The organism is Alistipes sp. CAG:268, from assembly GCA_000434235.1.
In the GTDB taxonomy this organism is placed as follows: domain Bacteria; phylum Bacteroidota; class Bacteroidia; order Bacteroidales; family Rikenellaceae; genus Alistipes; species Alistipes avistercoris.
In genome coordinates this window covers 47876-105546 of the sequence record FR892005.1, presented here as the reverse complement: position 1 = coordinate 105546, position 57671 = coordinate 47876, and the positions used below count along the sequence as shown (strand labels likewise).

General features: G+C 59.9%; 45 protein-coding genes, 1 tRNA gene and 1 pseudogene (1 of these 47 cut by a window edge). 30 read left to right on the top strand and 17 right to left on the bottom strand.

Annotated elements, in window-relative coordinates:
* The 4 genes and pseudogenes from QZL63_RS07185 to QZL63_RS07170 form a co-directional block, all read left to right on the top strand.
* Positions 1-626 (top strand): annotated as a pseudogene (locus QZL63_RS07185) (MobV family relaxase) (its annotated part extends 31 nt beyond the left edge of the window); the annotation flags it as partial.
* Between the two features lie 116 nt (positions 627-742).
* On the top strand, positions 743-5662 hold the full coding sequence (locus tag QZL63_RS07180; protein ID WP_022308645.1) for a DEAD/DEAH box helicase: 4920 nt from the start codon (positions 743-745) through the stop codon (positions 5660-5662).
* A 9-nt stretch (positions 5663-5671) separates the two neighbouring features.
* Positions 5672-6817 (top strand): three-Cys-motif partner protein TcmP, encoded by a 1146-nt coding sequence (gene tcmP / locus QZL63_RS07175; protein ID WP_289091786.1) that lies wholly within the window; start codon positions 5672-5674, stop codon positions 6815-6817.
* Entirely contained in the window at positions 6817-7563 is a 747-nt protein-coding gene (locus QZL63_RS07170; protein ID WP_022308643.1) for a phage Gp37/Gp68 family protein, read from the top strand. Before tcmP ends, QZL63_RS07170 begins: the two co-directional genes overlap by 1 nt.
* Positions 7564-7751: 188 nt before the next feature.
* On the opposite strand, the gene QZL63_RS07165 is transcribed toward QZL63_RS07170, so the two are convergent.
* Positions 7752-7822 (bottom strand) — tRNA-Cys (locus tag QZL63_RS07165).
* A gap of 254 nt (positions 7823-8076) precedes the next feature.
* On the opposite strand from QZL63_RS07165, the gene dprA reads away from it, so the two are divergent.
* The 8 genes from dprA (at position 8077) to QZL63_RS07125 (ending at position 14103) form a co-directional block, all read left to right on the top strand.
* Entirely contained in the window at positions 8077-9177 is a 1101-nt protein-coding gene (gene dprA / locus QZL63_RS07160) for a DNA-processing protein DprA (protein ID WP_290586368.1), read from the top strand.
* Positions 9174-10055: a TatD family hydrolase gene (locus QZL63_RS07155; RefSeq protein WP_022308641.1), complete on the top strand. Its 882-nt coding sequence runs from the start codon at positions 9174-9176 to the stop codon at positions 10053-10055. The genes dprA and QZL63_RS07155 overlap by 4 nt, the downstream gene beginning before the upstream one ends.
* Positions 10052-10357, top strand: coding sequence for a TIGR04076 family protein (locus tag QZL63_RS07150; protein ID WP_022308640.1), 306 nt, complete (start codon positions 10052-10054; stop codon positions 10355-10357). Before QZL63_RS07155 ends, QZL63_RS07150 begins: the two co-directional genes overlap by 4 nt.
* Positions 10358-10385: 28 nt before the next feature.
* Positions 10386-11414, top strand: a complete 1029-nt coding sequence (locus QZL63_RS07145) for an asparaginase (protein ID WP_022308639.1) — start codon at positions 10386-10388, stop codon at positions 11412-11414.
* A gap of 402 nt (positions 11415-11816) precedes the next feature.
* Positions 11817-12557, top strand: coding sequence for a MotA/TolQ/ExbB proton channel family protein (locus QZL63_RS07140; protein WP_022308638.1), 741 nt, complete (start codon positions 11817-11819; stop codon positions 12555-12557).
* A 30-nt stretch (positions 12558-12587) separates the two neighbouring features.
* Complete coding sequence (locus tag QZL63_RS07135; RefSeq protein ID WP_022308637.1) at positions 12588-13007, top strand: hypothetical protein; 420 nt, start codon at positions 12588-12590, stop codon at positions 13005-13007.
* A gap of 15 nt (positions 13008-13022) precedes the next feature.
* Positions 13023-13628, top strand: a complete 606-nt coding sequence (locus QZL63_RS07130) for an ExbD/TolR family protein (protein WP_022308636.1) — start codon at positions 13023-13025, stop codon at positions 13626-13628.
* A gap of 4 nt (positions 13629-13632) precedes the next feature.
* Positions 13633-14103 (top strand): ExbD/TolR family protein, encoded by a 471-nt coding sequence (locus tag QZL63_RS07125; protein ID WP_441293896.1) that lies wholly within the window; start codon positions 13633-13635, stop codon positions 14101-14103.
* Between the two features lie 314 nt (positions 14104-14417).
* Here QZL63_RS07125 and QZL63_RS07120 read toward each other — a convergent pair whose 3' ends face one another.
* The gene (locus QZL63_RS07120) at positions 14418-15017 is read right to left on the bottom strand and encodes a ribonuclease HII (protein ID WP_022308634.1); all 600 of its coding nucleotides are present in this window, start codon (positions 15015-15017) and stop codon (positions 14418-14420) included.
* 66 nt (positions 15018-15083) lie between these two features.
* On the opposite strand from QZL63_RS07120, the gene QZL63_RS07115 reads away from it, so the two are divergent.
* From QZL63_RS07115 to recJ, 5 genes are all read left to right on the top strand, one after another.
* On the top strand, positions 15084-16511 hold the full coding sequence (locus QZL63_RS07115) for a hypothetical protein (RefSeq protein ID WP_290586364.1): 1428 nt from the start codon (positions 15084-15086) through the stop codon (positions 16509-16511).
* 157 nt (positions 16512-16668) lie between these two features.
* Positions 16669-17607, top strand: coding sequence for an AraC family transcriptional regulator (locus QZL63_RS07110; RefSeq protein ID WP_022308632.1), 939 nt, complete (start codon positions 16669-16671; stop codon positions 17605-17607).
* A 358-nt stretch (positions 17608-17965) separates the two neighbouring features.
* Positions 17966-18847 carry a lipoyl synthase gene (lipA, locus tag QZL63_RS07105; protein WP_022308631.1) on the top strand — a complete coding sequence of 294 codons (882 nt, stop codon included), beginning with the start codon at positions 17966-17968 and terminating at the stop codon, positions 18845-18847.
* Positions 18848-18850: 3 nt separating this feature from the next.
* A complete protein-coding gene (gene lipB, locus QZL63_RS07100; RefSeq protein ID WP_022308630.1) occupies positions 18851-19609 on the top strand; it encodes a lipoyl(octanoyl) transferase LipB in 759 nt (252 codons plus the stop codon).
* Between the two features lie 5 nt (positions 19610-19614).
* Positions 19615-21387 carry a single-stranded-DNA-specific exonuclease RecJ gene (gene recJ / locus QZL63_RS07095; protein ID WP_022308629.1) on the top strand — a complete coding sequence of 591 codons (1773 nt, stop codon included), beginning with the start codon at positions 19615-19617 and terminating at the stop codon, positions 21385-21387.
* Positions 21388-21469: 82 nt separating this feature from the next.
* Here the strand turns inward: recJ and QZL63_RS07090 are convergent, their stop codons facing one another.
* Positions 21470-22360 carry an SMP-30/gluconolactonase/LRE family protein gene (locus QZL63_RS07090; protein ID WP_022308628.1) on the bottom strand — a complete coding sequence of 297 codons (891 nt, stop codon included), beginning with the start codon at positions 22358-22360 and terminating at the stop codon, positions 21470-21472.
* Between the two features lie 93 nt (positions 22361-22453).
* On the bottom strand, positions 22454-22981 hold the full coding sequence (locus QZL63_RS07085) for a nitroreductase family protein (protein ID WP_022308627.1): 528 nt from the start codon (positions 22979-22981) through the stop codon (positions 22454-22456).
* Between the two features lie 80 nt (positions 22982-23061).
* On the opposite strand from QZL63_RS07085, the gene QZL63_RS07080 reads away from it, so the two are divergent.
* The 7 genes from QZL63_RS07080 (at position 23062) to QZL63_RS07050 (ending at position 28228) form a co-directional block, all read left to right on the top strand.
* Positions 23062-23901 (top strand): HAD family hydrolase, encoded by an 840-nt coding sequence (locus QZL63_RS07080; RefSeq protein ID WP_022308626.1) that lies wholly within the window; start codon positions 23062-23064, stop codon positions 23899-23901.
* Positions 23902-23904: 3 nt separating this feature from the next.
* The gene (locus tag QZL63_RS07075) at positions 23905-24837 is read left to right on the top strand and encodes a hypothetical protein (protein WP_022308625.1); all 933 of its coding nucleotides are present in this window, start codon (positions 23905-23907) and stop codon (positions 24835-24837) included.
* Positions 24824-25513, top strand: a complete 690-nt coding sequence (locus tag QZL63_RS07070; RefSeq protein WP_022308624.1) for an ABC transporter ATP-binding protein — start codon at positions 24824-24826, stop codon at positions 25511-25513. Before QZL63_RS07075 ends, QZL63_RS07070 begins: the two co-directional genes overlap by 14 nt.
* Positions 25514-25521: 8 nt before the next feature.
* Positions 25522-26103, top strand: a complete 582-nt coding sequence (gene rdgB, locus QZL63_RS07065; protein ID WP_022308623.1) for an RdgB/HAM1 family non-canonical purine NTP pyrophosphatase — start codon at positions 25522-25524, stop codon at positions 26101-26103.
* Positions 26104-26120: 17 nt separating this feature from the next.
* Positions 26121-26729: a GTP cyclohydrolase I FolE gene (folE, locus tag QZL63_RS07060; RefSeq protein WP_022308622.1), complete on the top strand. Its 609-nt coding sequence runs from the start codon at positions 26121-26123 to the stop codon at positions 26727-26729.
* A gap of 206 nt (positions 26730-26935) precedes the next feature.
* Complete coding sequence (locus QZL63_RS07055) at positions 26936-27577, top strand: DUF4136 domain-containing protein (RefSeq protein ID WP_022308621.1); 642 nt, start codon at positions 26936-26938, stop codon at positions 27575-27577.
* Between the two features lie 24 nt (positions 27578-27601).
* Positions 27602-28228, top strand: a complete 627-nt coding sequence (locus tag QZL63_RS07050) for an outer membrane beta-barrel protein (protein WP_022308620.1) — start codon at positions 27602-27604, stop codon at positions 28226-28228.
* 82 nt (positions 28229-28310) lie between these two features.
* Here QZL63_RS07050 and QZL63_RS07045 read toward each other — a convergent pair whose 3' ends face one another.
* The 4 genes from QZL63_RS07045 to sppA form a co-directional block, all read right to left on the bottom strand.
* Positions 28311-29315, bottom strand: a complete 1005-nt coding sequence (locus QZL63_RS07045) for an aldo/keto reductase (RefSeq protein WP_022308619.1) — start codon at positions 29313-29315, stop codon at positions 28311-28313.
* Positions 29316-29352: 37 nt separating this feature from the next.
* Entirely contained in the window at positions 29353-32223 is a 2871-nt protein-coding gene (gene polA, locus QZL63_RS07040; protein ID WP_022308618.1) for a DNA polymerase I, read from the bottom strand.
* A gap of 45 nt (positions 32224-32268) precedes the next feature.
* On the bottom strand, positions 32269-32724 hold the full coding sequence (locus QZL63_RS07035; RefSeq protein ID WP_022308617.1) for a 6-pyruvoyl trahydropterin synthase family protein: 456 nt from the start codon (positions 32722-32724) through the stop codon (positions 32269-32271).
* Between the two features lie 148 nt (positions 32725-32872).
* Positions 32873-34651, bottom strand: coding sequence for a signal peptide peptidase SppA (sppA, locus tag QZL63_RS07030; RefSeq protein ID WP_022308616.1), 1779 nt, complete (start codon positions 34649-34651; stop codon positions 32873-32875).
* A gap of 225 nt (positions 34652-34876) precedes the next feature.
* Between sppA and QZL63_RS07025 the strand changes: the two genes are divergently transcribed.
* The 3 genes from QZL63_RS07025 (at position 34877) to QZL63_RS07015 (ending at position 39417) form a co-directional block, all read left to right on the top strand.
* Positions 34877-35932 carry an Mrp/NBP35 family ATP-binding protein gene (locus QZL63_RS07025; RefSeq protein WP_022308615.1) on the top strand — a complete coding sequence of 352 codons (1056 nt, stop codon included), beginning with the start codon at positions 34877-34879 and terminating at the stop codon, positions 35930-35932.
* Positions 35933-36319: 387 nt separating this feature from the next.
* On the top strand, positions 36320-37261 hold the full coding sequence (gene nadA / locus QZL63_RS07020) for a quinolinate synthase NadA (protein WP_022308614.1): 942 nt from the start codon (positions 36320-36322) through the stop codon (positions 37259-37261).
* Between the two features lie 23 nt (positions 37262-37284).
* Positions 37285-39417 (top strand): S46 family peptidase, encoded by a 2133-nt coding sequence (locus QZL63_RS07015; RefSeq protein WP_022308613.1) that lies wholly within the window; start codon positions 37285-37287, stop codon positions 39415-39417.
* Between the two features lie 89 nt (positions 39418-39506).
* On the opposite strand, the gene QZL63_RS07010 is transcribed toward QZL63_RS07015, so the two are convergent.
* The gene (locus QZL63_RS07010; RefSeq protein ID WP_022308612.1) at positions 39507-40658 is read right to left on the bottom strand and encodes an acyltransferase family protein; all 1152 of its coding nucleotides are present in this window, start codon (positions 40656-40658) and stop codon (positions 39507-39509) included.
* Positions 40659-41050: 392 nt separating this feature from the next.
* Between QZL63_RS07010 and metG the strand changes: the two genes are divergently transcribed.
* Both metG and QZL63_RS07000 read left to right on the top strand, forming a co-directional pair.
* Entirely contained in the window at positions 41051-43093 is a 2043-nt protein-coding gene (gene metG, locus QZL63_RS07005) for a methionine--tRNA ligase (RefSeq protein ID WP_022308611.1), read from the top strand.
* A 63-nt stretch (positions 43094-43156) separates the two neighbouring features.
* Entirely contained in the window at positions 43157-44170 is a 1014-nt protein-coding gene (locus QZL63_RS07000) for a branched-chain amino acid aminotransferase (protein WP_022308610.1), read from the top strand.
* Positions 44171-44333: 163 nt separating this feature from the next.
* On the opposite strand, the gene mnmG is transcribed toward QZL63_RS07000, so the two are convergent.
* The 5 genes from mnmG to pheS form a co-directional block, all read right to left on the bottom strand.
* The gene (gene mnmG / locus QZL63_RS06995; protein ID WP_022308609.1) at positions 44334-46223 is read right to left on the bottom strand and encodes a tRNA uridine-5-carboxymethylaminomethyl(34) synthesis enzyme MnmG; all 1890 of its coding nucleotides are present in this window, start codon (positions 46221-46223) and stop codon (positions 44334-44336) included.
* A 74-nt stretch (positions 46224-46297) separates the two neighbouring features.
* Positions 46298-46732 (bottom strand): rRNA maturation RNase YbeY, encoded by a 435-nt coding sequence (ybeY, locus tag QZL63_RS06990; protein WP_022308608.1) that lies wholly within the window; start codon positions 46730-46732, stop codon positions 46298-46300.
* A 141-nt stretch (positions 46733-46873) separates the two neighbouring features.
* Positions 46874-48001, bottom strand: a complete 1128-nt coding sequence (locus QZL63_RS06985) for a murein hydrolase activator EnvC family protein (protein ID WP_022308607.1) — start codon at positions 47999-48001, stop codon at positions 46874-46876.
* Entirely contained in the window at positions 47998-49800 is a 1803-nt protein-coding gene (locus QZL63_RS06980) for a tetratricopeptide repeat protein (RefSeq protein WP_022308606.1), read from the bottom strand. Before QZL63_RS06980 ends, QZL63_RS06985 begins: the two co-directional genes overlap by 4 nt.
* Positions 49801-49813: 13 nt before the next feature.
* Positions 49814-50839 carry a phenylalanine--tRNA ligase subunit alpha gene (gene pheS / locus QZL63_RS06975; protein WP_022308605.1) on the bottom strand — a complete coding sequence of 342 codons (1026 nt, stop codon included), beginning with the start codon at positions 50837-50839 and terminating at the stop codon, positions 49814-49816.
* An 82-nt stretch (positions 50840-50921) separates the two neighbouring features.
* On the opposite strand from pheS, the gene QZL63_RS06970 reads away from it, so the two are divergent.
* Complete coding sequence (locus QZL63_RS06970; RefSeq protein WP_022308604.1) at positions 50922-53231, top strand: patatin-like phospholipase family protein; 2310 nt, start codon at positions 50922-50924, stop codon at positions 53229-53231.
* Between the two features lie 176 nt (positions 53232-53407).
* Here QZL63_RS06970 and QZL63_RS06965 read toward each other — a convergent pair whose 3' ends face one another.
* The 3 genes from QZL63_RS06965 to QZL63_RS06955 form a co-directional block, all read right to left on the bottom strand.
* Complete coding sequence (locus tag QZL63_RS06965; RefSeq protein ID WP_290586361.1) at positions 53408-55399, bottom strand: M13 family metallopeptidase; 1992 nt, start codon at positions 55397-55399, stop codon at positions 53408-53410.
* A gap of 122 nt (positions 55400-55521) precedes the next feature.
* Positions 55522-56784 carry a phosphoglycerate kinase gene (locus tag QZL63_RS06960; RefSeq protein WP_022308602.1) on the bottom strand — a complete coding sequence of 421 codons (1263 nt, stop codon included), beginning with the start codon at positions 56782-56784 and terminating at the stop codon, positions 55522-55524.
* Positions 56785-56925: 141 nt separating this feature from the next.
* Positions 56926-57671, bottom strand: a 746-nt coding sequence (locus QZL63_RS06955; RefSeq protein WP_290586358.1) for an ABC transporter permease, incomplete at its 5' end; no start/stop codon positions are given.

Sequence of the window (57671 nt, the reverse complement as noted above, 5' to 3'; positions counted from 1 at the left end):
AGGGCGAGCTGAAGAGTGTGAAGGGCGAGCTGAAGGGTGTGAAGGGCGAGCTGAAGGGTGCCCGATTGAAAAACGCCGCGGCAGAGGTCGGATCGAACATCGTCGAGGGGATCGGGGCGATGATCGGCACCTCCCGCGTCAAGCGACAGCAGCAGGAGATCGACCGCCTCAACGCGGAGAACGCCGCCCTGCACGAACAGATCGGGACACTGAACCGTGCCAACCGCGAAGAGAAGGCCCGGCATGAGCAGGCCGAACAGCAGCTGCAGGCGAAGCTCGACCGCATCGAACACTGGCTGCCTGACACGCAGACGCTCCTCAGCTGGGGCGAATACTGCCGCGACATGGGGATCTCGGAATCGGGCGCCCGCGAGATTATCGCCATGAAGCCCATCTACGTCTCCGGTGAACTCCATGCCCGGGAGTATTCGCGCCGCTTCGACGTCTCGAATACCGAGATCCGCCTGCAACGAGACCCGAACGGTCCCGGAGGCTTCCAGCTGCTCATCGACCGCCAACCCGCACACGCCTGGTTCCGCCAACGGTACGTGGAGCTCATGACACGCCTGGGCTACCCCGTCCGCCCCGAACGTCCGGTAGTCCGGCGACATACCATCAAGCGGTAACTTCACAGCCATCAAACAATCCGATTCACAGAATCGAGGGGCGAATAAATCCCCTCGATTCTGTTTTTATTGAGGTGAAATGATTACTTTTGTTAGAGTATATATAATCTTGCACGATGAGCACATTCGCCCAAATTCTGAATAAATTCCGCCAGGACGCCTTTTCCGAACGCGACAAAGGATACCGTTTCGAACGCCTCATGCAGGCTTACCTGAAAACCACGACCTTGTATGCCAACCTCTTCGAGGAGGTGTGGCTCTGGACGGAGTTTCCCTTCCACGACCAGTTCGGCGGCAAGGACACCGGCATCGACCTTGTGGCCCGCACCGTCGAGGGCGAGTATTGGGCCATCCAGTGCAAATGCTACGCGGCAAATGCCTTCATCAACAAGCCCGACGTGGATACATTCCTCTCTACCTCGGGCAAACGCTTCGAGACCGAATCCGGCATGACGGGATTCGTGCAGCGGCTGTGGATCTCGACAACGAACAAATGGAACCCCACAGCCGAGCAGACCATCCGCAATCAGAATCCTCCGGTAACGCGACTGAACCTTATCGACCTCGAAAACGACGATGTCGACTGGAATAGCCTCGAACAGGGCATCTTCGGCATGGCCTCCCGGTCCAAACCCTTCACCATACGGGAGCACCAGCAGCAGGCCATCGACCAGACCCACGCCTATTTCAAGATTGACGAAGCCACCGGCCAGCCCGCCCATACGCGCGGCAAGCTCATCATGGCCTGCGGCACGGGCAAAACCTTCACCTCGCTGCGAATTGCCGAGAACGAAACCGGGGGCCGCGGTCTGGTGCTGTTCCTCGTACCCTCGATTGCCCTGCTGGGACAAACCCTGCGGTCGTGGCTGCAACAGGCCATGGAGCCGATGATGGCCGTCTGCATCTGCTCCGACCCGCAGGTCTCGAAACAGACCGAAAAGAACGACAACGACACGACAAGCGTCGTCGACCTGGCACTTCCGGCCTCGACCGACGTCCCCTCCATCATCAAACAACTGCAACACGCCCGCCGACACAATGCCGAGGGGCTGACCGTCGTCTTCTCGACCTATCAGTCCATCGACGTCATTTCGCGGGCCCAGCAGCAGCTGCTCAAGGAGACCGGCGACGCCTTCGGCACGTTCGACCTCATCATCTGCGACGAGGCGCACCGCACCACGGGCGTTACGCTCAAGGACGAGACCGAGAGCGCCTTTGTCCGGGTCCACAACAACGACTTCCTGCGCGCCGTGCGCCGTATCTACATGACCGCCACGCCGCGCCTCTATACCGACGAGACGAAGAAACGCGCCGAGGAGAACTCCGCCGTCCTCTGCTCGATGGACGACCGCTCGATGTACGGCGACGAAATCTACCGCATCGGCTTCGGCGAGGCCGTCAAACAGGAACTGCTCTCCGACTATAAGGTCCTCATCCTCGCCGTGGGCGAAAAGGACATTACCCCCACGCTGCAAAACGCCCTGACCCGCGAGGACGGAACCATCGACGCGGATGACCCCTCGAAACTCATCGGCTGCATCAATGCCCTCTCGAAAAAGGTGCTCGGTGCCGACGAGGAGTTCGTCAAGGGCTCCGACCCGCTGCCGATGCGCCGCGCCGTGGCCTTCTGTTCGAGCATCAAGGCATCCAAGGCAATCGCCAATGCCTTCACCGACTACAAGGACCTCTACATGGAGGATATCCGCGAGGAGGACCGCGCCACGATGGTCGATGTCGTTGCCCACCACGTCGACGGCTCGATGTCGGCTACCAAACGCGACGAGGAGCTGATGTGGCTCAAGGAGCAGCCCGAAAACGAACGCGAATGCCGTATGCTGACCAACGCCCGCTGCCTTTCGGAGGGTGTCGATGTCCCGTCGCTCGACGCCGTGGTCTTCATTTCGCCGAAGAACTCGCAGGTCGATGTCGTGCAGTCGGTCGGTCGCGTCATGCGCCGCAGCGAGGGCAAGAAATACGGATATATCATCATTCCGGTCGTGGTTCCGGCCAATGCCGAGGGCGACAAGGTGCTCGAAAACCATCCCAACTTCAAGGTGGTCTGGACCGTGCTGAACGCCTTGCGGGCCCACGACGACCGCTTCAATGCCGAGGTCAACAAAATTGAGCTGTCGAAAAAGAAGCCCAAAAACATCCTCTTCGGCGGAGTCGGGGCCTCGCGCAAGGACGAAGACCAGCACAGCGACGGCGACAGCAAGCCCCGCGCCGAGAGTGCCGCCGAGCAGCTCGCCACCCAGCTCTCGATGAGCTTCAACGACCTGCAGAACGTCTTCTACGCCAAGCTAGTGACCAAGGTCGGCACTAAACGCTACTGGGAACTCTGGGCCAGGGACATCGCCCAGATTGCCGAACAGCACATCGAGCGCATCAAGGCCCTCATCGCCGACAACGGCAAGCACCGCCGGGCCTTCGACCAGCTCATACGGGGTCTGCACCGCAACATCAACCCCGGACTCTCCGAGCAGGACGCCATCGAGATGCTCTCGCAGCACATCATCTCGCGCCCGGTGTTCGAGGCCCTCTTCGAGAACTACCAGTTTGCCGCCAGCAACCCCATCTCGCGCTCGATGCAGAAGATGCTCGACCTGCTCGACGACGAGACCAAGACCGAGGAGGAGCACCAGAAACTCCAGAAGTTCTACGACTATGTCCGCGACACGGTCGGCAATATCCACGAGGCCGAAGGCCGCCAACGCATCATCGTCGAGCTCTACGACAAGTTCTTCAAGGTGGCCTCGCCCCGCACGGTCGAGAAACTGGGCATCGTCTACACGCCGGTCGAGGTGGTCGACTTCATCATCCGCTCGGTGGGTTACATCCTCCAGCGGGAGTTCGGACGGTCGCTCTCCGACGAGAACGTCCACATCCTCGACCCCTTCACCGGAACGGGGACCTTCATCACGCGCCTGCTCCAGAGCGGGCTCATCTCGCGCGAGGCGCTGGAGCGCAAATACGGTCGGGAGATCCACGCCAACGAAATCGTGCTGATGGCCTACTACATCGCCTCGGTCAATATCGAAAATGTCTTCCACGACCTGATGGGCCCCGATACGGAGTACCGGCCCTTCGGCGGCATCTGCCTGACCGACACCTTCCAGCTGGGCGAGGAGGCTGCGGACGAGAACCTCTATTCCGAGCAGTTCCCGACCAACTCGCGGCGCGTCATCGAGCAGAAGAAACGGCGGATCACCGTCATCGTCGGCAACCCGCCCTATTCCGTGGGCCAAAAGTCAGCCAACGACAATGCGCAGAACCAGAAATACCCGGCGCTCGACAGCCAGATTGAACGCACCTATGCGGCCGAAACCGACGCCAACAACAAGAACTCGCTTTACGACAGCTATATCAGAGCTTTTCGATGGGCATCGGACCGACTTGACAAAAAGGATGGTGGTGTTATTGGATTTATCACCAACGGCAACTGGCTTGATAGTAATGCCCAAAATGGTATGCGTAAATGTCTCGAACGCGAGTTTTCAACTATTTATGTGTTTAATTTAAGAGGCGCAATTCGAGCACGATCAAAAGACCTTGCTAAAAAAGAGGGACAAAATATCTTTGATATTATGACCGGTGTTGCCATAACCATTCTGGTCAAGAAACCGAAGGCATCCGACGAGGCTGCCCGCATCTACTACCACGACATCGGCGACTACCTTTCGCGCGAGGAAAAACTGCGTATCATCCGCAATATGGGCGACATCAGCAACCCGTTGATGCAATGGGTCACCATTACCCCCAACGAACACGGAGATTGGCTCAACAAGCGCAGTGAGCAGTTCAAACTCTATACTACACTGGGTGATAAAATTGACAAGAAAAACAAAAAGACATTCTTTGTGCCCTACTATTCCAATGGCCTCAAAACCCAACGCGACCCGTGGTGTTATAACAGTTCGTTACCCGTTGTCGAGAAATCCGCAAAGGAACAGATTGATTTTTACAACGAACAACGGGAGAAACTGGCAAAGAAGGAAATCTCCGACGTTGATTACTCGACGCATAAAATCAGTTGGACAAGAGCCGTGTTATCCGACATTCAAAGGAACAAGCCCTACAACACGCAAGATTGCCAGTTTCGGGAAGGTCTCTATCGACCGTTTTTCAAACAGCACCTGCTATTTTATAGGCCTTTGAATGAGATGATGTACCAAATTCCCACACTTTTCCCAACTTCTAATCAACGGAATCTGGTAATTTGCGTCGAGTGTATCGGAGCAAGACGTGATTTTACAGCACTCATTACCGATTGCATCCCGGATCTACATGTTTTGGAAGCAGCGCAATGTTTCCCGCTCTATTGGTATGATGACAGCACGGCGGATATTGCCGACCTCTTCTCGGCCCCGCAGAGCGAGATGGACCGCTACGTCCGCCGCGACGGCGTGACCGACTGGATCCTCTCCACGGCCCGCAAGCAGTACGGAAGCCGCGTAACCAAAGAGGACATCTTCTATTATGTCTACGGCATCCTCCACGCCCCGGACTACCGCACGACCTTCGCCGCCGACCTCAAGAAGTCGCTGCCCCGACTGCCGCTGGTCAAGTCGCCCGACGACTTCTGGGCCTTCAGCCGTGCCGGCCGCAGCCTGGCCGAACTCCACCTCGGATACGAGCACGTGGAGCCCTACGCCGGATGCCGCACCATATACTCGCCGCTGACGAACCGCGGCGACGAGATCAGCTACCTCATAGATGATAAGATGCGCTTCGGCAAGCTGGACAGCAAGACGGCCGACAAGCGCATAATCCATTACAATGCGGGCATCACGATTGAGAACATTCCGCTGGAGGCCTACGACTACGTGGTGAACGGCAAGTCGGCGATCGAGTGGGTGATGGAGCGCTATGCGGTGAAGACGGACCCGGCGAGCCGGATTGAGAACAATCCGAACGACTGGTGCCGGGAGCACGACGACCCGAAATACATCTACAACCTGCTGCTGCGCATCATCACCGTCTCGCTCGAAACGATGAAGATCGTCCGCTCGCTCCCGAAACTCAAACTGGAAGAATAAAAAAGAGATATGAAAGAAAACCAATTTTTTGAAAAGCAAACCATGTCATCATGGGTTAAAGCAAGTATTGTATCTGAATATTTCCCGAAATATTGTGTAATAATCGTCAGTAAACATAAACCAAAATGTTTGCGGTATATCGATCTATTTGCAGGTCCGGGGAAATATGAAGATGGTAAGCCTTCAACCCCTCTCATGATCGCACAAAAATGTTATCAAAACGAAAATCTGCGCGATTCCGTCCGATTTATTTTTAATGACATGAAATATAGAGATCAACTTGAAGCGAATTTTCTAAAGGAATTCCCCAAAGGATCATTCAGACATATTCCCTTCTTTGCCGATCGTGTAGTAGGAGAAAATGACAAAGTTGATAAGTTCTTAGAAAAGAATACACATGAAGGAAAATACAACGAATACCCTTCATTGCTATTTATTGACCCATTCGGTTATAAAGGAATTAGGACAAAGGTATTGGCAGAATTTCTCAAAAACTGGGGGAATGAAATTTTTATTTTCCTAAACACAAAGCGCATTCATGCAGCATTGGAAAATAATAAGTTCGAATCGTTAATGATGGAATTGTTTCCAACCTCCTATAATGTAATAAAACAAGACAGAAAGTATAAATCAACGGTAGCAGAACGGCTACAACTTATAATTGACAATCTTGGAAGAGAATTTCAAAAAATTCTACCCGGAACTGTCTATTATACAGCATTTAAATTTCAGGAGGAGGATATTGATACGACCAGCCATTTTATTGTCCATTTAACAAAGTCGTCTCGTGGTTTTGATCTGATAAAAACGATATATAACGATTTTGCCAATGTCGGTACCGTATTCGACGGAGTTAATACATATACTTTCGATGTCAAGCAATTCAATAATCCCGGTATTGAATTATTCGACATGAAAGAACAGAACATCGACAATCTGAAAAATAAGCTTTATCAAGCGTATACTGGAAAAACATTATCTGCATATGATCTTTTCGAAGAGCATCAGATAACAGGCAAATATTGCAGATCGCATTATGCACAAGCCCTTCGCAAGTTATGTTCAGAAAACAAGCTACAAGCCACCTTTACTGACAATAAAAACCATAGCGTAAGCGTATTAATTTCAAAAGATTGTATTCTTAAGTTTGCATAATGGCATCTTCTTCAATAGAATGGACAGACAAAACGTGGAATCCAATTACTGGTTGCACGAAAATATCCGACGGCTGTAAACATTGCTATGCTGAAGTTATGGCTAAACGTTTACAGGGAATGGGAAAGCCAAAATACATAAATGGTTTTTCAGTAACGTTACATAACGATGCGCTCAATGAACCATTACAATGGTCTAACCCTTGTATGATATTCGTCTGCTCAATGAGCGATCTGTTTCACAGTGATGTGCCGTTTGATTTTATTGACAAAGTTTTCGGAGTTATCAGAAATACGCCGCAGCATAATTATCAGATTCTGACAAAACGGGCAGAACGTATGGCTGAATATTTTGCCTCTCGTATTATACCCGGTAACGTATGGATTGGCGTAACGGTCGAAAATCCAAAAGCAAAAAATAGAATAGACTACATCCGCAATCTCAAAGCATCCGTTCGATTCATCTCTTGTGAACCTTTGCTCGAAGATCTGGGAGAATTGGATCTCTCAGGTATAAATTGGATCATCGTAGGTGGTGAAAGCGGAGTGCAGGCGCGGCCCATGAAAGAAGAATGGGTCCTAAATATTAAACGACAAGCTGACAAGAATAATATTCCTTTTTTCTTCAAACAATGGGGAACATGGAGTGTTGATGGAATCAAAGGGAATAAAAAAATCAATGGCAAACTGCTACAAGGGAAAATCGTCCAAAATATGCCCGCTCGATTTTATATGCAGAAACGCTAATGATTGAACGAAAAGATAATTCCCACAAAATTTATCGAACACGACATAACTATGGTAGCAGTTTTTTCAATGAGCAAACAGCTTGTCTATTTTACCGAATCAAGTTTCAAATTTGCCCGTTGCCGTACAAATGCCGTACAAATTCAAACGAAAACCGCGTTGTAGATATCTACAACGCGGTTTCTGCGAGGTCTGAAGCGGACTCGAACCGCTGTACAAGGTTTTGCAGACCTTTGCCTAGCCACTCGGCCATCAGACCAACATGAAAATCCGTCCGTACCGGTACAACACAAACCCAACCTAAAATCAGCCCCGCCCTCTTCCGTATCACCGGTGTCGTCGCTGCGACCCGGGACCGAATCCGGGGCTGCTCCGGTACTTCGGGAGTGCAAATATACAAACATTTCTCATTTCTGCAAAACTTCCGGGCAACTTTGCGTTATTTCGAAAATATTTTCCCGTTATTGCGCAAAAATACCTACCTTTACTCTGTTGAATTTGTTTTGTCCGGCCATGACCCTCGAAGATATCGCCCTTCAGATGACCCCCGGCATCGGGGTGAAAGGCGCCGTCCATCTGCTGGAACACTTCGGCAGTGCCGCACGGATCTTCGCCGCTTCGGCCGACGAACTTACCGAAGGCGCCGGCCTCCGGCCCGACATTGCCCGGCAGCTCCTGCAGCACAAGGCCTTCGCGGCCGCCGAGCGGGAGATCGCCTACTGCCGGCGCCACGGCATCGCCGTCGTCGCCTCGACCGATAGCGGGTATCCCCCGTTGCTGCGCGAAACGCCCGACTATCCCGCCGTTCTATACATAAAAGGTAACGCCGAGGCCCTCACGGCACGATGTCTCACGCTGGTCGGCACACGCCGCGCAACTCCCTACGGGCAGGCGATGTGCGACCGTCTGGTCGGCGAACTCGCCGAACGGGTCCCGGGGCTCTGCATCGTCAGCGGCCTGGCCTTCGGCATCGACATAGCGGCCCACCGCGCGGCCCTCACCGCCGGAATCCCGACCGTCGCCGTACTCGCCAACGCCCTCCCGGAGGTCACTCCCGCCCAGCACACGGCCATTGCCCGCGACATCGTGGAACACAGCGGAGCACTGGTCACCGAACTCCACTCGCAGACCCGGCAGAACGGCTCCTTCTATGTAGCCCGCAACCGCATCATCGCCGCGTTGAGCGCCGGGTGTATCGTTGTGGAGTCGCCCGACAGCGGGGGTTCGCTCCTGACGGCCCACTGCGCTGACTCCTACGACCGCACGCTGATGGCCGTGCCGGGTCGCGCCACCGACCCCATGTCCTCGGGCACGAACCACCTGATCCGCAACCGCAAGGCCCAGCTGGTCATGACGGCCGACGACGTGATCCGCGAACTGATGTGGGACCTCGGCACCGACCCCGCCACACTCCGGCCGAAACCCGCCACCCCCGAACTGACACGTGACGAGGCGGGATTGCTCGCCTGCTTCCGCACCGACGACCCGCTCTCGTCCGAGACACTCGGCGAGCTGACCGGACTCGACCCCGGGGAGCTCGCATCGCTGCTCATCGGGCTCGAGCTGGCCGGAGCCATCCGCCAACTCCCCGGAAACCGATACATGAAACAATGAATCTGATCGATACACACTCTCATCTCTATGGCCCCGAGTTCGACGAGGACCGCGAAGAGGCGCTCGCCCGGGCTGCCGGGGCCAGCGTCGGGCGACTGCTGCTCCCGGCTATCGACTCCGAGAGTCACGACCGGCTCTTCGACCTCTGCCGCCTGCATCCGCAACGGTGCGTGCCGATGATCGGCCTGCACCCCACGTCGGTCAATGACAACCCCCGCTGGCAGGAGGAGCTGGAGCTCGTCGAACAGCTCCTTGCCGCACCGCCCGAGGGCATCCCGCCCTTCTGCGCCATCGGCGAGATCGGGCTGGACTTCTACTGGAGCCGCGACTTCCGCGAACAGCAGACCAAAGCCTTCCGCCGGCAGATCGAACTCGCCCTGCGATACGACCTGCCGATCGCCGTCCACACGCGCAACGCCTGGCCGGAGACCGTCGCCCTCATGCGCGAATACGCCGGGCGGGGGCTCCGCGGCGTCTTCCATGCCTACTCCGACACGCTGGAGACCTATCGCGAGCTGCGTTCGCTGGGCGACTTCCGCTTCGGCATCGGCGGAGTCGTGACATTCAAGAAGAGCCTTCTGGCGGCGATCGTTCCCGAGATGGAGCTCGACGACCTGGTGTTGGAGACCGACTGCCCCTACCTGACACCCGCACCCCACCGGGGCGAACGCAACGAGTCCGCCTACGTGCGCTTCGTGTGCAACGAGGTGGCCCGCCTCAAGGGACTTACGCCCGACGAGGTGGCCGACGCCACGACAGCCTCGGCCGAACGACTCTTCCGTCTGAACGGGAGCTCCTCCGGACAGGACGGCACAAAGCCCCGCCCCGCTCCGGCTCAAGGCTCCGAGACCGACAACCAGCCACACATACAGCCATGAAACGAGTACGCATCACCGTCGTCCGCAAGGTCTGCCACCGCGACCTGATCGCACGCTACGAAAACCCGATCGAACACGCCTGCGACCTGCAGGAGGGTCAGGTCTTCATCGCCGAGGGGTGGCAGCGGCCCGAGGGACTGTGCGAAAGCGCCTGGCAGACCCTCTCGCCGTTCGTCATGACGCTGGCCCACGGAGGTACGGACCTCTACGACGGGTGGATGAAAAACCCCGCCTCGGCGATGCTCTCCTGCAACGACGGCTTCCGTCCGGTGAGCTTTCTGGTCGAGGCACTCGACGAGTGACGAATACGACAAAACAAAGAGATACGACATGCGATCCTCCATTCTGATCATCTACACGGGCGGCACCATCGGCATGAAGACCGACGCCGCCACCGGAGCACTGGTGCCCTTCGACTTCAGCGGCATCTACGACGAATTCCCCTCGCTCAAGCGGCTCAACGTGGACATCGAGGTGCTGACGATGTCGCCGGTCATCGACTCGTCGAACGTCGCCCCGTCGAACTGGGTCACGCTCGCCGAGCTGATCCGCGACAACTACGACCGCTACGACGGATTCGTCGTCCTGCACGGCACCGACACGATGTCCTACACCGCCTCGGCGCTGAGTTTCATGCTCGAGAACCTCTCGAAGCCCGTGGTCTTCACCGGCAGCCAGATCCCCATCGGCGTGCTGCGCACCGACGGCCGCGAGAACCTCATCACGGCCATCGAGATCGCCGGCGCCCGGCGCGACGGCCGTCCGGTTGTCCCCGAGGTGTCGCTCTACTTCCAGAACCGGCTCTTCCGCGCCAACCGCACCACCAAGCGCAGCGCCGAAGCGCTGAGCGCCTTCCGCTCATACAACTACCCGCCGCTGGCCGAGGTCGGCGTCAATATCGCCTACAACTACCCGGCGATCCTCCGCCCCGAGACCTTCGGAGAGCCGCTGCGCGTGGCCACCCGGCTGGCCGACGGCATCGAGGTCATCAAGCTCTTCCCGGGCCTCGGCGAACGGGTCCTGCGAGCCATGCTCTCGGCGCCCGGGCTGCGTGCCGTCGTGCTCGAAACATTCGGCGCCGGAAACGCCCCGACCAGCGAATGGTTCATCCGCACGCTGCAGGAGGCGATCGACCGCGGCGTGATCGTGCTCAACATCACGCAGTGCGGCGGCGGACGGGTCTCGATGGAGCTCTACGAGACGGGGTTGCGGCTGCAAAAGTCCGGCGTGCTGTGCGGTTACGACATGACCACCGAGGCGGCCGTCACCAAACTGATGTACACGCTCGGGCTCGGACTCCCGCGACAGCAGACCGAAGAGCTCCTGCGCAGGCCGTTGCGCGGAGAATTTACGGCATAGGACGTTGCACGAAACGAATTTTTTTCCTATATTTCGCACTGCTAACGTACCCCTACCGGTCGAAGTACCGGGGAAAGATGCGACAGAAGCAAAGCAACACAGTTGATTGACAGGGAGTTGTGCGAGTCCGGGAAGAAAATCCGGGATTCGGACATCCGTGTGGGGAGACCTCACGCAACCGCTGCAGAACAGGTAAAAAACGGCCGCGCGGACGGGAGGGAGGAAGAAAAAAATGATTTTTTAACAAAAAATTGAGCGATCCGGAACAAAAAACGGAGCGGAACGGAAAAACGGCCCGCCGGATACCCGGCCTCCGGTCTCCGGCCGCAACCCCGGGAAAGACAAAAACCAAAAACACAACTAATAAAATTCAATCAATCAAATCAATCATCTAACACAACTATGAAAAAACTGTTTTTGATTCCGTCGGTTGCCCTGACCGTTCTGGGTACCGTTAATGCGTTCGCGCAGGAGGCAGCCGCTGCCGCAGCCGAAACTCAGGTCGCAGGCGAGAGCATGCACCACATTCTGATGCAGAAGTTCCTCGAGGGCGGTTGGGGCTGGATGCTCCCGATCCTGCTCTGCTTGGTGATCGGTCTGGCCGTAGCCATCGAGCGCATTCTCTTCCTGTCGCTCTCGACGATCAACTCGAAGAAGCTCATCGCCAACGTTGAGGAGGCTCTCAAGAAGGGCGGTATCGAAGCTGCCAAGGAGGTTTGCCGCAACACCCGCGGCCCGATCGCCTCGATCTACTATCAGGGTCTGGATCGCTACGATCAGGGTCTCGACTCGGTTGAGAAGGCCGTTGTTTCCTACGGTTCGGTTCAGACCGGCCAGATGGAGTCGGGTCTTTCGTGGATCGGCCTGTTCATCGCCCTCAGCCCGATGCTCGGATTTATGGGTACCGTTGTCGGTATGATCGACGCATTCGACGCCATCCAGGCTGCCGGTGACATCAGCCCGACGCTCGTTGCTGGTGGTATCAAGGTCGCCCTTCTGACCACCCTCATGGGTCTTATCGCTGCCGTTATTCTTCAGCTGTTCTACAACTACATCATCGCCAAGATCGACTCGCTCGTAAACGCAATGGAGGATTCGTCCATCACGCTCATGGATATCCTGACGGCCTACAGCAAGAAATAATTGAACCGAACGCAAAAGTCAAAAGCAAATATGAAAAAGATATTTAACATATTGCTGGGCGTTCTGTTGGTCATCACGATTGCGCTTATGGTCTACGCGATCGCGACCGGAGGATCCGAGGCCGCAATCAGTGCAAACCTGATGTGGGGCTACTTCCTCTTCGCGTTCGCCGTCGCTTCGGCCATCTTCTGCGCGATCTTCGGAATGATCAAGAACCCGGCAGGCATCAAGGGAGCCATCCTGTCACTGGCTCTGGTCATCATCATCATCGGCGTGTCCTACTTCTACTCGGCCGGACACACGATCAACATCGTGGACCTTCAGAACAACGGATTCTTCGGCCACACCGAAACGGTCATCACCGAAACGAGCATTCTGGTGACCTATGTCGCTTTTGCGGCAGCCTTCGTTACGGCCGTAGTTACTGAAATTTGGAGTGCATTCAAGTAGAAAAAGGAATAGGCAATGGCAATAGATAAAAGAAAAACACCAGATATCAATGCTGGATCTCAAGCCGACATCGCCTTCCTGCTGCTGATTTTCTTCCTGGTAGCCACTACCATGAACACCGATACGGGTCTGGTCCGCATGCTTCCGCCCCTGCCTCCTGAGAACCAACAACAGGAGCAGATCAAGGTCAAGCAGCGCAACCTGTATCTGGTACTTATCTCGGGTAGCGGAAACATCATGGCAGGAATCGAGGGCAAGCAGAATGTGATCGATCTTCGCGAGCTCAAGGATCAGGTCAAGGAGTTCATCCTCAACCCGCTCGACAGCGAGGATCTGCCCGAGAAGAAGGACGAGGACATCGAGCTTCCGGACGGCAGTACCTGGACCTATCCCGTCAGCCAGGGCGTGGTTTCCCTGCAAACCACCCGCGACACGGGCTACCAGTCCTACATCATGGTACAGAATGAGCTCGCGCGCGCCTTCAACGAAGTGCGCGACGAGGTTGCACAGCGCAAGTTCGGTTCGAAGTTCGCAGAACTCAACGAAGAGCAGCGCAACGCAGTATCCAAAGCAGTACCTCTGAAGATTTCGGAGGCCGAACCGGTAAATATAAAGAAGTAAAGCCATGGCAGTAATGAAAAAGAAGGGCAACAAGGGTTTGCCAGGCATCTCGACCGCTTCGCTTCCGGACGTGATCTTCATGATCCTCTTCTTCTTTATGGTATCGACGACCATGCGTGATCAGGAACTGCTCGTCAGATACAAACTTCCGGAGGCAACCGAGGTACAGAAGCTCGAGAAGAAATCGCTCGTCAGCTTCATCCACATCGGACAGCCCACGCTGGCCATGCAGGCGCAGTTCGGTACTGCCCCGCGTATCCAGCTGAACGACTCCTACAGAACGACCCGGGACATCCTGGACTTCGTAGCCGCCGAGCGCGACAAGCTCAATGAGGCCGATCGCGCGGCAATGACCATCTGCCTCAAGGCAGACCAGGCCACGAAGATGGGTATCGTCACCGACGTGAAGCAGGAGCTCCGTCGGGCCAACGCCCTGAAGATCTCCTATGCGGCTTCCAAGTCGTTGGGATATTGATTCAGGGACAAACCAAACGAGAGAGCAGACCTTCGGGTCTGCTCTTTTTTTGTTTGCATGAAACGTTGGGAGACACAACCCGAAGAAGAGGAGAACAGGTGTAGAAACTGATAGGGACATGGGGGAGGCCGGAGGAGAACAGGACGAGATGCATCGGAGCCGCGAGCAGGCGTTCTCAGACCAGAAAACAAGGGGAAGAGAGGGGCCGTTGCGAGCCAGCCAAAGCCCGAAAAGCGCAAAGGTGAGGTCTCGGAGGGAAAAGGGCAACCACACGCCACAACAGGCAGAAAAAGGCAGAAAAAAGGCCGTTCCGGTCAGAAAGGAAGCTCAAGCTGGTCGATCTCGTGGTTGAACGAGAGTCGATGGTGGGGAGTCAGACCGTATTCGCGAATGGCCAGCCGATGCTGCCGCGTAGGGTAGCCTTTGTTCTGAAGCCAGCCGTACTGCGGATACTCCTCAGCCAAACGGCGCATATACTCGTCACGGTGGGTCTTGGCAAGTACCGAGGCAGCCGCAATGTCGGCATATTTGCCGTCGCCCTTAACAATACAGCGGTAGGGGATGGTCAGCTGCGTACGGAACCTGTTTCCATCAATGAGCAGGAAGCCCGGAGCGGGATCGAGCCGGCCGACCGCCAGCGACATTCCTTCGAACGAAGCGTTCAGGATGTTGATCTCGTCGATGCGCGCCGCCGAAACCGCCTCGACTGCCCAGGCGACAGCCTCGCGCTCGATGACCTCCCGCAGCCGATCGCGGTTGCGCTCGGTCATCTGCTTCGAATCGTTGAGCCGCTCGTCGTGAAAATCGGGCGGAAGAATCACTGCCGCAGCAAAGACCGGCCCGGCCAGACAGCCGCGCCCGGCCTCATCGCACCCGGCCTCGAGCAGTTCGTATTGAAACTGGTTTTCCAACATCACACGACAAAATTACACAATATTCCCGCATTTTCGCTACTTTTGCCCCACAACCGCGCCACGATCATGAAATTCGACATCGCCCGACAGCAGCTCATCCCGGCCTTCCTCACGCTCCTCATACTCGCCGCCGTGGCGATGTGGGGCGCCGCGAAACGCCCGGCTGCGATGCCGCAATCCTTCTCGGAACGTGTAGCCGCATACAGACTGGACGCAGAAGCTGCGGAAAACGCAGAGTCCGCAGAGACTGCGCATGCTGCAGAGCACATGGAAGCTGCAGCGCAACCCGACCACGCGGCATCCGACCCGACAGTCCCGTCACCCGCTGCCCAGCAGCCAACTGCAGGTATGCCGGCCGGTTTCGCCCGCGACAGCCTCGCCCTGACCATCGGACCCGGGACAACCCAGACAATCCCGGCAATTTCAGCCCATACGGCTAGCCCGGGGCACGGCACGGAGAGCCTGCAGGCGACGCATCCCAACCAACCGATCGCCACAGCCGACTCGACGCATTCCGGGAGAAACGGAGCGCCCGTTGCCGACACGGAGATAACGACAGCCGAAGAGACAACAGCATCCGGAGCGGATCCGGAAACTGCGGAAGCCCTCACCGAAGAGCCTCACGACCGCATGATGATCCGCTTCCCGGGCGAATGGCTCGCCGACTTCGAGGCACACCACCCGGGCGGCTCCCGCTGGATCGGCGGACTGCTGATCCTCTTTACCGGACTCTGCATCGGACGGCTTACGGCACGGAACAACCTCTACTCGGTCGGCACGTGCCTCGCCATCCCGCTCTACGGCATCCTGCTCTGCGGCATCGGTGACGGCGCTTTCCTCTCTTCGTGCGCGGCTCCGGCTCTGCTGGCCCTCGCCACCAAGAACTACGCCCGCTCGTTCCGCAACGGATTCGGCTTCGACGCCATCTTCCGCGCCTCGCTCTACCTCGGGCTGCTGCCGCTCGTCGCACCCGCCGCACTGCCGCTGCTGTTGCTGCTGCCGTTGGCCGTACAGCTCTTCCGCAGGACGCTCCGCGAGCTCACGGTGGCCCTTGCCGGCGTACTGCTTCCGCTCTTCGTCCTCTGTTACATCAATTGGGGCGTCGGAGGCGATTTCGCCGCACCGCTGCTGTTGTTCGGCCGGCTACTCACCTGCGGCCCGCTCCCGACACCCGAAGCGCTTCTCCCGCTCCCAAAACTACTCTTTGCCGGTGCGGCCGTTGTACTGGGGCTCCTCTCCACCCTCTTCGTCTTCGCGGACCGCTACGCCGTAGGGACCAAACCGCGCTTCATCCTGCTCTTCGCGTGCATCACGCTGATCCTTGCATGCGGATCGCTCTGCAGCCCGGCCGCAACCGCCGAAACAGTCACGTTGCTCGCCGTACCGGTTACTTTGCTGCTCCCGTTCCTCTTCGTGCGTGTCCGCCGCCCGATTGCCGCACCGCTCTACGCCGCGTTGCTCGCCGTAGCCGTAGCCAACGTTATTTTGCAATAATATATTTAGTCATCTTCATGCTGTAAAGAGGTCTATTTACACAATTTCGCTTTTTTGTGTTATGGATTTTGACAAATTAAAAATTTAAAATTGTATATTTGAGACTGAACAAATGTGACGCAACTCTTTGTTCAGAAAAACTTAAAATACAATTCGCATGAAGAATTCAATGAATTCATCGGCCCAACAGCCGATGATCGTGAAGTATTTGGAATCGCTTCACAACGGAATCCAGTCCCAGATCCTGTCCCGCTATGCCATCGGCTACATCCTGCGCGGGACGAAATACATCTACGACGGAGATAAGCGCCAGACGCTTGCACGCGGCGACGTCTTCTACCTGGGGCTCGGACACCATTACATCGAAAACGTTCCCGACGGTAGCCAACCCTACGAGGAAGTGCTCTTTTACTACACGCCCGAGGACCTGCAGCGCATCCTCATGCACCTGAACATCACCTACGGACTGAACATATCGAACGAACACTCGTGCGAAAACTGCCGCAACCGCACCCACGTGGCCATGTCCGCATGGAACTCGCTGCGCAACTTTTTCGTCAATACGAACAACTATCTGCGCGACGAGGAGTTCCGCCACGACGAGACGGCCGAGAACATCAAGATGACCGAACTGATCTACCTGATCGCCTCGCACGAGGACTGCTGCATCAAGAGCAAGTTGCTGAGCAACGTCGATGCCGCCAAGGAGAACTTCGAACAGATCGTCTACGACCACATCTTCAAGGACATCTCGATCGAGGAACTGGCCCGGCTGACGCACCGTTCGCTCACCTCGTTCAAGAAGGAGTTCCGGCGCCACTTCCAGATGCCGCCCCACAAATGGTTCATCCGCCAGCGGCTCATGCACTCGCGTCTGCTGCTGATCTCGACGTCGAAGTCGATCTCCGAGATCGGCAACGAATGCACCTTCCCCAACACCTCGCACTTCATCAAACTCTTCAAGAAGGAATACCAGATGACTCCGGCCACCTATCGCCACCGCCACCAGAACTCCCAGACCGACGAGGTTCCGGCTGCTGCCGGCGAAGAGGTCTCCGTGCCGGAAAAGGCTGCGGAAAGCGGCGCGGAACGTTAATCAAAAACTTACGAACCGAAAGGAAATTAAAAAATCTTAATTACAATATGGTTTAAAAATCGCCTCAAAATTTCAAGAAATATCACAAAATATTTGCATTTTCGTAAAATTCGATCTATCTTTGTTTCATCGAACGTGGGGTTCCCCACTCTCATTAACCTAACTAACCTAACCAGAGAGGTCCGTACCGGCAGGTGCAGGGCCTCTTTTCTTTATCCGACCGACCGACTCCGATTCCCGCAACCGATCCATTCCGCACGGCTTTCCGACCGGCATTCTCGCAAGAAACATGAAAAGGGTATAGGAATATTCAATCTTTTTCGTTATTTTTGCATCAATTGGAAAATAATGAACTTAAATGCCGAAGTTTTATGACAAGGTAGATGTCCTGAAAAAACCCGGATGGCTGAAGATCCGCCTGCACCGCACCCCCGAGTGGGCCGAAGTGCGGCACATCGTCGAAAAACACCGGCTGCATACAATCTGCAGCAGCGGGATGTGCCCCAACCAGGCCGAGTGCTGGAGCCGTCGCACGGCGACCTTCATGATTCTGGGAGACATCTGTACCCGCGGATGCCGCTTCTGTGCCACCCGCACGGGACATCCGCTTGCCCCCGACGCCGAGGAACCCGCCCGGGTCGCCGAAAGCGTCGCCCTGATGAAACTGAGGTATGTCGTCGTAACCTCCGTGACGCGCGACGACCTTCCGGACGGCGGCGCCCGCCATTGGGCCGCAACCGTCGAGGCCATCCGCGCACAGAATCCCGACGCCGTAATTGAGCTCCTTATTCCCGATTTCGATGCGCGTCCCGAACTCGAAGACATCGTGATCGCATCGAAGCCCGACATCATCGGGCACAACATCGAGACCGTCGAGCGACTGACTCCCCTTGTGCGTTCCAGGGCGAAGTACCGCACCAGCCTGGAGACGCTGCGCTACCTCTCCCGACAGGGCGTGGTGACCAAGAGCGGACTGATGGTCGGACTCGGCGAGACCGATGACGAAGTATTGCAGACCCTCCGTGACCTGCGCGAGGCAGGTGTGAGGATTGTGACGCTCGGTCAGTACCTTCGGCCGACTCTGGAGCATTACCCCGTTGCGGCGTACATCACTCCCGAAAAATTCGAATGGTACAGGCTCCGAGCACTGGAGATGGGCTTCGACTACTGTGCGAGCGCACCCTTGGTACGCTCCTCGTACATGGCCGAAGAGGCGCTCCGAAGTGTGAAAAGTTTGTAACGGATGAAGGCATACTGCCGGGACCTCGGCCTGATGGATTACAAAGCCTGCTGGGATTTGCAGCAGGAGTTGTTCGACACCCACGTTGCCCGCAAGCGGGCGGAGCGGGACGCCGGAGGCAGCACCGTATTCCCCGCCGGAGACTCCGCAGAGGAGCACTCCGCAACGGATGACGATCCCGTCGGCACGGTCCTGCTCGTGGAGCACCCCCCGGTCTACACGCTCGGCAAGAGCGGACATGCGGAGAACCTGCTCATCCCGCGCGAGATGCTCGAGCGGATGGGTGCCCGCTTCTACCACATCGACCGCGGCGGCGACATCACCTTCCACGGCCCGGGGCAGCTGGTCTGCTACCCGATCCTCGACCTCGAGCGGCTCGGCATCGGGCTGCGCGCCTACATTGCCGCTCTCGAAGAGGCCGTCATCCGCACCGTCGCCCGCCAGGGTATCGAGGCGGGCCGCATCGACGGCGCCTCGGGCGTCTGGCTCGGCAAGGGAGTCACTCCCGGCGGAAAGGGGCCGGTGCGGAAGATCTGCGCAATAGGAGTGCGATCGTCACGTTATGTTACCATGCACGGCTTCGCGCTCAACGTATCGACCGACCTGGCGTGGTTCTCGCGCATCAACCCCTGCGGCTTCACCGATCGCGGGGTGACGTCGATCCTCTCGGAGACGGGCCGAAACGTCCCGATGGAGGAGGTGAAACGTTCGGTTGTGGAACTTTTAAGTGAGATATTAAATGTTAAAATATATAAACAATAACACGTATGCCTATAGAAAAACGCTGGGTAGTGAAGCCAGAGGGCGACCCCGCGACGGTAGCCATGCTCGCTGCCGCGCTGCGGATTTCGCCCATCCTGGCCAATCTGCTCGTACAAAGAGGCATAGACACCGTAGACAAGGCGGAGAAGTTCTTTAAACCGAGCCTTGCCGACCTGCACGATCCGTTCCTGATGAAGGACATGGAGAAGGCGGTCGAGCGGGTGGGACAGGCCGTCCGTAACAATGAGAAGATCATGGTGTACGGCGACTACGACGTCGATGGCTGCACGGCCGTCGCGCTGGTTTACAAGTTCCTGCGCCAGATCGGGCACAAAAACCTGATGTTCTACATCCCCGACCGGTATACCGAGGGATACGGTATCTCGATCAAGGGAATCGACCTCGCCGCCCGCAAGGGCGTGGGGCTGATCATCGCCCTCGACTGTGGGATCAAGGCCACGGAAAAGGTCGTCTATGCAAAGTCGAAAGGCGTGGATTTCATCATCTGCGACCATCACCTCCCGGCCGAGGAGATTCCCCGCGCCGTAGCCGTTCTGGACCCCAAGCGGGTCGATTGCTCCTACCCGTTCGACGAACTGTCGGGTTGCGGTGTGGGCTTCAAGCTGGTGCAGGCCTATGCCCAGCGCAACGGGATCCCGTTCGAACAGATCCTGCCGCTGCTGGACCTTCTGGTCGTCTCGATCGCCTCGGACATCGTGCCGCTGGTGGGCGAGAACCGCATCCTGGCCTATTTCGGTCTGAAAAACCTCAACCGCGAGCCGTCGAAGGGGCTGCTGTCGATCATCAAGATCTGCGGTCTGGACAAACACAACATCACCATCGACGACATCGTCTTCAAGATCGGTCCGCGCATCAACGCCGCCGGGCGCATGCGCATGGACGAGAACGACGAGAACGCCTCGCCCTCGGGCGGGCATGCGGCCGTCGAGCTGCTCATCGAGGGCAACGAAAGCGTGGCCGAGGAGTTCGGCAACGTCATCGACTCGTACAACAGCGACCGCAAGTCGATCGACCGCTCCGTCACTCAGGAAGCGCACGACTACATCGAGCGCAACCCCGAGATGAAGACGCTCAAGAGCACGGTGATCTACAATCCGAAATGGATGAAGGGCATCGTGGGGATCGTAGCCTCGCGTCTGATCGAGACCTACTACCGCCCGACGGTGGTACTCACGATGAGCAACGGGTTTGTCACGGGCTCGGCCCGCTCGGTGCCGGGCTTCGACCTCTACCAGGCCGTCGAGTCGTGCTCCGACCTGCTCGAGAATTTCGGCGGCCACATGTATGCTGCCGGGCTCACGATGCGTCCGGAACACGTCGGGGAGTTCACGCGCCGCTTCAACGCCTACGTCGAGGAGAACATCGACCCGCAGATGCTTGTCCCGCAGGTCGATATCGACAGCGAGCTGCTCTTCTCGGACATCACGCCGGCCTTCCGCCGCGACCTGAACCGCTTCCAGCCCTTCGGTCCCGGCAACACGGCCCCGGTCTTCGTGACCTACGGCGTGAGCAACCACGGCGACGCCAAGCTGGTCGGCATGGAGAGCGAGCACCTGCGCATGGATCTCATCCAGCGCCAGAAGCCCAACACGCGAATCCAGGCGATCGCCTTCCAGCAGCCCACCCACTTCGAGTGGGTACGCTCGGGACGCCCGATCGACGTCTGCTACCAGATCGTCGAGAACCACTACCGCGGCACGGTGACCACCCAGCTGCGCATCAAGGACATCAAACCGGTGCACCACCACAACAGGTAGCACCGCCGCACAAACAGACGGAAGCGGTCCGGGAGTGATCCCGGACCGCTTCGTCATATCACCTGCAGGACATCCGCGCCCTCTACTCGGCGAAGACCACCACCCGGCTGTTGGGCAGGTCGGGCACATAGACCACGCCGTCGGCCACGGTCATGTCGGCCGGGCCCGCGAGCGGCTGCTCCAGCTCAATGGCAACGGGCTCCACGGCGCGCGTCGCCAGATCGATGCGCGAGAGGCCGGCCGGCGACCAGTTGGTCACGTAGAGCGATTTCCCGTCGCCCGAGAAGGCGATGCCGTCGTACTGTCCGGGAAGCGCGACGAAAGGCTCCGCCACGGGGTTGGACAGGTCGGCAATGCGGTAGATGACGTGCGCGTCGGTCGTCTGCCCGTCGGCAGGGTAGGAGGCGACGTACATCGCCCCGTCACGGATCACCAGCCCGTTGGGCCCGGGAATCTCCAGCCACGGCTCGGGAGCGCCGACAGCCGCCGGATCGGAGATGTCGAGGCGGAAGATACGCCCGGTGTTGGTCACCGAAGCGTAGAGCACGTTGCCGTCGGCCGCCAGGTCATTGACGAAGAGCTCGCCCTCGGGGAAGGAAACCACCTGGGGAGCGGCACCGGGTTGGTTCAAGTCGTAGACCACCACCTTGTTCACGTCGCAGACGAACAGACGGCCGTCGCGGAGGAACATGCCCTTGGGCGCCGAGAGGTTCCCGTCGGCCGGGATCACCACCTGCGGGGCCTCACCGGCCTTGTAACGGACGATATAGCCCTTGCCCTCGCCGTTGAGCGGGTTGAGCTCTTCGGTCCCGAAGTTGGCGATCAGGACGCCACCCTCATAGGGATAAGTACTCTCGCAGAAACGCAGTCCTTCACCGACCGTAGTCCCCGGAGACTTCGTCGCCTGTCCGCCGCATGCGGCCAGCATCAGGATCGCCGCCGAGGCGGTTGCAAACATCAGTTTTCCTTTCATTCTTTTCACATTTTTGGGGGTTTGACAAGATAAGACACCCGGGCCCCGGGGTCCGATGCTCCGGAGCCTCCACGGCCGCAACCGGGTCGGGAATCAGAGGCGGATGATCCGCTTCGCATCGTCCGTGTCGGGCAGCGGCGCGGGATGGAAGTCGGAGTAGCCGAGCGCAATGACACACAGGGGCTCGCAGCCTTCGGGGATCGGCAGAAAGGTGCGCAGGTAGTCGGCCGCCTGCTCGCCCTCGGGATCGTCCTTGCGGCGGGGCCGCCCGCAGACATGCACCCAGCACGAACCCAGCCCTTCGTCCACGGCCGCAAGCTGCAGCACGGTGGCCGAAATGGCGGCGTTTTCACGCCACAGATCGCTCGTCGTCGTGTCGCCGAGCACGACCACGGCCGCCGGCACGCCCTTCAGAAATGCCGACCCGTAATCGCGCATGTCGGCCATACGGGCCACCAGCGCGGGGTCGTCCACTACAAGAAAACGTGTCGTGCGCGTATTGCGCGCCGAGGGGGCCGTGAGGGCTTCGGCCAACATGCGGTCCATCACGTCGCGGGGAACCGGACGGTCCGAATACTTGCGGATCGAACGGCGTTGTGCTATCAGGCTCTTGAACTCCATAATTCCGAGGTTTTTCGGGGTTTCTGCTTGCAAAAATAGCAAAATTTGGATATTTTTGAAGTTCACAAACTGCGGGAACCATGGATTTCAGATTCACCATCGCTTTGATCTACGACTTCGACGGCACGCTCTCCCCGGGCAACATGCAGGAGTATGACTTCATTCCGGCCGTCGGCAAGAGCAACAAGGAGTTCTGGACCGAGGCCAACACGCTGGCCGAGGAGCAGGATGCCGACATGGTCCTCACCTACATGGCCCGGATGATCCAGGAGGCCAAGTCGAAGGGACTGTCGCTGCGCCGCGAGGCCTTCCAGGAGTCGGGGCGCCGCGTGACGCTCTACCGCGGCGTGAAGGAGTGGTTCGGGCGCATCAACCGCTACGGCGCCGAGCGGGGCATCCGCATCCTGCACTACATCAACTCCTCGGGCCTGAAGGAGATCATCGAGGGGACGGAGATCGCCCACGAATTCCGGAAGATATACGCCTGCTCGTTCCTCTACGACGTGGACGGCATCGCCTACTGGCCCGCCGTGGCGGTGAACTATACCAACAAGACGCAGTTCATCTTCAAGATCAACAAGGGGGTCGAATCGGTCTTCGACTCGAAGCTCGTGAACCGCTACATCCCCGAAAAGGAGCGTCCCGTTCCGTTCCACCACATGATCTATGTCGGCGACGGCACGACCGACATCCCCTGCATGCGGCTGGTGAAGAACTTCGGCGGCCACTCGATCGCCGTCTACAACCCCGATCAGAAGGGGGCCCGCAAGGAGATGGCCTCGCTCATCCACGACAACCGCGTGAACCACGTCTGCCCGGCCGACTACACCGAAGGCTCGGACATGGACCTGCTCGTCCGCACGATCATCGACAAACTCGACCTCGACGACCGGCTCGACCGGCTCGAGGTGGTGAAATAGCCCATGAACCTCTTCCGACTGAGATGGCTCCTGCTCGTGCGGTGGCTCCGCATGGTGGGGTGGTCACTGCCCGTCGTGGCGCTCTTCGCCGCCTTTGCCGCCGCGCTCTTCCTCTTCGTGGCAGGACACTGCCCGGCCCTCGCCGCAGCCCTCGCCGTACTGGCGGTCGTCCGCCTGCACCTCGGGCGCCGCGACCTGCGCCTGCTCGCCGGGCTACTCCGCCGCCCGAAGCTCCACCTGGCCGCCGAATACGCCCTCGCGGCGCTCCTGCCCGCCGGAGTGCTTGCAGCCCGGGGACACCTCCTCCACGCCCTGATCACAGAGGCTGCGGCCACAGCCTGCTGCCTCATCCCCCGGCGCAGCAGCAGAACGGGCAACGGATCGTGGCTCCGCATCGCATGGCTCGGCTACTCTCCCGAATGGACGGGTACCATCCGCAGCCACCGCACGGCTGCGCTCCTTATCGAGCTCCTGCTGCTCGGCAGCGCCTTCGTCCCCTATGCGGGCTTCCCGGCCCTCGCCCTCGCGGCCCTCGTCTGCACCGAGTGCTACACACGCAACGAGCCCCTCGTGCTGCTGCTCCTGCCCGGACGCGGCGGCAGCTCGCTGCTCTGGCTCAAGACCCGCACGGCCTGGCGCAACTACTTCCTGCTCACGCTCCCCGCAGCCGCACTCTCCGCGGCGCTCCATCCCGAAGCAGCATGGCTCGCCGCCGCATGGGCCCCCTTCGCGGCGCTCGTGCTGCTTTATGCCGTACTGGCCAAATATGCCGCCTACAGTCCCAAGGAGGGTGCCGCACCCCTACCGGGAGCGATGCGCATCGGCTACCTCGGGTTCCTCCTGCCGCCTCTGCTGCCTGTCACCCTGGCGCTGATTGTCGTCTACGCCCGCCGGGCCGAGAAAAACCTCAACCGCTACCTCCATGATTACGATTGATTCGCTCACCGTGCGTTACGGCCCGCAAACTGTGCTCGACAACCTGACGATGCACCTCTCCGAACGCTCCGTCCACGGACTGGTCGGGGTGAACGGCGCCGGGAAGACGACGCTCTTCGACACCTTCTTCGGGCTCGTCACCCCCGACAGCGGGTCAATCACCCGCTCGGGGCACCCCTTGAGGCGGAGCGAGATCGCCTACCTCGAGAGCGAGACCTTCTTCTACGACGGCATGACCGGGCGCGACCTGCTCGACCTGACCGCCCACTACAACCCCTCGTCGGACCCGGCGGTCTACGTCCGCGTCTTCGGCCTGCCCGTAGACCGCCCCGTGGCCGGGTGGTCGGCCGGCATGAAGCGCAAACTCGCACTCACCGTCACGCTCATGCAGCAAAAGCCGCTGCTGCTGCTCGACGAACCCTTCAACGGGCTCGACATGGAGAGCCTCCACGCCGCCCGGCAGCTCATCCTGCGCCGCAGGGAGGCCGGGGCCACCGTGATCGTCTCGTCGCACCTGCTCGAGACGCTCTCTCCGCTCTGCGACGACATCCACCTGCTCGACAACGGCCGCATCGCCACGGTCTACCGCCGCGAGGAGTACCCCCGCGCCGCAAACGAGCTCGAGGAGCTGTTCCACCGCCACTACCTGACCCGACTCTCGGACAAACCAAGCTGAAAAAAGATATGGAAATCGTATTCGCCACCAACAACGCACACAAGCTCCGCGAGGTGCAGGCCGTCCTGGGCGACGGCTTCACCCTCTCGACGCCGCGCGACTGCGGCATCACGGAGGAGATCCCCGAGGAGCAGGAGACCCTCGAAGGCAACGCCTCGCAGAAGGCCCATTATATCCACGACCGCACGGGCCGCAACTGCTTCGCCGACGACACGGGACTCGAGGTCGCGGCACTGGGCGGCGCCCCGGGCGTACACTCGGCCCGCTACGCCACCGACGGCCACGACTTTGCGGCCAACAACCGCCTGCTGCTGAAGAACCTCGAGGGGGTCACCGACCGCCGGGCCCGCTTCCGCACGGTCATCTCGCTGATCCTCGACGGCGAGGAGCACCTCTTCGAGGGGATCGTCGAGGGGCGCATCCTCGATCACGAAACCGGCCACGAGGGCTTCGGCTTCGACCCGCTCTTCGTCCCCGACGGCTACGACCGCACCTTCGCCGAGATGACCACCGAAGAGAAAAACGCCGTCTCGCACCGGGCCCGCGCCGTGCGGAAACTCGCCGACTATTTGCATTCCATCGGGAAATAGGGTATCTTTGCCGCGCTATGGAAGAGAGAAACTACCAAAAGGAGGAGCGTTTCGACCCGCATACGGTCGAGGCGCTGAAGCACCACTACGCCGAGATCCTGCGCCTGCTGGGCGAGGACCCCATGCGCGAGGGGCTCTTGAAAACGCCCGAACGGGTGGCCAAGGCCATGTCGTTCCTCACGAAGGGCTACGACGAGGACCCGCTGCAGATCATCCGCTCGGCCACCTTCCGCGAGGAATACAAGCAGATGGTGCTCGTCAAGGACATCGAGCTCTACTCGCTCTGCGAGCACCACATGCTGCCCTTCTACGGCAAGGCCCACGTGGCCTACATCCCCAACGGCTACATCACCGGGCTCTCGAAGATCGCCCGCGTGGTGGAGTGCTATGCCCGCCGCCTGCAGGTCCAGGAGCGGCTGACGGTCCAGATCCGCGACTGCATCCAGGAGGCGCTCAACCCGATGGGCGTGGCCGTGGTGATCGAGGCCAGCCACATGTGCATGCAGATGCGCGGCATCGAGAAGCAGCAGTCGGCCACGACGACCTCGGCCTTCACGGGGGTGTTCCTCTCGAGCCAGCGCACCCGCGAGGAGTTCATGACGCTCATCTCGCACCGATACAGATAGGCCCTTTGGCGAAGGCCCTCTTCACGAACCGGAACCCGCAGAGACCCTGCGGGTTCTTTTCGTTTCGGAGAGTCCCGAAGCGGGGCTCCATGCCCCGAAATCACCTCTTTATGCACCAAACGGCCCCGATGCGCCCGGGGTCCGGCATCGGGGAACGGAATTTGAGACGGAACGGGCGACAGCAAACCTAAAAAATTTCAACAACCATGATTGTCAAAAATTTGCGTTACACAGCACTCGCACTCGCAGCAGTTGCGTTCTGCTCGTGCCAGAAGGAGCCTTCGACATCGGACCTGCACGGGGATTACCTGGTCTACACGGCTCACGACACCGGCACCGACTTCTCCGCCATCGACACCTACTTTCTCCCGGACAGCATCCTGCTGATCGGCGGCAGCGACCGGACCGAATACTGGAAGGACGAGAGCGCTCAGGAGATCATCGCGACGGTAGCCGCGGCAATGGACAACGCCGGCTATACGCGCACCTACGACAAGGCGGCAGCCAACGTGGGCATCCAAATGAGCTATGTCGAGCAGGTGACCTACTTCGTGGGGTACAACAACCCCTACTGGTGGTGGTACTATCCCTACTACTGGACCCCGGGCTACTGGGGTGACTGGCTGGGCTGGCACTATCCCTACGGCGTCTACTACGGCTACACGGCCGGCTCGCTGCTGACCGAGATGCTCGACCTGGAGGCCGACCAGCAGAGCGGCAAGAAACTGCCGGTCATCTGGGACAGCTTCGCCGGCGGGCTGCTGACCGGCGACTCGTCGCTCAACCTGCAGCGCACGCTCGACGCCGTGGAGCAGGCCTTCGTGCAGTCGCCCTATCTGTCCAAATAATTGAACCCGAAAATACGACCGAATATGAAAACGTATAGACACTTGAAAACCGTTATCCTGTGTGCCGCGCTGCTCGTTGCTGCCCTGCCGGGCAAGGCGCAGCTCTTCCCGAACTCCTACGTGAACATCGACTGGCAGATGGGGGTTCCCCTGGGCGACAAGTTCGCGGACAAGGCTTCGGGGTGGGGCATGAACTTCGAGGGCGGCTACTTCGTGACGCCGGCCCTGACCGTCGGTCCCTTCATCTCGTACCAGACCAACCTCGAGGACATCTCGCGCCAAACGCTCCAGCTGGGTGACGGCGCTGCCATGACGACCAACCAGAAACACGCGCTGTTCCAGCTTCCGTTCGGCGTCGTGGCTCGATACAACTGGCTCAAGAAGAGTGTCTTCCAGCCCTATGTAGGCATGCGTATGGGAGCCTGCTATGCCCAGATGTCCTCCTATTACTACGTCATCAAGCAGTACACCGACACGTGGGGTTTCTACATGTCGCCCGAAGTGGGTGTCAGCATCTTCCCGCGCCCGGACTACCGCATGGGCTTCCACGTGGCGCTCTACTACGGCTATGCCACCAACACCGGCGACCTGCTGGTCTACTCGATCGACAACATCAACAACTTCGGCATCCGCGTCGGCATCTCGTTCTGACACGCCTCCGAGGCGATGGAAAAAGGGAGCACTCCCCGTGTGGAGGGTGCTCCCTTTCCGTTTTCCATGCCGAAAGGCACCGTCACCCGAGGGCGATGCCGTCGATGCGCTCCAGCTCCCCGTCCGAGAAGGCGGGACTCTGTAGCGCGCGCAGGTTCTGCGCGATCTGCTCCACCGAACTGGCCCCGATGATCACCGACGAAACCCTCGCATCGCGCAACAGCCACGCCAGAGCCATCTCGGCCAGCGACTGTCCCCGTTCGCGGGCCAGTGCGTCGAGCTCCCGGATCCGGGAGAGCATCTCCCCGGTCAGCACCTCACGACGCAGCGACTGCCCGGCGGCCATGCGCGAATCCTGCGGGATACCGTCGAGGTAACGCCCCGTCAGGAGACCCTGGGCCAGAGGCGAAAAGGCGATGAATCCCGACCCCGCCTCTGCTGCGAGGGACAGCACGCCCGAAGTTTCGGGACGACGGTCGAAGAGGTTGTATCGGTCCTGAAAAAGCAGGCAGTGAACGTCGCGCCGGGCCAGATAGGAGAAGGCGAAGCGGGCCGCCTCGAGCGGATAGCGCGAGATGCCGACATAGAGGGCCTTGCCCCGGCGCACGATGTCCACAAGGGCCTGCAGGGTCTCCTCGAGCGGCGTTTCGGGATCGTAGCGGTGCGTGTAGAAGAGGTCCACGTAATCGAGCTTCATGCGGCGCAGGCTCTGGTCGAGACTGGCCATGAGGTACTTGCGTGAACCCCAGTTGCCGTAGGGACCGGGCCACATGTCGTAGCCGGCCTTTGTCGAAACGAAGAGCTCGTCGCGGTAGGGTGCGAACGACTGCTGCATGAGCCGTCCGAAGTTCTCCTCGGCCGTCCCATAGGGCGGACCGTAGTTGTTGGCCAGGTCGAAGTGGACGATCCCCCGGTCGAAGGCGTAGTGCGCCATGCGGCGCACCTCCGTGAAAGGGCGTTCGGTGCCGAAATTGCGCCACAGACCCAGCGAAAGCGCCGGCAGCAGCACACCGCTGCGCCCGGCCCGCCGGTAGACCATGCCCGAGGCATAGCGATCGGGCGAGGGGACATAGGGAGCTTCCGTCATCGTATTCTGTATTTTGCGGTGTATCCGCAGTAAGGGATCAATGCGCCTCGAGCCAGTTGCGGCCCACGCCGGCATCGGCGACCAGCCGCACCTTGAGCCGGGCAGCCGACTCCATCGACTCGGTGACGATGCGCACGACCTGCTCCTGCTCCTCGCGGAGCATGTCCACGACCAGTTCGTCGTGCACCTGGAGGATCACCTGCGAGCGGATGCCCTCGGCGGCGAAACGGCGGTGGACATCGATCATGGCGATCTTCATGATGTCGGCAGCCGAACCCTGAATCGGGGCATTCACGGCGTTGCGCTCGGCCAGGCCGCGCGCCACAGCGTTGTGCGAGGCGATGTCGTTCAGGTAACGACGGCGGCCGAAGATCGTCGCCACGAAGCCCTCCTCGCGGGCCTTCTCCACCACGCGGTCCATGTACTCCTTGACCTTGGGATAGGAGCGGAAATAGCCGTCGATGATCTCCTTGGCCTCCTTGCGGGGAATCTCCAGCCGCTGGCTCAGCCCGAAGGGAGAAATGCCGTAGATGATGCCGAAATTGGCAGTCTTGGCCCGCCGGCGCTCCTCCGGAGTCACCTCGGCGAGCGGCTTGCCGAAGAGGCGAGCGGCCGTCGCGGCGTGGATGTCCTCGCCGTGTTCGAAGGCTGCGATGAGCGACTCGTCGCCCGAAAGGTGGGCCATCAGGCGCAACTCCACCTGGCTGTAGTCGGCCGAGAGCAGCAGGTGATCATCGTCCGAAGGGATGAAGGCCTTGCGGATGCGGCGCCCCATCTCGTCGCGCACGGGGATGTTCTGCAGGTTGGGGTTAGTCGAGGAGAGACGCCCAGTAGCCGTCACGGCCTGGTTGAACGACGTGTGGATGCGCCCTGTCGTGCGGTTCACCAACTGCGGCAGCGCCTCGACATAGGTCGAGAGCAGCTTCTTCACCCCGCGGTACTCGAGGATGAGGTCCACGATGCGGTGCTTGTGGGCGAATGTCTGGAGATACTCCTCGTCGGTGCAGAACTGCTTGGTCTTGGTCATCTTGGGCTTCTCCGCGATACGCATCTTCGCAAAGAGCACCTCGCCCAACTGCCGCGTCGAGTTGATGTTGAGCGACGGCTCCCCGGCCTCGGTGCGGATCGCAGCCTCGAGTTCGGCCATCGTGCGGTTCAGTTCGACGGCATATTCGGCCAGCGCCGCGCTATCGATCCGCACGCCCGCCATCTCGATGTTGGCCAGCACCTCGATCATCGGCTCCTCGATCTCGAAGTAGAGATCGTGCAGCCCGATGCGCTCGACCATCGGCAGGAGCACCTGCTTGAGCTGCAGCGTGACGTCGGCGTCCTCGGCGGCGTACTCCTTCACGCGTTCGACATTCACCAGATCCATCGTCAGCTGCTTCTGGCCCTTGCCAATGAGCGTCTCGATCTCGATGGGCCGGTAGTTGAGGTAGCGTTCGGCCAGCGTGTTCATGTTGTGCCGCGACTCGGGGTCAAGCAGGTAGTGGAGGATCATCGTATCGTACTTGCGCCCGCGGACGGCCACGCCGAGCCGCCGGAGCACCATCAGGTCGAACTTGACATTCTGACCGATCTTGGCGATCCGCGGATTCTCGAATACCGGACGGATGATCTCTGCATATTCGGCCGTGCACTCCTCGCTGAAGGGCACGTACCACGCCTTGTGGGGTTCGACGGCGAACGACATGCCGACGATGCGGTCGTTGAAGATGTCGAGCCCCGTCGTCTCGGTGTCGAAGCAGAACTCGTCCCGCACGGAGAGCTCGCCGACAAGCTGCCGGAGCGATTCGGCATCGCCCACCAGCAGGTATTCGTGGGGCGTATCCTGCGCCGTGCGGAACTGCATCGCGTCGGCAGCCTCCTGCAGCTCGGCAACGGGAACCGGACCCCGAAGCGGTTCGACGGGCTCGCCGAAGAGGTTGCCCAGACCGGCCAGCGCGGCCTTTTTCGCCGCCGCGGACTTCGCCCGGGCCATCTCGGCCAGCTGGCGCTGCTCCTCCTGACGCGGTCCGTCGGGCAGCGGCTCGGGGGGCGCGAGGTTGGCCAGATCGTTGAGGAAGGCCTTGAAGTCAAGTTCGGCGAAGAGCGCCTTCAGATCGTCGAGGTGGGGCGCACAGACCGTGAGCTCCTCCTCGCGGAAATCGATCGGCACGTCCAGACAAATCGTCGTCAGCCGCTTGGCCAGACGGAGGTTGTCGCCCCATGCGGCGATCTTCTCGCCCTGCCGCCCCTTGATCGAAGCGACGTTGTCGAGGATACGCTCGACCGTTCCCCACTCCTGCACCAGTTTGCAGGCCGTCTTCTCGCCGATGCCCGGGACCCCCGGAATATTGTCCGAGGCGTCACCCCACAGGGCGAGAATGTCGCGCACGAGCACCGGATCGTCGATGCCGTACTTCTGGCGGATGGCCTCGCGGTCCACGATCTCGATCGCCCCGTCGGAACCCTTCTGCTTGTAGATACGGCAGTGTTCGCGTACCAACTGCCCGTAGTCCTTGTCGGGCGTCACCATGTAGACGTCGTAGCCGGCCGCAGCCCCCTTCTGCGAGAGGGTGCCGATCACGTCGTCGGCCTCATAGCCCTCGACTTCGAGAATCGGGATGCACATGGCTTCGAGCACCCGCTTGACATAGGGCACCGAAATGAGTATGTCCTCCGGAGTCTCGGAGCGGTTGGCCTTGTATTCGGGGAAGATCTCGCGGCGGAAACTGCCACCCTTGGGATCGAACGCCACGCCCAGCAGGTCGGGGCGCTCACGCTTCTGGATGTCGCGGAGGAACTTCACGAAGCCGAAGACCACCGAGGTGTTCATTCCGTTGCGGTTGCGCATCGGGCGGCCCAGGAAGGCGTAATAGTACTTGAAGAGCAGCGCGTAGGCGTCTACCAGGAAGAGTTTTTTCATAGCGGGGCTGTGTGTGTTGCCTCCTTCACAGGAGCGTGGAATGTATCATGCGGGGTTGTCCTCGGCGAACCACTCGGCAAACGACGTGGCCGTCTCGTGGAGCCGCAGCGAATGGAGCCGGACCCCTTCCGGCAGGCGGGAGGCGATGCGGCGGGCGAAGTCGGCGAGCATGTTCTCGCACGTGGGCTGATAGTCCACGACGACGATATTCGAAAAGCGTTCCCCGAGGGCCTCCCGGACGGCACGTCCCCGTTCGGAGTCGCGCAGGACGAAGGCGTGGTCGAAGCGCGAGACGATCTGCTCGTTCACGATGCGCTTGAGCACGCCGAAATCCATCACCATGCCGTATTTCGGGTTTCCGGGATCGGCCACGGGCCGCCCGGCCACCGTGACGAAGAGCCGATAGGAGTGCCCGTGAATCTCGCGGCACGGGCCGTCGTACCCGTCGAGTGCGTGGGCCGCCTCGAACGAAAATTCTTTGATCAATCTGATTACTGCCATACGACAAAGATACGCAAAAATTCGGTACGCACGACATAAAAGAGGCAGGGAAAAAATCCGGAACGCACAACAAAAAAGGGGCGGGCGGCCGCCTGAAAGCGGACCGCCTGCACGGAAAACGGAACCGGGGAGCACATCCCCCGGGCGGTTACCTCAACTCGACCTCGTAGGGCGAATACATCAGCACGCCCTGCATGCGGAGCAGCCGCTGCACGCGGTCGTACCCGCCGAAGAGCTCCTGCAGCTCCGAGCGCACGAAGGCCTTGCGTACGCTGACATTGAGCGCCGAAAGCATGGCGGCCAGACCGCTGGGCTGCTGCGTGACCTCGACCACGCGGAAGTTCTCACCCAGGCCGGCCTTGTCCACAGCCAGCGCAATGGCGGTCTTCAGTCCGCCGTAAGCATCGATCAGCCCGATCCCGAGAGCATCGCTGCCCGACCACACACGACCGCCGGCAATGTCGAGCACCTTCTCGATCGGAAGGTTGCGCCCGGCGGCGACATCCTGCGTGAAGGTCTCGTAGACCTTGTCCACGCCGCGCATGATCGAGGCGCGCTGGGCAGGCGTAAGCGGCTCGACGGAGCCCATGCCGGCCGAAGCGTTGCTCTTCACCCCGTCGAGCGTGATGCCCAGTTTGTTCTTGAGCGCGTCGATCGGATTGAGGAACATGCCGAAGACACCGATCGAGCCGGTGAGCGTCAGGCGGTCGGCGACAATGACGTCGGCCGGGCAGGAGATGTAGTATCCGCCGCTGGCGGCATAGGAGCCCATCGACACGACAACGGGTTTCTCGGCCCGGAGCAGCTCCATCTCGCGCCAGATGACATCCGAGGCCAGGGCGCTGCCGCCCGGGGAATTGACACGCACAACCACGGCCTTGACCTTCTCGTCGCGGCGCACGTCGGCCAGTTCGGCAGCGAGCGAATTGCCGTAGACGGCATCGCCGTAGCCCTCGCCATCGACAATCTGCCCGTCGGCATAGACGACGGCCACCCGGTCGGCCCCGAGGTTGTCGAGATCCACGCCCACCATCGAGGCGTAGTCACCGAGCGACACGAAATCGTAGTTGCCCTCGCCGTCGTCCTCGACTCCCAGCTCGGCGAAGACCTCCTTCATCTGGTCCTCATAGAGGAGTCCGTCCACGAAACCGTATTTCAGCGCATCCTCAGGGAGCGTCACCTGCAGCTTGTCGGCGATCTCGTTGAGCCGCTCCACGTCGATGCCGCGCGATGCGGCAACAGCCTCGGCGATCGTTCCCCACATCGAATCGACGAGCGCCTGCATCTGCTCGCGGTTGGCCTCCGACATGCGGTCGAGGATATAGGGTTCCACGGCGCTCTTGTACTTGCAGACCGTCGGGCGGAAGACCTCGGCCTTCAGGTCGAGCTTGTCGAAGAGACCCTTGTAGAACATCAGGCTGGTCGAAAGTCCCGACCAGTCCATCCCGCCCTCGGGCTGGAGATAGATGCGGTCGGCCGCCGAAGCCAGATAGTACTGCCCCTGCGAATAGGTTTCGTTGTAGGCGACGACAAACTTGCCGCTCTGCTTGAAGAGTTCGATCGCCTCGCGCAGCTCCTCGATGAGGGCCGTGCCCGTAACGCCGCCCGTACCGTTCATGCGCAGGTAGATGCCCTCGATCCGGTCATCGACCGCCGCGGCCTCGAGCGTGCGGAGCACCTTGAGCAGCGAGAGCTGGCGCGTGGACTGCAGCGTACGGAAGTCGAATCCGGCCAGCGGGTCCGACGAGGGAGCGTCGTTGATGACCTCCGAGAAGTCGATCCTGAGGATCGAACCCTCCTTGACAGTAACGGTCCGCTCCATCGAACCGGCAATTGCGAACAGGATGAACATCCCGAACAGCAGGATGGCCAGCGATCCGAGCACAAAGGCCAGGAGTGCGGCCAGAAAAGTCTTGATGAAATTCATATAGGAACGTATTAAATTTGAATCATGCCGTATGCGGGCAAGTACAAAGATAGCGTTTTTTTCACGGGCGCCACCATAATTTATCGTTTTTCGATAAAATTCGATCCGCCCGACCGGGCATCCGACCGGGGCTGGAGTGCGGAAAAGCGACCAAATATTTACCGACACGCTACCTATTGTCTGAAATATGCGTTATCTTTGTCGGGTAAGTGATACCGTGAAATTATGGAAGAAAAGATCAAACAGCTGCTCACGGCGATCGTCCATCCCGAAACCGGACAGGATATCGTAACGAGCGGATTCATCGAACATACGGCCGCAGCGGCCGGCAAGGTGACGGTGGTCCTGCGCTTCGCCAAGACGCGCGACCCGTTCGCCCTGAAGATCAAGAAACAGGCCGAAGAGCTCCTGCAGGAGGCATTCCCGGGCAGCGAGGTGCTCGTGGTCATCAAGGAGGGCGGCGCCGCCCCCCGTCCCGAACCGAAGCTGAAGACGACCACGGGCGGCATCGCCCACGTCATCGCCGTAGCCTCGGGCAAGGGCGGGGTAGGCAAATCGACCGTCACGGCCAACCTGGCTGTCGCCCTGCGCAACATGGGCTACCGCGTCGGGATCCTCGACGCTGACATCTACGGGCCCTCGCAACCCAAGATGTTCGGTGTGGAGGGTTACCTGCCCGAAGCCGTGCAGGAGGATGGCGAGGACCGGATCATCCCGGCCCGCTCGATGGAGATCGAACTGATGTCGATCGGCTTCTTCATCAAACCCACCGATGCCCTGCTCTGGCGCGGGGCCATGGCCGTCAGCGCCCTCAAGCAGATGATTCACCAGACCCGGTGGGGCACGCTCGATTTCCTGCTCGCGGACCTTCCTCCCGGCACGGGCGACGTACACCTGTCGATCATCGGCGAGCTCAAGATTGACGCCGCAGTCATCGTCTCCACCCCGCAACAGGTGGCCGTAGCCGACGTGGTGCGGGGCGTAGAAATGTTCCGCAACGAACACGTCGGAATTCCCGTAGCGGGCGTCATCGAAAACATGGCGTGGTTCACCCCGGCCGAGCTGCCCGACAACCGCTACTACCTCTTCGGCCGCGGCGGCGCACGGGACATGGCCGAGAAGAGCGGAGTCCCGTTCCTCGGCGAAATACCCATCGTACAGTCGATCATGGAGGGCAGCGACGCGGGATGCCCGGCGGCCTCCACCCATCCGATGGTCGAGAAGAGCTACCGCGAAATCGCCGAAAAGGTGGTGGAGCAGGTGATGAAAAACGGTCGATAACCTGTCGGCAAGCCTGTTGATAACCGATGAAAAAAGATGAAAACTTCCCCCTCCCCGCATTTGGAAAATCCAACCGGAGCCGGGTATATACGGCTTTCGCGGGAAACCAAAAAAAGTTTTCGGAAATTTTCGTCGCCCGACCGGAGCCCGAAACGGAACAGATTGTTGAAAATCGGAGGCTGTCGATATGTGGATAACGGTTTTCAACATTTGTGGACAACGCAAACAGTGAAGTGATTTGCAGCAGGTCGCAGAAGAGAGTTGTCCCGTGCAGCACGGTCCGTCTGTCGATAATCCGAAAGGAGGCCGAGTTATCGACATTATCAACAGCTATTTATATTCTTCTTCTTTTTTATTTAAATTTTAAAAAGGAATAAAAAATAAAAAATGATTGTGGAAAACACCTCCGAACTCAAGGAGCGCATCGAGCGTCTCAAGCGTGAAAAGAACGCCGTGATCCTCGCGCACTACTACACGAGACCCGAAGTGCAGGCCGTGGCCGACTTCCTGGGTGACTCGCTGGCCCTGTCGGTACGCGCACAGTCGGTCGATGCCGACGTCATCCTCTTTGCCGGCGTGCACTTCATGGCCGAGACGGCCAAAGTGCTCTGCCCCGAAAAAAAGGTGCTCATCCCCTGCCCCGAGGCTGGCTGCTCGCTCGCCGACTCGTGCCCTGCCGCAGAGTTCGCCGCTTTCAAGGCGAAGTATCCCGGCTACCGCGTGGTCTCCTATGTCAATACGACGGTCGAGGTCAAGGCCCTTACGGATATCTGCTGCACCTCGTCGAACGCCCTGAAGGTAGTTGAGTCGATCCCGGCCGATGTCCCCGTCCTCTTCGGCCCCGACCGCAACCTGGGTTCCTATATCCGCAAACTCACCGGACGCACGAACATGGTGCTGTGGGACGGCGCCTGCCACGTGCACGAGGAGTTCTCGCTCGAGAAGCTGCTGCAGCTCAAGCGCGAGCATCCCGAGGCCCGGGTGGTCGTGCATCCCGAATGCCGTCCCTACATCCTCGAAGTGGCCGATTACGTCGGTTCGACGGCCGGCATCCTCGACTATTGCGGGCGCAGTGAAGCCCGTGAGTTCATTGTGGTGACCGAGGCCGGCATCCTGGCCGAAATGAACCGCCTCTACCCCGACAAACGGTTCATCCCGGCACCCCCCGACGACGAGACGTGCGGCTGCAACAACTGCCGCTACATGAAGATGGTGACGTTGGAGAACATCGCCTCGTCGCTCGAAACGCTCTCTCCCGAGGTGGTCATCGACGAGGAGATCCGCCGCCGGGCCGAGCGCTCGATCCGCAACATGATCGCCATCCAGTGAAACAACACCGCAAAACAACGTATATGAAGAAAATCCTTTTCCTGCTGGCCGCGGCGTGCGTCTCGCTGACCGCCTCGGCCGACGAGGGCATGTGGATGCTGCCCTACCTTCAGAAGATGAACATCAAGGTGATGAAGGAGCGCGGCTGCAAGCTCTCGGCCGACGAGATCTACAGCGTGAACGAGTCGTCGCTCAAGGATGCCATTGTCGTCTTCGGCGGCGGCTGCACGGGTGAGATCGTCTCGCCCGAAGGCCTGCTCTTTACCAACCACCACTGTGGCTACGCCTCGATCCAGCAGCTTTCGAGCGTCGAGCACGACTACCTTGCGAACGGTTTCTGGGCCATGTCCCAGGCCGAGGAGCTGCCCGTTCCGGGGCTCAAGGTGCGCTTCGTGCGGCACATCATGGATGTGACGGCGGATGTGCTGGGCAACGTACCCTCGACCGCCTCGCAGTCCGAGTACGAGCGCATCACGGCCGAGAACATGAAGGTGCTGACCGGGCGCCTGCAGGAGGAGCATCCCTCGATGGAGATCTCCGTCAAGCCCTTCTTCGGCGGCAACCAGTTCTTCGCCTTCGTGATGGAGGTATACACCGACGTCCGCCTGGTGGGGGCTCCCCCCTCGTCGATCGGCAAGTTTGGCGGCGATACGGACAACTGGATGTGGCCCCGCCACACGGGCGACTTCTCCATTTTCCGCGTCTATGCCGGTGCCGACAACCGTCCGGCCGAATACGCCCCGGAGAACCGTCCCTACCGCGCCGAGAAGTTCCTCAAGATCTCGCTCGACGGCGTCGATGAGGGTGACTTCGCCATGGTGATGGGATTCCCCGGATCGACCGAGCGCTACATGACCTCGTACGAGATCGACAACCTGCTCGGCACGGAGAACCCGCAGCGGATCTTCATCCGCGGTGAGCGCCAGGCGATCCTTTGGGACGACATGATGGCCGATGATGCCGTGCGTATCCAGTATGCCTCGAAATACGCCATGTCGTCGAACTACTGGAAGAATTCGATCGGCATGTCGCGCGGCATCCGGAAACTTGGCGTAAAGGCCCGCAAAGAGGCGCAGGAAGCTTCGTTCCAGGCTTGGGCCGAGAAGAATACGCTGCCCGAGGAGGGATATATCGACGCCCTGGCGAAGATCCGCGAGGCCGAGCTCCGCGGCGGCCCGATCTACGCCGGCGTGCAGTATCTTTCGGAGGCGTTCCTCGGGGCCGTCGAGCTGCTGAACCCCGTGCGTTCGTTCATCAATATGGATAAGATGGCCGTGGAAGAGACCATTGCCGATCCTGATGCCGTCAGGGAGCGTCTGGCCGAGTGGTACAAGGACTATAATCCCGCGACCGACCGCAAGGTGGCCAGGCGCATGCTCGCCATCGCGCGTGAAAACATGAAGGAGCTGCCGTCGTTCTATGCCGATGTGGTCGATAAGCAGTTCGGCGGCGACATCGACGCCTATGTCGATTACCTCTACGACCACTCGGTCTTTGCCTCCGCGGAGAAGGTGCTGGCGCTGCTGGACGACTACTCGCCCGAGAAGATTGCTGCGGATCCCGCCGTGGAGCTGTCCGCATCGGTGTGGTCGAAGTATATGGAGCTTTCGAAGGCCTACCGCGAAAGCCATGCAGGCTATGCTGAAGGACATCGCAAATACATCGCCGGCCTGATGCTCCAGCAGCCCCGCAAGGCGTGGGCCCCGGATGCCAACTTCACGATCCGCCTCACGTACGGCAACGTGCTGCCCTACTCGCCGGCCGACGGCATCGAGTACAACTACTATACGACGCTCAAGGGTGTGATGGAGAAGGAGGATCCGAAGAATCCTGCCGAGTTCACCGTACCCGAGCGCCTTAAGGAACTCTATGCAGCCAAGGATTTCGGCCGCTACGCCAATGCGAAGGGCGAGATGCCCGTGGCCTTCCTGGCCAACCTCGACATTACGGGCGGCAACTCGGGATCACCCGTGCTGAATGACCGCGGCGCGCTGATCGGCCTGGCCTTCGATGGCAACTGGGAGGCCATGTCGGGCGACGTGGCCTTCGAGCCCGACCTGCAGCGCATGATCGCCGTGGATGTACGCTACGTGCTCTTCATCGTGGACAAGTTCGCCGGCGCCGGCTGGCTCCTCGACGAGATGCAGTTCGAGTAGCGCGTGACCGGATGCCCGACGGCATTCCGTCTGAAAAAGATTCCCGCACCTTTCCGAGGGTGCGGGAATTCTTTTTTTTCGGGTACGGGTCAGCGGGCCGGTCGGTGCAGGAACCTCTTGGCCAGGCGCCGCCGCAGGGGTTCGTCGTAGAGCTTCAGTGCTACATAGGCCAGCAGGATGTTGCCGAAGAAGAGCAGCAAGGCCGCGGGCCACGTGCGGGCGAAGTCGGCGATGCCGTGGCGGATCATCCAGGCGTAGAAGAGGTACATGAACGGATAGTGGATGATGTAGACCGGGAAGGAGATGTCGCCCATGAAGCGGCAGAGTCCCGTCGAGAAACGGTCGGTCGTGGCGCCCGAGGCTCCCAGGCGGATGAGCAGCGGGAAGAGCAGTGCGATGCAGGCCACTTCGAAGAGGCCGTTGAGGCTGACGGCGGTGTCGGTCGGGAGGGCCGGGACGAGGAACAGCGCCACGAGGATCGCCGAGCAGATCCAGAAGGCCCCGCGGACCTTCACCGGACGGAAGCGCCGTGCGATGAGCATGCCCAGCGTGAAGGGGAAGAGCATGCGCACGAGGCCGCCGGCGAAGTTCACCCCGTCGAGCGTCCAGCCTACGCCGATCGTGCCGTACTGCTGGGGGTCGGCCAGGGCGAAATAGGCGAGTCCGGCGCCCGTCAGAAGGGTGAGTGCGGCGAGCGCGCGATCCGAAAGGCGGCGGATCAGCAGGGCGTAGAGGATGTTGCCGATATACTCGAAGAAGAGCGACCAGCTCGGCCCGTTGAGGGGAAACATCTCGCCGTTGCCCCGCACCTCCCACGGTGCGCCGCTCCAGGCCGGGATGAAGCAGCAGGCGCAGAGCAGGGCCAGCAGCACGGAAGTTGTGGCGACCGGTGTGCCCTGCCATGTCACGGCGCCCTGCGCAAGGAAGGTCACGGCGCCCAGCAGGGCCCCGAAGAGAACCATCGGATGGAGGCGTATGAGGCGTCGGCGGAAGAAGTTGCCGACCGTAAGACCGCTGCCCCAGCGGTCGTCGTAGGCGTAGGAGATGACGAAGCCCGAGAGCATGAAGAAGAAATCGACGGCCAGGTAGCCGTGGTTGATGCCTCCGATCGTGGTGTTGCCGCCGGCAAAGGCATACCCTTCGAAGATGTGGTACCAGATGACCGAGAGTGCCGCAACGCCGCGCAGCCCGTCGAGCAGGTTGTAGTGGGGTTTGGTGTCCGCAAAGGATGAAGTGTTCATTTCCGTCTTTTTTGTTTTCGGGATCGGTTCGGGTGGATCGTTGCAAAGGTACGATTCCCGAGTCAAAGGAAAAAGTGCGAACGTTGTTTTTTTGCTTTTTGGCGGGTAAATGCCCGTCGATGAATAAAGCACCCCGGCGGATGATTTCCGGCGCGACAGAGAGGCGGAAACGCCCCTTTGCCGGTACGCGGTCGTGCCCGTCCCGGGACTCGAAAGGAAGAGCGGCGCCTCCTTTTTCCCGGTTGCGGACTCAAAAGGAAGAGCGGCGCCTCCTTTTTCCCGGTTGCTTCGTGCCCCGTGCTTCTTTCTTGTGGAAAAACTCCCCCTTTTGCTTCAGGAATCAATCAAAATTTCGTACTTTTGACACAAATTAGTAAGATTGTATCACTTCTATGGCTAAAGAGTTCAAACGCTATCTCGTGACTTCGGCACTCCCCTATGCCAACGGCCCCGTACATATCGGCCACCTGGCGGGAGTCTACATACCTTCGGATATCTACACGCGCTACCTGCGCCTGAAGGGCTGCGACGTGATCTCGGTCTGCGGATCCGACGAGCACGGCGTGCCCATCACGATCAAGGCCCGCAAGGAGGGCGTCACGCCCCAGCAGATCGTAGACCGCTACCACGAATTGATCAAACGTTCGTTCGAGGGGCTCGGCATGTCGTTCGACATCTATTCGCGCACCTCGTCGGCCACCCACGCCCGGACGGCTTCGGACTTCTTCCGCAAGCTTTACGACGAGGGCAAGTTCATCGAGAAGACCTCGATGCAGTATTACGACGAGGAGGCGCAGACGTTCCTTGCCGACCGTTACATCGTGGGCACCTGCCCCAAGTGCGGCAACGACCGCGCCTACGGCGACCAGTGCGAGAAGTGCGGATCGACCCTTTCGCCCGACGAGTTGATCGACCCCCACAGCGCCGTGTCGGGTTCGGTGCCCGTCAAGCGCGAGACCAAACACTGGTATCTTCCTCTGGATCAATATGAAGGATTCCTCCGCGAGTGGATTCTCAATGGCCACAGGGAGTGGAAGACCAATGTCTACGGACAGTGCAAGAGCTGGCTGGACGGCGGCCTGCAGCCCCGTGCCGTGAGCCGCGACCTGGACTGGGGCATTCCCGTGCCGGTCGAGGGTGCCGAGGGCAAGGTGCTCTACGTCTGGTTCGACGCACCGATCGGTTACATCTCCGCGACGAAGGACCTCACACCCGACTGGGAAAAGTATTGGAAGAGCGAGGATACGAAGATGGTGCACTTCATCGGCAAGGACAACATCGTCTTCCACTGCATTGTTTTCCCCTCGATGCTCAAGGCCCACGGCGGCTACATCCTTCCGGAGAACGTGCCCGCGAACGAGTTCCTGAACCTCGAGGGCGAGAAGATCTCCACATCGCGCAACTGGGCCGTCTGGCTGCACGAATACCTCGAGGAGTTCCCCGGCAAGGAGGACGTGCTGCGCTACGTGCTCTGCGCCAATGCCCCCGAGACCAAGGACAACGACTTTACGTGGAAGGACTTCCAGGCCCGCAACAACAACGAGCTGGTGGCCGTGCTGGGCAACTTCGTGAATCGTGCCCTGGTGCTCACGCAGAAGTATTACGACGGCAAGGTGCCCGCCTGCGGGGAGCTTACGGACTACGACCGCGAGACGATCGCCGACATTGCCTCGATCCGTGCGTCGCTTGAGAGCAACATCGAGAACTACCGTTTTCGTGAGGCGTTGAAGGATGCCATGAACTTCGCTCGCATCGGCAACAAATACCTGGCCGACACCGAGCCGTGGAAGGTCATCAAGAGCGATCCGGAACGTGTGAAGACGATCCTCAACATCGCCCTGCAGATCACGGCCAATACGGCCATCGCCATCGAACCCTTCATGCCCTTCTCGGCTGCGAAGATGCTCCGCATGCTGGCCGTGGAGAAGTTCCCGTGGGAGCGCCTTGGCGGGATGGACCTCATTGCGGCCGGTCACACGATTGGTACGCCCGAGCTGCTTTTCGAGAAGATCGAAGACGACGTCATTCAGCGGCAGCTGGACAAGCTGGCGGCCACGAAAGCTGCCAATCAGGCTGCTGAAGCTGCTCAACATGTTGAAGCACAGAAAGATACGATTCAGTTTGACGATTTCCAGAAAATGGATATCCGTGTTTCGACGATCCTTTCCGCCGAAAAGGTTGCCAAAACCAAGAAATTGCTCAAACTCACGGTCGATACGGGTATCGACCAGCGGGTGATCGTCTCGGGCATTGCCGAGCACTTCACGCCCGAGGAGCTCATCGGCAAGCAGGTGCTTGTGCTGGTGAACCTTGCTCCGCGCGACCTGAAGGGCATCACCTCCAGCGGCATGATCCTCATGGCCGAGGATGCATCGGGCAAGCTGCGTCTGCTGCAGCCCGACGAAAAGACCAACAACGGCGCCATCGTGGGTTGATGCCTGCCGGATCCGTTGCTGTCCCGACAAAGATGAAACTGGTACTTTAAAATTTCAATATTTATGGAAAACATCGATTGGAGCGCATTGGGCTTCGACTACACCAAGACCGATTTCAATGCCCGCTTTACGTTTACCGACGGCAAGTGGAGCGAGATGGAAATCACGAGCGACGAGTACATCAAGATGCACATGTCGGCTTCGTGCCTGCACTACGGCATCGAACTTTTCGAGGGTCTGAAAGCCTTCCGGGGAATCGACGGCAAGGTCCGTCTCTTCCGTGTGGCCGACAATGCCCGCCGTCTTCAATCGTCGGCCAAGCGCCTTTGCCTGCCGGTTCCGTCGATCGAGATGATTGTTGATGCCTGTGTCGAGGTGGTCAAGCGCAACGAGCGTTTCATTCCGCCCTACGGTACGGGTGCTTCGCTCTACCTGCGTCCGGTGATGTTCGGTACGACCGTCGGACTGGGTGTGAAACCCGCCAAGGATGCGCTGCTGATCGTCTATTGCTCGCCCGTAGGTGCCTACTTCAAGTCGGGAATCAAGCCGATTCTGGTCGCTATCGACCGTGAACAGGACCGCGCTGCTCCACGTGGAACGGGTGATGTGAAGGTCGGCGGAAACTATGCGGCCAGCCTCATGTCGGGTGAAAAGGCGCACACGCTCGGCTATTCGAACGTGATGTACCTCGATGCGGCTGAGCACAAATACATCGAGGAGTGCGGTGCCGCCAACTTCTTCGGCATCAAGGAGGGCAAGTACATCACGCCGAAATCGCAGTCGGTGCTGCCTTCGATTACGAACATGAGCCTTCGCCAGATCGCCCGTGACATGGGACTCGAGGTTGAAGAGCGCCATATTCCCGTCGAGGAACTGGAAACTTTCGAGGAGTGTGGCGCCTGCGGAACGGCTGCAGTCATCTCCCCTATCGGGAAGATCTTTGATATGCAGACCGACAAGGTTTATACCTATGGTACGGAGGTCGGCAAGACGAGCCTCGAACTCTATACCCGCCTGCAGGATATTCAGTACGGCCGTTCGGAGGACAAGTATGGTTGGTGCACGATTGTACTCTGATTTATTTACGGATTACAAAAGGAAACCCCGCCATTCCGGCGGGGTTTCCTTTTTTGCTTTTTATACTAACTTAATTAGTATTAATGTTCCACGTGGAACGAATTCTTCGTTTCTTGTTTGTATCCTTATTTGTTCTTTCGCTTTTATGTTCCACGTGGAACGTTTACCTGCCGAATTTAACGAGCAGAACATTGACGTCGGCCGGTGATACGCCCGGGATGCGCGATGCCTGTCCGATCGTTGTCGGGCGGATCCGGTCGAGTTTCTGCCGGGCCTCGATGGTCAGTGCATTCATAGAAAAATAATCGAAATTATCGGGAATGGAGATATTTTCAAGGCGGTGGAGTTTTTCAGCGATGAATTTCTCGCGTTCGATATACCCTTTGTATTTGATCTGTATCTCCGCCTCCTCGATTACCTCTTCGTTCATTCCGTTTTTCTCGATGAATTTTTTCAGTTTCGGCAAGACCTCTTGAAGCGTTTCGAAACTCGTATTGTTGCGCATCAGAATGTCGTGCAGCTTGCGACCCTGTGTCAGCGGGTCCGATCCGATCGTTTTCAGATAGTCGTTAATTTCGGCTGCTTTGACACTCAGGTCACGTGCAAATGCTACAAGCGATTCTACGAGCGATTTTTTTTGCACGAATTCTGCATATCTTTTCTCCGAAATCAGACCGATTTCGTGCCCGAGCGGAGTGAGCCGCAGGTCGGCATTGTCCTGTCGCAGCAGGATGCGGTATTCGGCGCGCGAGGTGAACATGCGGTAGGGCTCGTCTACTCCTTTGGTTACCAGGTCGTCGATCAGCACTCCGATGTAGGCTTCGTCGCGGCGGAGCACGACGGCCTCCTCCCCTGCCAGTGCCCGGTGTGCATTGATTCCGGCCATCAGACCCTGTGCCGCCGCCTCTTCGTACCCGGTCGTGCCATTGACCTGTCCGGCGAAGTAGAGACCTGACACCCGCTTGGTTTCGAGCGAATGGTGCAGTTGTGTGGGCGGAAAATAGTCGTATTCTATGGCATATCCCGGTCGGTAGATGTGCAGATTTTCGAATCCGTGGATTTGATGCAGTGCTTTCCACTGCACCTCCCACGGCAGCGACGACGAAAATCCGTTGAGGTAGTATTCGTTTGTCGAGCGGCCTTCGGGCTCGAGGAACAACTGGTGCTGTTCCTTGTCGGCGAACGTGCGGAGTTTGTCTTCGATCGAGGGACAGTAGCGCGGCCCTATACCCCGGATCGTGCCGTTGAACAGGGGAGATTCAGCGAATCCGCTGCGCAGTGTCTCGTGCACCTCGGGCGAGGTGTAGACCAGATAGCAGGGCATCTGCTCCTCGACGGGCCGGATCTCCGATGCGAACGAGAACTTGGCCGGTTTCTCGTCTCCGTATTGGGGTTCGAGCCGGGAAAAGTCGATCGAGCGGGCATCGAGTCGTGCCGGGGTACCGGTCTTCATCCGCCCGGCTTCGAATCCCATGCGGCGCAGTGATTCGGTGATGCCGTGCGAGGCGGCATCTCCGGCGCGTCCTCCTTCGGCATGGGCCGATCCGCAGTGCATCAGACCCTCGAGGAAGGTCCCGGCCGTGAGTATTACGGCCCGGCAGGAGAACTCCACCCCCATGCGGCTTTTCACTCCGCGGATGTGCGGCCGCTCCTCCCCCGCTTCTTCCGTAAAGAGCAGTTCGGTGGCGGCATCCTGCCAGATGTGCAGGTTCGGGGTGTTCTCGAGCGTATGCCGCCACTCCCTCGAGAAGCGGCTCTTGTCGCACTGGGCACGCGGACTCCACATCGCAGCCCCCTTTGAGCGGTTAAGCATCCGAAATTGGATCGAGCAGAGGTCGGTAATGCGGCCCATTTGACCGCCTAATGCATCTATCTCTCTGACTATCTGTCCTTTAGCTACTCCTCCGACGGCCGGGTTGCAGGACATGGCCGCCATTTTCTCCATATCCATCGTCAGCAGCAGCGTGCGCGAACCGAGCCGCGCGGCCGCCGAGGCCGCTTCGCAGCCGGCGTGTCCGCCGCCGATGACGATGATGTCGTAATCGAGCGTCATGGTGTTTTGTCTCTCTTGCCGGGACACGGTCCTGACGGCTGTTTTGGATGCCGTGCTGTCTCCGCGTCTGCGGCTTACTCTTCTTTTTCCCAGAATTTCAGGTACTTGTCCTCCTTGCGGTGCATCTGGGCATTGCTGCGGGGCGTCTTGTCGCCCTGGCCGCAGAGGTGCAGCACGCCGTGGACCACCACGCGGCGCATCTCCTGGAGCGCCGTGGCGCCGTATTGCCGGGCGTTGTCGGCCACGGTCTCCACGTCGATGAAGATGTCTCCCGAGACGATGCGCGTATCGCTGCGGTCGCTGTAGTCGAACGTGATGACGTCGGTGAAGTAGTCGTGCCCGAGGTACTGCCGGTTCATCTCAAGCAGCCGCTGCGCCGAGCAGAAGATGTAGCTCACGTCGCCCAGCACATAACCCTCCTCCTCGGCCACGCGGCGCAGCCATTCGGCCGTCAGCCGCTTTTGCGGCAGGCGGTATTTGCAGTCGTCGTTGTAGTAGCGTACAGCCATTGCTTCTCTTTGTCGTTTTTTTAGCCTTGTTTTTGTCTTTGTCTCTCCGCGTAGAGAGGATTCCGCAGAAACGGTTTGAAGCGGAATTTCGCCTCCGGAATACCCTTTACGGGGATTCTTCGCAGACACTTTCCGGAGAGTCTACCGCCTGAAGCAGTTTTCGGCCCGCATCGTCTGTTTCGGATCGGGCGGATAGATGCCGAACACGATCCGGTATTCGGTCTGCATCGTCTCGAAATCGACCGACGAACCGATGGTTCCGATCTGCTGGTTGCGGGCGATCTTCTGCCCCTTTCCGACGCAGACCGACCCGAGGTTGGCGTAGGAGGTGATGTATTCGCCGTGGGCGATGAATACCTCGTATTTGCCCGTGATGCGGTTGCGTTTGGTCTCCACGACCTTGCCGTCGTAGATCGAGATCACCTGTGCCTCCTTCGGTCCGGAGATCTCGGCCATGTTGCCCTTGTATCGCTTCACGCGGCCGTTCACGACGGGAAGCCGCAGTCCGGAGGTCTTCGACGAGAACGAAGCGCCCTCCTTGTTTCCTTTCGAGAGTTTGCGCAGTTCGCTGATCGCCACGTCGAGCTGCTGCTCCTGCTCGATCTTGCGCTGCAGGGCGCTCTTCTCGCGTTTCGAGAGCTGCTGGATCGTCGCCTTGGCGTTCCGCGAGTCGCGCTGCAGCTTCTCGCGCTGCGCCGTGAGCCGCGTGGAGACCGAGTCGAGCTCGCGGCGGCGGCGAGCAAGCGTCTCCTGTTCGGTGCGCACCTCGTCGGCCAGGCTGCGGATATCGCGTAGTTTGCGCTCGCGCAGGGCGGCTACGGCCCTCAGGTCGGTGATGCGGCGCGCCACGTCGGCGAAGTCGCGGGCCGAGAAGAGGTAGGTGAGGTAGTTGTTCTGGCGGTAGTTGCGGTAGGCTTCGCGTACCATCTCCGCATATTGCTGCCGGTCGCGTTCGAGTCTGGCAGCAAGATCCCCCGCTACGCTGTCCGTGCGTGCGATCTCCCCGCGCAACTGGGAGGCCTCCTTCTCCGTGGCGTCGAGCAGCTGGCTCCGCGAGTCGATCTGCCGGGCCAGGCGGCGCACCTGCTCCTCGGTCGAGGAGCGTCCCTTGCGCAGACGGGCGATCTCCTGCTCCTCGGCTGCGATCTTCTTCTCGAGGGCCGCGATCACGCGCTTCTGTTCGGCCACGCGTGCGTCGTTCTGCCCCGAGGCCGTCCCGGCCGCGCAGAGCAACAGCAGAATCGGAATCAGCATGCGTAGACTCTTCATCGGCTTGTCTTTTCGGAGTTTCGGTCAGCGGCCGGCTGTTTGAGCCGGGGTTCGATCAATGCGGGATCGTATCCCTTCTCCAACGCCTGACGCCAGTAGATTTCGGCCATGAACTGTTCGCCCAGGGCATGGAGAATGTCGCCGTAGTGGGCCAGCAGCGAAGGCGATTTCTGCCCGTCGAGCACCACGGCCCGCTGCTGGATCTTCTTGGCTTCGTCCGTGCGTCCCAGTTTGTGGAGCACCCAGGCGTGGGTGTCGAGGTAGGTCGGGTTGTCGTTCTCGAGCGCCACGACACGGCTGGCCATGGCCAGCGCCCGCTCCAGATCGCGTCCCTCGACCGAGAGGAAGTAGGCGTAGTTGTTCAGCACCATCGTGTTGTCAGGGTCGTAGCGCAGGCTGCGCTCGTAGGCGCTGTAGCAACGTTTCATTCCCTTGCGGAATGCGGCCGTGGACTTGACCGTCCCGAGGTCCATCCGCTCGTCCCAGTCGGTGACACCTTCGGTGGCCTTCAGGTGCCACGTGTCGCCGATCATGCCCCAGACCACGCTGCGCAGCGAATCCGTCGAGGCATACGCGAGCGACTCTTCGTAGGCCCCGAGGGCCCGGTCGTAGTCGCCCGATAGGCTGGCCACATGTCCTTTGGCCAGCCGGAAGTCGATCCGGTCGGGGAAGAGTCCGATGGCCTTCACGACATAGCGGCCGACCGAGTCGGTCCGCTTCTTGTAGCTTTCGATGTCGATGATCGTGCGGTAGTACTCCTCCACGGGGGGCTGGTCGTCGAGGTGGCTCTTGTAGAGCGCAAGGGCTTGGTCCAGCTCCCCGGAGGCGATCAGGTGGCCGGCATAGAGTTCCACGACGCGCTTGTCGTCGGGATACTTGATGGCCAGCACCGAGGCCAGGTCGTTGAGCTGCAGGTAGTATTCGCGGTAGAAGCGGATGTCCGAGGTGTACTGTTCGAATTGGCGGATCTTCGTCTCGAGCGGGAGTTCGTCGGCCAGGAACAACCTCCGTGAGACGGCCAGCAGCGAGCGGTAGTCCTGTCGGGAGGTGTAGTAGTCGGCCAGCGACATGAGCGTTGCGAGGTTCGTCGAGTCGATCCGCAGCGCCTCGTCAAACTCCGCGCGGGCCAGCGAGTCGCGTCCGTCTGCGGCGTAGAGGTTGGCCAGTGCCACGTGGGGCTCGGGCTCGTAGGGGGTCGCTGCCGCCTCCTGCCGGGCCTCATCCAGGGCCCGGCTGATCTGTCCGGTGGCCACGAGCAGGCGGCGCTTCATGCTGTTCAGCACGGGAATGCGTCCGAAGCGCACCTCGGCCGAGTCGAGCAGGGCCACGGCCTCGGCAGGCTGTCGGGTCTGCTCGTAGAGCGCCGCGAGGATCCGGTAGAAGTCCGGCTCCTTGGGGAAACGGTCGATCAGGCTGCGGTAGACGGGAACGGCCCGGTCGTACTCTCCGGCGAAGACGAGCGTCTGGCCGTAGAACTGATGGTACCACTTGTTGGCCGTATCGAGCCGGTAGGCGCGTCCGGCCAGCTCGACGGCCTCCTCGGGCGAGGCATACATTCCGTTGGATACCAGCTCGAAGTAGGCCGGGGCGTAGTTCGAGTCGCGCCGGATGGCTTCGGCGAAGAGTTTGCGGGCCTGCAGCGTATCGCCCGTTATGGTCTGCTGCTTGATGCCCTCGGTGTAGAACCATACGCTCGGCAGCGAGTCGGGATATGCGGGTGCGGCCGGAGTGCCCTTCCCCGCCACGAAGGCCGTGGTGAAGAGCGCACCCAGAAGCCATGTCGCCATCAGCCGTTTCATGCCTGCCGAAGGTTTAGAGCGACTGGTCGAACTGGTGGAGGAAACGCACGTCGTTTTCGAAGTAGAGGCGCAGGTCCTTGACGCCGTATTTGAGCATGGCGATTCGTTCGATGCCCATGCCGAATGCGAATCCGGAGTATTTTTCAGGATCGATATTATTGGCTTTCAGAACGTTGGGGTCTACCATGCCGCAGCCCATGATCTCGAGCCATCCCGTGCCCTTGCAGACCGGGCATCCCTTGCCGCCGCAGAGGTTGCACGAGACGTCCACCTCGGCCGAAGGTTCGGTGAAGGGGAAGTAGGAGGGGCGCATGCGGATGGCCGTCTGCTCGCCGAAGAGCTCCTTGGCGAAGTAGAGCAGCGACTGCTTCATGTCGGCGAACGAGACCCCTTCGTCGATGTAGAGGCCCTCGATCTGGTGGAAGATGCAGTGGGCACGGTAGGAGATCGCCTCGTTGCGGAATACCCGGCCGGGGCAGATCACGCGGATGGGCGGCTTCTGGCGCTCCATCGTGCGTACCTGGATCGACGAGGTGTGCGTGCGCAGCAGGACGTCGGGATCCTTCTCGATGAAGAAGGTGTCCTGCATGTCGCGCGCCGGGTGCTCGGGCGGAAAGTTGAGCGCCGAGAAGACGTGCCAGTCGTCCTCGATCTCCGGGCCGTCGGCCACTGTGTAGCCCAGACGCGAGAAGATCTCGACGATCTGGTTCTTGACCAGCGCGATCGGGTGGCGCGAACCGAGGTGTTCGGCCGATCCCGGGCGGGTCAGGTCCTCCTCCGCGGTCCGGTTGTCCTCGGCGGCGTTCTGCAGCTGCTCGCGCAGCGTGTTGATCCGTTCCGTGGCTTCGGTCTTCAGGCGGTTGAGCTGCTGTCCGAGTTCGCGCTTCATTTCGGGAGCGACGCTCTTGAACTCCTCCATCAGGGCGTTCAGTTCGCCCTTCTTGCCGAGGACCTTGATGCGGAACTCTTCGAGTTCGGCGGCTGCTTTCGGTTTGAACTCTTCGACACGTCGGAGGAGTTCATTGATTTTGTCGATCATATTTTGTTCGTTTTTCTTTTTTCCCTACTTTTGAAGTGCTCTGCACCCCATGTAACGTGCAAAGTTATAAAAAAATTGAGATATGTTGCGTAAATCCCTCGTATTTGTCCTGCTGTTGCTTGCCGGGGTGCTCCCTGCGGCGGCCCAGCGGGTAGGTGTGGTGATGAGCGGCGGCGGCGCGAAGGGACTCTACCACATCGGCGTGCTGGAGGCGCTCGAGCAGAACGGTGTGCCGATCGACTGTGTGGCCGGCACCTCGATGGGGTCGATCATTGCGGCGATGTATGCCGCGGGCTACTCCCCTGCCGAGATGCGGGCCATCGTCAGTTCGGGCGTGGTCAAGGAGTGGGTTTCGGGACGTATCGACCCCAACAAGTATATGGACTATTACCGGCAGGTGGGCAACAACCCCTCGTTCCTGAGTCTGCTGATTGATGTTGAAAGCCCGGCCGGAAAGCGTTTCCAGGTTCCCAAAAACCTGATCTCCTCGACGCAGATCGACCTGGCGCTGACCGAACTCTTCGCTCCGGCGACGGCTGCTTCGGAAGGTGATTTCGACCGCCTGATGGTACCGTTTCTCTGTGTGGCCAGCGACATGAACCACCGCCGTCCGGCGGTGCTGCGGAGCGGCGAATTGAGCGAGGCCGTGCGTTCGTCGATGGCCATTCCTTTGGTATTCAAGCCAATGGGTATCGATTCGATGCTGCTCTACGACGGCGGTATCTACGACAACTTTCCGTGGAGGCCCCTCGACGAGGAGTTCTCCCCCGACCTGATCGTCGGCTCGATCTGCACGGCCGGCAACACGCCGCCCAGCGTCGAGAGCAACCTCCTGGACCAGGCCTTCATGCTGGCCATGCAGAAGACCGACTATACGCTGCCCGAGGGACGGAGCATCACGATCCGCCGCGGGGTCGATGCCGGCATGCTCGATTTCGACCGGGCGGTCGAGATCATGGATTCGGGCTATGCCGATGCCATGGCTGCGATGCCGCAGATCCTCGAGCGCATCACCGAGCGCCGCGATACGGCCTACTACGAGGCCCGGCGTGCGGCCTTCCGGGAGCGCTGCCCGAGGCTCCTGTTCGACGACTACAAGCTCGAGGGCCTTTCGCAGGCGCAGCGGGCTTACATCCGCGATTTCGTGCAGGTGGACCGCCGTACACCCGGGCACCAGCGCCCGATGGGCTTCGCCGAACTGCGCGACAACCTCTTCGAAGTGTTGGCCGGCGGGGAGTTCACGATGGATTTTCCCCATGTGCGTTACGACTCGCTGCGGGGCCGTTATTCGTTCCAGGCCCGGTTCCACACGCGTCCGAACTTCCGGATCACGATCGGCGGCAACATCTCTTCGACGGCCTTCAACCAGGCCTATATCGGGATGAACTACCAGCGGATCGGCCGTGTCGGGCAGCGGCTCGGGGCAGAGCTCTACCTGGGGCCGCTCTACACGTGGGGCAAACTCGGCGGGCGCACCGACTTCTACCTCGTCGAACCGCTTTTTCTCGACTACTCCTACAACTTTTCGGTCCACAACCTGCGTCACGGCTCCTTCGGCAACGTGACGAAGATCGACAATACGGAGCAGGTCAAGGAGAGCGAGAGTTTCTTCTCGCTGGCTGCGGGCATGCCGCTCACGCACCGAAGCGTGGTGACGCTTCGGGCGAATGCCGGGCATGTGAACTACCGCTATGACTCGGAGGACCTCTTCGCCGACGATACGGACCTCACGCGCTTCCGGTTTTTCGGGCTGAAGGCCGAAGTGGCCCGCAATACGCTTGACAAGTTCCTTTACCCGCGACGCGGTTCGGACCTGCGTCTGTCGGGTATCTATGTCACGGGGCGTGAGAAGGTGCGGCCTTACGATGCCGAACGCTTCTACTCGCCGGGCATGCGCCACTGGTTCGGGGCGCGGGTCAGCTGGTCGCAGTATTTCGACATCCCGCAAAGCAGCTGGTTCTCGTTCGGATACAACATCGACGGGGTCTATACGAACCATCCCGACTTCGGTTCGTGGGACGCTACGTTGATGTCGATGCCGTCGTATGCCCCCGTGCAGCATGCGAAGATGATCTACATGCCCGACTTCCACGCCCCGTGGTTTGTCGGTGCGGGTATCATGCCGACGTTCGACCTGATGTCCAACTTCTTCTTCCGGACGGGCTTCCATGCGATGTTCCGCGCCCCGCACGACAGCGCCCTGGCGCCGGCGGGCGTCCGCCTTGCGGACCGGAGGTGGCACTATATCGCCGAGGCGTCGCTGGTCTACCATTCGCCGATTGGTCCCGTGAGCCTCGCCCTGACCAAGTACGATCTGAAGGACTGGAAGAACATGTACCTGACCTTCAACTTCGGGTATGCGATCTTTGCCCCGAAAGGAACCTTCTATTGACCGTACTTCCCGTCTCCGGCATCCGCTCCGTCCGTTGCTTCGGAACCGGCAGGTTGGGCGGAAAAAGGCCGAAAACGGGGCGGAGCGGATAAAAAAGAGGTCCGGAATCCACAAAGGATTCCGGACCTCTCTCTTTTCGGAGCGGGGAGCCGCTGCCGGCCCCGCCGCCTGTTTCCTTACCAGATGATCACGCGCTCCTCCTCGGGCAGGAACATCGCGCCGTCGGTGATGCCGAAGGCGTCGTAGAAGGTCTGCAGGTTGCGCAGCGTGGCGTTCACGCGCCACTTGCCCAGCGAGTGTACGTCGAGCTTGGTCAGACGGGCAGCCTCCTCGTCGCGGATGTTCTGGGCCCACAGCGTTGCGTAACCCAGGTAGAAGCGCTGCTCGGGCGTGAATCCGTCGATCGGGGCGGGTTTCTCCTTGCCCTCGAGCGAGTTGTGGTAGGCCGTCCAGGCTACGCGCAGGCCGCCCTGGTCGGCGATGTTCTCACCCAGCGAGAGCGAGCCGTTGGCATGCAGTGCCGGCTGGCCGTCCTTGGCGGGCAGCACCTCGATGGCGTCGAACTGCTTGACCAGAATGTCGGTCTTGGCCTTGAAGGCGGCGGCGTCCTCTTCGGTCCACCAGTTGTTCATGTTGCCGTCCTTGTCGAACTGGCGGCCCTGGTCGTCGAATCCGTGGGTCATCTCGTGGCCGATCACCACGCCGATGGCACCGTAGTTCACCGCGTCGTCGGCGTCGGGGTTGTAGAAGGGCGGCTGCAGGATGGCGGCCGGGAAGCAGATCTCGTTGGTCGTCGGATTGTAGTAGGCATTGACCGTCTGCGGCGTCATGCCCCACTCCTCCTTGTCCACGGGTTTGCCCAGGTCGGCGATGTTGTCCTCCGTGTACCAGATGTTGGCATTGACGATATTCTCCCAGTAGCTCTTCGCCGGGTCGATCTCGAGCGTCGTGTAGTCCTTCCACTTGTCGGGGTAGCCGATCTTCACGGTGAAGGTCGCCAGCTTCTCGCGGGCCTTGGCCTTCGTGGTGTCGGACATCCAGTCGAGGGCGTCGATGTGCTGGCCGAGAGCCGTCTGCAGGTTCTTGACCAGTTCCATCATGCGCTCCTTGTCCTTCTCGGGGAAGTACTTGGCGACGTACATCTCGCCCACGGCCTCACCCAGCGTACCGTTGGGCACCGACATGGCGCGCTTCCAGCGGGGCTTCTGCTCCTGCTGGCCCGACATCACCTTGCCGTAGAAGTCGAACGAGGCCTGCTGGAAATCGTCGCTCAGGTAGCCGGCGGCGGCGTTGATGTACTGTGCGGCCAGATAGTAGCGCAGCGACTCGATCGGGGCGTTCTTCAGCAGGTCGTTGGCGTTGGCCACGGCCGAAGGGGTCGTCACGATGATCGTGTCGAAGTCGCCGATGCCCATCGCCTTGTAGTAGGCCGGCCAGTCGATGGCGTCGTAGGTCTTCTCGAAGTCGGCCTTCGACATCGGGTTGTACTGGGCCACGATGTCGCGCAGCTCGACGTTCGACCACATCTTCTCGGCCAGCTTGGTCTCCAGTTCGACGACCGAAGCGGCGGCCTGTTCGGCCTGCTCGATGCCCGTCAGGGTGAAGAGCTTGGCGAGCATCTCGCCGTAGGCCTTCTTGATCCCGGCATTCGACTCATCGACATAGTAGTCGCGCGTACCCATGCCCAGGCCGCTCTGCGAGATGTAGAGGGCATTCATGTTGCTGTTCATCAGGTCCGACTGCACGCCCATGCCGAAGAAGGGGTTGGCCACCGAGTGGTGCAGGTCGGCGATGGCGGCCGTCAGCTGTGCGCGGTCGGTGATGCCCAGCAGCTCGGCGACCTTGGCCTGGATCGGGGCGGCGCCCTCCGTGTTCAGGCGCACCGAGTCGAGGCCCATCTTGTAGAGGTCGGAGATCTTCTGCTCGACACTGCCCGGGGCGGCCTCGATCTTGACCATCTCCTGGAACAGGTCGTTGATGCGCTTCTGGTTGTTCTCGGCGATCACGTCGAAGGCGCCGTAGCGCGAATATTCGGGTTTGAGCGGGTTCTTGGCCTGCCACCCGCCCGTGGCATACTGGTAGAAGTCGGCGTTCGGGGCTACCGAGAGGTCGAAATTCGTGAGGTCGATGGCCGGGGTCTTGGTCGGGTTATTCTGACAACTTGCCATACAAGCCAGGGATACTGCGAAAAGGATGATTTTTTTCATATCGGTATTTGTTCGGGTTTTGAAAACGGGAACCTCCGCGGAGATTCCCGTTTCGCTTTTTTCGATGTTTCGAGGCAGTCAGCCTATTCGCGGATGGCCTCTACGCCGGGCAGCGTGCCGAATTCGATGTACTCAAGCAGGGCGCCGCCGCCGGTCGAGATGTAGGATACCTGGTCGGCCAGGCCGAACTTGTTGATGCAGGCCACCGAGTCGCCGCCGCCGATGAGCGAGTAGGCGCCCTTCTTCGTGGCCTCGGCGATGGCCAGGGCCACCTCCTTCGAACCGGTTGCGAACTTGTCGATCTCGAAGACGCCCACCGGACCGTTCCAGAGGATCGTCTTGCAGCCGAGGATGTGCTCGCGGAAACGCTTCTTGCCCTCGTCGGCGATATCGACACCCTCCCATCCGTCGGGGATGTTGTCGGCCGGGGCGACGTTCGTGTTGGCGTCGGCCGAGAAGGCATCGGCGATCAGCGCGTCGGGCGACATGACCAGCTCAACACCCTTCTGTTTGGCCAGCTCGAGGATCTCGAGGGCTACGGGGAACATGTCGGGCTCGCAGATCGAATTGCCGACCTTGCCGCCCTGTGCTGCGGCGAACGTGTAGGTCATGCCGCCGCCGATGATGATCGAATCGACCTTCTCGATCAGGGCCTTGATGACGCCGATCTTCGACGACACCTTCGAACCGCCGATGATGGCGCAGAACGGGTGTGCGGGCTTCTCCATGACGGCCGAGATCGCCTTGACCTCGCGCTCCATGAGGTAGCCGAACATCTTGTCGTTGGGGAAGTGCTTGGCGATCAGGTAGGTCGATGCGTGCTTGCGGTGAGCCGTACCGAAGGCGTCGTTGATGTAGCAGTCGGCATACGAGGCCAGCTTCTTGACGAACTCCTTCTGCGGACCCTCCTTGAGGGCCTTCTTGGCGGCGTCCTTCTCCTCCTTGGTGGCGTCCTCCGCCAGGCCGCGGGGCTTGCCCTCCTCCTCGGCGTAGAAACGCAGGTTCTCGAGCAGCAGCACCTCGCCCGGCTTGAGGGCCTTGGCCATCTCGGCGGCCTTCTCGCCCATGCAGTCACCGGCGAAGGCGACCTTCACGCCGAGGTTCTTCTCGATGGCCGGGATGATCTGTTCGAGGGAGTATTTGGGATCGGGGTTCTTCTTCGGGCGACCCATGTGCGACATGAGGATCACCGAACCGCCTTCGTCGAGCACCTTCTTGATGGTGGGGATGGCGGCGCGGATGCGGGTGTCGTCCGTCACTTCGCCCTTCTCGTTGAGGGGCACGTTGAAATCCACGCGGATGATCGCGCGCTTGCCTTTGAAATCGTAGTTGTCGATCGAAATCATAGCTCTTGAATATTAGATGTTTTGTTGAATGTTTTTCCTTCGGATTTCATCCGGTGGCAAAATTATGAAAAATTTCAGGAATCTGTTATTGCGATAACAGAAAAATGCGGCCGCCCGGACAAAAAGTCCCCGTATGCGGTATCAGTACTTGTAGCGCATCCACTTCACCAACTCCTTGAGGGTCGGTTTCTTGCCGTACATGAAGATGCCCACGCGGTAGATCTTCGCGGCGAACCACACCATGCCGATGAACGAGCCGTAGAGCACCGCGAGCGAGAGGGCGATCTCCCACAGCGGAATGTCGTAGGGGATGCGGGCCATCATCACCACGGGCGACGTGAAGGGGATGATCGAGAACCAGAAGGCCATCGGCGAGTTAGGGTCCTTGATCACGGCCAGCATCATCAGCAGAGCCAGGATGATCGGCAGCGTGATGGGGGTCTGCAGCTGCGAGGCGTCCTGTACGTTGTCCACGGCCGAGCCCACGGCAGCGAACATCGCCGAGTAGAGCAGGTAGCCGCCGAAGACGAAGAGCAGCAGGCAGACGAAGATCTTGACCACATAGCCCAGGTCCGTGACGGCGGCCACGGCCTGCAGCATCTCGGTGTCCATGCCGCTCGCAGCCGCGGCGTCGGGCATCCCCTGCCGCACGGCCTCCACGCCGGCCATCGCCTCGGCGGGCATGAGCTGCGGCATGACGAAGCTGCCCACGCCGACGATCAGCACGCCCCAGATGACGATCTGCACCACGGCCACCGAGGCGATGCCGAGGATCTTGCCCATCATCAGGTCGAAGGGCCGCACCGAGGAGACCATCACCTCGAGCACGCGGTTGTTCTTCTCCTCGATGACCGACTGCATGACCATCGAGCCGTAGATCAGCAGGA

Coding starts and splice junctions, on each gene's coding strand:
- QZL63_RS07010 (WP_022308612.1), bottom strand. CDS start 40,658: ATGAACACTTCATCCTTTGCGGACACCAAACCCCACTACAACCTGCTC.
- QZL63_RS07180 (WP_022308645.1), top strand. CDS start 743: ATGAGCACATTCGCCCAAATTCTGAATAAATTCCGCCAGGACGCCTTT.
- QZL63_RS07090 (WP_022308628.1), bottom strand. CDS start 22,360: ATGAAAGGAAAACTGATGTTTGCAACCGCCTCGGCGGCGATCCTGATG.
- QZL63_RS07110 (WP_022308632.1), top strand. CDS start 16,669: ATGAAGAATTCAATGAATTCATCGGCCCAACAGCCGATGATCGTGAAG.
- QZL63_RS07045 (WP_022308619.1), bottom strand. CDS start 29,315: ATGACGGAAGCTCCCTATGTCCCCTCGCCCGATCGCTATGCCTCGGGC.
- QZL63_RS07070 (WP_022308624.1), top strand. CDS start 24,824: ATGATTACGATTGATTCGCTCACCGTGCGTTACGGCCCGCAAACTGTG.
- QZL63_RS06980 (WP_022308606.1), bottom strand. CDS start 49,800: ATGAAACGGCTGATGGCGACATGGCTTCTGGGTGCGCTCTTCACCACG.
- tcmP (WP_289091786.1), top strand. CDS start 5,672: ATGAAAGAAAACCAATTTTTTGAAAAGCAAACCATGTCATCATGGGTT.
- polA (WP_022308618.1), bottom strand. CDS start 32,223: ATGAAAAAACTCTTCCTGGTAGACGCCTACGCGCTGCTCTTCAAGTAC.
- QZL63_RS07130 (WP_022308636.1), top strand. CDS start 13,023: ATGGCAATAGATAAAAGAAAAACACCAGATATCAATGCTGGATCTCAA.
- QZL63_RS07075 (WP_022308625.1), top strand. CDS start 23,905: ATGAACCTCTTCCGACTGAGATGGCTCCTGCTCGTGCGGTGGCTCCGC.
- QZL63_RS07120 (WP_022308634.1), bottom strand. CDS start 15,017: ATGTTGGAAAACCAGTTTCAATACGAACTGCTCGAGGCCGGGTGCGAT.
- QZL63_RS07055 (WP_022308621.1), top strand. CDS start 26,936: ATGATTGTCAAAAATTTGCGTTACACAGCACTCGCACTCGCAGCAGTT.
- QZL63_RS07050 (WP_022308620.1), top strand. CDS start 27,602: ATGAAAACGTATAGACACTTGAAAACCGTTATCCTGTGTGCCGCGCTG.
- mnmG (WP_022308609.1), bottom strand. CDS start 46,223: ATGACGCTCGATTACGACATCATCGTCATCGGCGGCGGACACGCCGGC.
- QZL63_RS07115 (WP_290586364.1), top strand. CDS start 15,084: ATGAAATTCGACATCGCCCGACAGCAGCTCATCCCGGCCTTCCTCACG.
- QZL63_RS07155 (WP_022308641.1), top strand. CDS start 9,174: ATGAATCTGATCGATACACACTCTCATCTCTATGGCCCCGAGTTCGAC.
- QZL63_RS06985 (WP_022308607.1), bottom strand. CDS start 48,001: ATGAAGAGTCTACGCATGCTGATTCCGATTCTGCTGTTGCTCTGCGCG.
- QZL63_RS07135 (WP_022308637.1), top strand. CDS start 12,588: ATGAAAAAGATATTTAACATATTGCTGGGCGTTCTGTTGGTCATCACG.
- QZL63_RS07145 (WP_022308639.1), top strand. CDS start 10,386: ATGCGATCCTCCATTCTGATCATCTACACGGGCGGCACCATCGGCATG.
- QZL63_RS07025 (WP_022308615.1), top strand. CDS start 34,877: ATGGAAGAAAAGATCAAACAGCTGCTCACGGCGATCGTCCATCCCGAA.
- QZL63_RS06965 (WP_290586361.1), bottom strand. CDS start 55,399: ATGGCAAGTTGTCAGAATAACCCGACCAAGACCCCGGCCATCGACCTC.
- metG (WP_022308611.1), top strand. CDS start 41,051: ATGGCTAAAGAGTTCAAACGCTATCTCGTGACTTCGGCACTCCCCTAT.
- QZL63_RS07015 (WP_022308613.1), top strand. CDS start 37,285: ATGAAGAAAATCCTTTTCCTGCTGGCCGCGGCGTGCGTCTCGCTGACC.
- recJ (WP_022308629.1), top strand. CDS start 19,615: ATGCCTATAGAAAAACGCTGGGTAGTGAAGCCAGAGGGCGACCCCGCG.
- sppA (WP_022308616.1), bottom strand. CDS start 34,651: ATGAATTTCATCAAGACTTTTCTGGCCGCACTCCTGGCCTTTGTGCTC.
- folE (WP_022308622.1), top strand. CDS start 26,121: ATGGAAGAGAGAAACTACCAAAAGGAGGAGCGTTTCGACCCGCATACG.
- lipB (WP_022308630.1), top strand. CDS start 18,851: ATGAAGGCATACTGCCGGGACCTCGGCCTGATGGATTACAAAGCCTGC.
- QZL63_RS07170 (WP_022308643.1), top strand. CDS start 6,817: ATGGCATCTTCTTCAATAGAATGGACAGACAAAACGTGGAATCCAATT.
- QZL63_RS06970 (WP_022308604.1), top strand. CDS start 50,922: ATGTTGCGTAAATCCCTCGTATTTGTCCTGCTGTTGCTTGCCGGGGTG.
- QZL63_RS06960 (WP_022308602.1), bottom strand. CDS start 56,784: ATGATTTCGATCGACAACTACGATTTCAAAGGCAAGCGCGCGATCATC.
- QZL63_RS07000 (WP_022308610.1), top strand. CDS start 43,157: ATGGAAAACATCGATTGGAGCGCATTGGGCTTCGACTACACCAAGACC.
- nadA (WP_022308614.1), top strand. CDS start 36,320: ATGATTGTGGAAAACACCTCCGAACTCAAGGAGCGCATCGAGCGTCTC.
- ybeY (WP_022308608.1), bottom strand. CDS start 46,732: ATGGCTGTACGCTACTACAACGACGACTGCAAATACCGCCTGCCGCAA.
- lipA (WP_022308631.1), top strand. CDS start 17,966: ATGCCGAAGTTTTATGACAAGGTAGATGTCCTGAAAAAACCCGGATGG.
- QZL63_RS07080 (WP_022308626.1), top strand. CDS start 23,062: ATGGATTTCAGATTCACCATCGCTTTGATCTACGACTTCGACGGCACG.
- QZL63_RS07150 (WP_022308640.1), top strand. CDS start 10,052: ATGAAACGAGTACGCATCACCGTCGTCCGCAAGGTCTGCCACCGCGAC.
- rdgB (WP_022308623.1), top strand. CDS start 25,522: ATGGAAATCGTATTCGCCACCAACAACGCACACAAGCTCCGCGAGGTG.
- dprA (WP_290586368.1), top strand. CDS start 8,077: ATGACCCTCGAAGATATCGCCCTTCAGATGACCCCCGGCATCGGGGTG.
- pheS (WP_022308605.1), bottom strand. CDS start 50,839: ATGATCGACAAAATCAATGAACTCCTCCGACGTGTCGAAGAGTTCAAA.
- QZL63_RS07140 (WP_022308638.1), top strand. CDS start 11,817: ATGAAAAAACTGTTTTTGATTCCGTCGGTTGCCCTGACCGTTCTGGGT.
- QZL63_RS07035 (WP_022308617.1), bottom strand. CDS start 32,724: ATGGCAGTAATCAGATTGATCAAAGAATTTTCGTTCGAGGCGGCCCAC.
- QZL63_RS07125 (WP_441293896.1), top strand. CDS start 13,633: ATGGCAGTAATGAAAAAGAAGGGCAACAAGGGTTTGCCAGGCATCTCG.
- QZL63_RS07085 (WP_022308627.1), bottom strand. CDS start 22,981: ATGGAGTTCAAGAGCCTGATAGCACAACGCCGTTCGATCCGCAAGTAT.